Below are 57,671 nucleotides of genomic sequence, written 5' to 3' on the forward strand. Positions count from 1 at the left end.
GACGGCTGATTTAAAAGGTATCTATCGAGCAGTGACTGAAGATGAAGCCTTAAAGGCATTGGATGACTTTAGTGATAAATGGGATGAGAAGTACCCTCAAATCAGCCGTTCATGGCGTGTCCATTGGCATAACCTCAATACGTTGTTTAGTTATCCTGAGGACATCAGGAAAGCGATATATACGACCAATGCGATTGAGTCATTGAACAGTGTAATACGTAAAGCCATCAAGAAACGTAAGGTGCTCCCAACGGATGATTCGGCTAAAAAGGTGGTTTATCTTGCTATCATGGATGCATCAAAGAAATGGACGATGCCAATAAGAAATTGGAAAACGGCCTTGAATCGTTTTATGATAACGTTCGAAGACCGTCTTAAAGACTACGTTTAAAAACCGCAGTTACACAGAATTATTTACAGGGTCTTTTTTAATTTTATTAGCTATCCAGATAATCTAAATCGTCATAATCATCACCTAGTAACTCTTTTAAACGTTTTCTTTCCTTAATTTCTTCAATACTACGGCGAACCTTGCCTCTTTTTCTATCGTTTAATAACGCCTGCTTCTTTTTCATTGATGAATTATCTTCATCCCATTCATCTTCTGAAAAAAAATCAGTTATATCTTGAGTCTCGTCTTCAGTTTGTAGAGAGTTTCTATTAGTATTTGCCATTTTAATTCTCCAATTATGACGGCATTGATGTACCGCTTACAGGCTATTTATAACTACAAAAAACTTATTATTAAATCATTTACTTTAAAAATACTAAGTATGAAAAAATTATTTATTATTAAATAAAACCATACTTTGTTCTTTTTAACTCATTATTTGAAAAAATTCGATAAAAAAATACAATTTAAATCACTTTAAAAATTATTAGCTATAAAATATGACTTTTCAAGATTATTTAGATGACAATTTAGTTTAATAATCATTCATTATTGAGAATAAGCATTTAACGTTTCCATCATACAAGCAATATACATATTGCTCATAAGCAGTTACATTAATGGCTTATTTAAAATCAACAAAAAGGTGAGTATGCAATTTTCAACTTTAGGTAGTAGTAATCTATCAATTTCTCGAGTTTGTTTAGGCAGCATGACTTGGGGGTTACAAAATACTCAGCAAGATGCAAATCAGCAGATAAACTATGCATTAGAGCAAGGTATAAATTTTATTGATACAGCTGAAATGTATGCAGTCCCACCCTCTGCTGATACCTACGGTAAAACAGAATCTATTATTGGAAACTATTTAGCGAATAATCGTCACCAACGCAAAGATATTATATTAGCTTCTAAAATAGCAGGGCCAGGTATTGCTTGGGTTCGTAATGGTGGAATAATCACAGGTCAGGCAGTAATTGATTCAGTAGAAGCCTCTTTAAAACGTTTACAAACAGATTACCTAGATCTTTACCAACTACATTGGCCAAACCGTCAATCACCTCATTTTGGGCAGCATGCTCTAAATCATTATAAATTTTCAGATAGTGATGCAACTCAACAAACAGAATCGATGTTAGATGTATTAACAGGATTAGATGCATGCGTTAAAGCAGGTAAAATCCGTCATTGTGGTCTATCAGATGATACTCCATGGGGCATTAATACTTTCTTGAAATTAAGTGAACAGCACAACCTGCCACGTATGGTTTCTATTCAAAATGAGTTTAACTTATTACATACAAAAGATTGGCCATATCTGATTGAAAATTGTGTCCATGAAAATATTGCTTATTTACCATGGTCTCCATTAGCAGGGGGTATGTTAAGCGGTAAATACCTTAATGGACAACGCCCAACAGGAAGCCGATGGACATTACAACAACGTAATGGGTTATTTAGAAACACGGAAGCAAGTGAAGCAGCAATTAAAGCTTATCAAGAAATTGCTATTGCTAATAATATGACAACTGCTCAACTGGCATTAAAATGGTGCGACCAAGTTGATGGGGTGAGTTCAACTATCATAGGTGCGACCAATTTATCACAATTAAAAGAAGATTTAGATGCATTTAAAGAGCCTTTGTCTGAACAAGCATTAACTGATATCAGTAGCGTATTAAGTAACTACACAACCCCATTCTAAACTCATTAATTGTTCAGACTCTAATGATGCAACTGACATAAAGCTGCATTTTTAGAGTCTTTAAAATAAAGACATTTGATCTGATGTTATAAGGTTAAAATCTATACCTAAAATAGGCAGAATAGCTTCTGCTATGGGTTTTAACTGCTTATCAATATATTGTTGATAATCAATTTCAGAATGGCAATATTCCTGCGGCTCAGGACCATTCACCGTCAACAAATAACCTATTCGCCCACGTTGTTGATAACGCAAGGGTAAACCCAACTCCGCATTTTGTTGGTCAGCTAAACGTGCAGCTCTTACTTGAGGTGGAATATTTTTAATGTAATCTGCTAATGGTCGACGTAAACGTTTGTGATACACCAATTTATCATCTAACAGGCCTTGTTTTAATTGAGCGATTGTTTCTGTTATATATTCTTCAACGGGCATTTCTGCAAATATTTTTTGATATAGAGTTTGTTGAAAAGTTTGTGCCAGTTCAGTCCAATCGGAGCGAACTGTTTCTAATCCTTTAAAGACTATTTTTTCACCTTCATCCGTCGCAGTTAAACCTGCATAACGCTTTTTAGATCCTGTATCTTGACCACGTAACGTTGGCATAAAAAATTTTGAAAAAGCGGTTTCAAACTCAATTTCTAAGTAACAATCAAGATCGTATTCTTGCCGTAAAAGTTCAGCCCAATATTGATTAATATCGAGAGCAAGTTGCTGCCCAATTTGATTCGCTTGTTGTAAATTTTGACATTCTTTTAAATACACAAAAGTAGAGTCTGTATCTCCATAAATAACCTGCTGACCTTTTGCTTCAATAAAAGCAGCTGTTTGTTGCATTATTTGATGCCCACGCAGCGTAATAGAACTTGCTAAGCGAGTATCATGGAAACGGCAACCAGCGGATCCTAAAACACCATACATGCTATTCATAATAATTTTAATCGCATGTTGAAAAGCATTATTTTTTTCTTTTTTAGCCTGCTCACGGGCATTAGTGAGTGTATCTAGAATACCCGGAAGGTGATGTTGTTGCCGGCTAAACCTTGCCCCTCTAAAACCAGGAATAGTTTCTCTTTTAGTCTCTAATAGACCTTCTATCATTCCCATAGGATCAATTTTAAAAGTTCGAATAATATTGGGATATAATGATTTGAAATCGAGTACTAACACCCATTCGTATAACCCTGGCTTTGAGTCCATGACAAAGCCACCAGGAGAATGCTGGGCTTGAATATCACCTAAATTTGGGGCGATGTAACCACTACGATGTAATAAGGGTAAATATAAATTAGTGAAAGCGGCAACAGAAGCTCCACGGCGATCAAGTGCCAGCCCAGTTAATCGAGCTCGTTGAATGGTATATTCCGCTAATTGCTTCGCAGCAAAAATACGTTCAACCAATAAACAATCCTGTAAATTGTAACGTGCGAGGGTTACGGGTTCTTGTTCAAATTGTCGCTTTATCTCCAAACCTTTATCATAATTATTAGCAATCAACTTGCCTTCTGAAAACAAACTTTGACTAACAAATTCCAAACTATAACTTTCAAAATGTAAACTAGCATTTCTTAATGCATCGATACCATCTAAAACAACGCGGCCATTTAAAATAACTGAGCCGGCATTAGCATCATCTCTGTGTGCTAACCATTTTAAGGCACTACCATCACGCCCAATAGTTAAAGGAACATTTAAAATATGAGCGCGTTTTGCTAATAAACGCATATCAAAGTTAGCAACGGCCCATCCGATAATCGCATCGGGATCATGAATTTCAAACCAACGGGTTAACTGTATTAATAACTCCCGTTCATCTTTAACCCAAACAATATTAATATTTTCTGCAGCTTGAGTTTGTCCAATCATCAACACAGTATGGTGTGCTTGTTTTGACTGTTCAGTATTATTCATACTTAACGCGATACTATACAACTCGCTTTGAGGACTGCATTCAACATCTAATGACACCATGTTTAAACAACTATTACGTTTAATCACCCCCTCATCGCTTTCAGCAGAAAGTGTTGCGTGCTGACAAGACCAGTAACTTCCAAGCCAATCAATTTGACCGGACACTCTCACTAACCCGTAAATAAATCGCTCCATTAAATAACGATCACTTAACTTAATATCGCCTTCATAAGTTGCAATATTTTGTTTCATTAAAGCCAGTTGACACCATTTATGATGTTGTTGTTTGAAGGTGTAAATCGCGCAGACTTTTTTACCATTGAAGGTTTTTATATCAATTGAACGAATATAATCAGGTTGGCAGTTTTCTTGTTTCCAAATATCTTTTGCTTGTTCAACTTGTTCCTGTTCAATTAAAAAAACATAGCGTTGTTGAGGCACTACAACTCGACAGGGACCGCGGTCGGTACTTAACCAAAAAATAAGATCAACACCATTCACGTTCTCAACTTGCTGACGCGATAATATTAAACCAGAGATAAAGGTAAGAGATCTTTCTTTCATAAGAATATTTTATACCAAGCACAATAAATAGCTTATCTATTTTACAGGTTAAAACAGTCTACTTCCTCGTTGTAAACTTCGTAAAGAGCACAACTATTTACGTCAATTTACACCTTAAATTAAACTGCTTTTTCAACGTAAAATTTAGATAACGTATTTAATGTCATCGGTATTAAAGCAATTTGCAGACAAATGTCAGTATTTAATAAATTAGATAAGAGGGTACAGAGGAAATGATAAGAATAATAAGGGTAATAAATAAGTAGAGAAAGTAAGAGGCTACTAGCCTCTTACTTTAACAAGTTTAAAAACGTTGACGTGGTAAAAATAGATTAAGCAATATAGCAACAATACCGCAAAGACTAACACCTTGTAGACTGAATGAACCTACACCTAGCGCCATGCCTCCAATACCAAAAATCAATACAACTGATACGATACATAAATTACGCGCTTGTGATAAATCCACTTGATGACGGATCAAAGTATTCAAACCAACAGAGGCAATCGTACCAAATAATAAAATCATGATCCCGCCCATCACTGTAGTAGGGATCGTTTGTAATATAGCTCCAAACTTACCAACAAAGGCTAACACAATCGCAATAATCGCAGCCCAAATCATCACTTTAGGATTGAAATTTCGCGTTAACATTACTGCACCAGTTACCTCAGAATAAGTGGTATTAGGTGGACCACCAAATAATGACGCTAAACTTGTCGCTGCTCCATCACCAAATAGCGTTCGATGTAAACCAGGTTTTTTAATGTAATCTTTCCCTGTTACGTTACTAATTGCCAATATATCACCAACATGTTCAACAGCAGGAGCAATAGCAACTGGGATCATAAATAAGACTGCATGCCAATTCCACTCAGGCGCAACAAACTGTGGGATACTTAACCATGTTGCATTGCTAATCGCACTAAAATCAAGCACACCAAAAAAGAAAGATAAAATATAACCAACTAAAACACCGCAGAAAATAGGCACTAATTTAAAAATGCCTTTAGCCAAAGTAGAAACAAGTAATGTGGTTATCAATGCAGAAAATGAAATAATCATAGCGGTATTTTGCTCAATCAAGACCGTACTTCCGTCACCTGTTTTACCCAATGCCATATTAACCGCTAATGGAGCGAGCCCTAAGCCGATAACCATAATCACAGGACCAACAACAACGGGAGGCAATAGTCGATGAATAAAGTCGACTCCTTTGAGTTTTACTGCATAGGACATCAGCATATACACTACACCTGCAGCAAATAAACCAGACATAGTCCCCGGAATTCCCCAAGTTTGGATCCCGTAAGCAATAGGAGCAATGAAAGCAAATGAAGAGGCAAGGAAAATTGGTACCTGCCCTTTAGTAATAAATTGGAATAATAATGTACCAGCACCCGCAGTAAATAATGCCACATTAGGATCTAATCCAGTAATCAACGGCATTAATACTAAAGCACCAAAAGCAACAAATAACATTTGAGAACCTGCTAATGCTTGCTGAAATACATTAATATTTTGTGTTTTATCTTCTACAGACGTTTTAGATTGTTCACTTGAGGGGGCATCCTGCATGCAGAACTCCATTTAAAAATTAAAATTTAAAGGAAAATATATAGTCAGTTTAATTATTAAGCTGACCATTTAAATATGTAATTAAGAGTATTCTTAAAGTTATTTAGTACCGAATATTTTATCACCCGCATCACCTAAACCAGGCACTATATATCCTCGCTCATTTAAGTGTGAGTCGATTGACGCAGTATAAACCTCAATATCAGGATGCGACTCTTCTAGTGCTTTTAAGCCTTCAGGAGCAGCAACTAAAATCAATACTTTAATATTTTTACAGCCACTTTCCTTAATAAGATCTAATGTTGAGATCATTGAACCACCTGTCGCTAGCATAGGATCAACAACTAAAGCTAAACGTTGGTCGATTTGGCTCACTAATTTCTGAAAATAAGGAACTGGCTCTAATGTTTCTTCATCACGATAGATACCAACAACACTTACTTTTGCACTTGGAATATAATCTAAAACACCATCCATCATACCTAGGCCAGCACGTAAAATAGGTACTACAGTTACTTTTTTACCTGCAATTTGTTGAACCTCTAACTCACCTTCCCAACCTTGGATTGTGACCGATTCTAGTGCTAGATCTTTAGTTGCTTCATAAGTTAATAAACTGGCAACTTCACGAGCTAATTCACGAAAACGTTTAGTACTAATATCTGCTTCGCGCAATAAACCTAATTTATGTTGAATAAGAGGATGCTTTACTTCTACTACTTTCATGGTATTTCTCCAAAATGATAAATTAATAATTATTTAATCATAACAGCACATAATACTAAAATGAGCCCATCTACTTTTTAATTAATAACTTTATTTATTAATATTTTAAACAAAAAAGGTTGAGAATTTCTTCTCAACCTTTAATAGATACAAACTATTTTATAAAACTTTTCAAAATATAAAACATAATTAGTTATTATTCAGGTTCGTAGCACCAATTCTATGAATGGTGACATCTGCACCATTGAATTCTTCTTCTTCGCTTAAACGAATAGGAGCAAATTTATTAACTGATTTGTAGACTATAAAACCACCAATAACCGCAACAGTAATACCTAATAAAGAACCAATTAGTTGGCTCATAAAGCTAACACCACCAAGGCCACCAAAGCTTTCTAAACCAAAGATTCCTGCAGCAAGGCCGCCCCATAAACCACAAACACCATGTAAAGGCCAAACACCTAATACATCATCAAAGCTAGTAAATTTATTTTGCACATAAGTAAATAACCAAACAAATAAACCACCTGCGATTAAACCAGTCACTAATGCTCCGATAGGATGCATCACATCAGATCCGGCACAAACAGCAACTAAGCCAGCCAAAGGACCATTATGAATGAAGCCTGGATCTTTTTTCCCAATAATAAGTGAGCTAATAATACCACCAACCATTGCCATTAAAGAGTTCATTGCAACTAAGCCACTAATCCCTTCAATCGCTTGTGCTGACATAACATTAAAACCAAACCAACCGATAGATAGGATCCAAGCACCTAATGCTAATAAAGGAATATTTGAAGGAGCAAAAGCAACTAATTTATCACCACGGTAACGTCCATTACGACTACCTAAAACGATAATAGCCGCAAAAGCAATCCAACCGCCAACTGCATGTACTACAATCGAACCCGCAAAATCATGGAAGCTAGCACCAAAAGAGTTTTCTAACCACCCTTGGAAACCATAATTACCATTCCAAATTAAACCTTCAAAAAATGGGTAGACGATGCCAACACATAAAGCAGCAGCTATAAGCATTGGATTAAATCGAGCTCTTTCTGCAACACCACCAGAAATAATGGCAGGAATAGCAGCTGCAAATGTCATTAAGAAGAAAAACTTAACTAATTCGTAACCATTATTTTGTGCTAATACAGCAGCACTATCAAAGAATGTAACCCCATACGCTAACCAATAACCAAAAAAGAAATAAACTAATGCTGACACGCCAAAGTCAGACATAATTTTCACTAAGGCATTGACTTGGTTTTTATGACGAACTGTTCCTACTTCTAAAAAGGCAAAACCGGCATGCATAGCAAAAACCATGATTGCACCTAATAATATAAATAATGTATCTGCACCGCTTAATAATGCAGTCACATGATTTTGTACTGACTCCATGAAGACCCCTTTGCAAGTCTCTAAAAAAATTTACAGAACAATAACTGATCAGCATCTCAGTTAACATATTTTTATGCTGTTTTTGTCTATTTTTTAATATAAATCAATATTAGAAATAAAAAGTAGTCTACAAAAATAAATAATTAGAGACAAAAAGAAGGAAAAACAACTCTCATTTGTATGAGGATAACTACCTGAATATATTGTAGGTATATTCTGCTGTCCGAACCGTGCTTCATCCTGTAACCAAATATCAACCTTGTCTACGGCAATATGACCAGGGATTTTAAGGATCGTTTCTATTTGGAACTTTTTAAAATCTTCTTGGGCTTCGATGGATTGTTTAGGATGCTTAGAGCGTGAGGTTATCCATGAAAATCCTAACCGATGAAGTAATTTATAGACGCTAGATAAGTGATATTGATAGCCGAAATGTTCAAGGATAAATGATTGAATATCAGAGCCTATTAAGCGGAATGGTATAAATTAGTCGAATGACGATTAACTATAAATTATAGACAAAAAAAAGCCTGAACAATTTGCTCAGGCTTTTTTAATGTGGCTCCTCTTGCTGGGCTTGAACCAGCGACACACGGATTAACAGTCCGTTGCTCTACCAACTGAGCTAAAGAGGAATTGTTCTTTTAAGTCTTCAAATTATTAGACTCGTTATGCTTGACATCATCAAGCTTAACTAAATGTGGCTCCTCTTGCTGGGCTTGAACCAGCGACACACGGATTAACAGTCCGTTGCTCTACCAACTGAGCTAAAGAGGAATTGTTATTTTAAGTCTTCAAATTATCAGACTCGTTATGCTCGACATCATCAAGCTTAACTAAATATGGCTCCTCTTGCTGGGCTTGAACCAGCGACACACGGATTAACAGTCCGTTGCTCTACCAACTGAGCTAAAGAGGAATTGTTTTTATTACTATTAATCCTAATAGCGAATTAACAGTGTATCTATCGCTCTACCAACTGAGCTAAATAGGATTCTGTATAACGTAGCTATTAAAGATAAAAATTTAATACAGTCACGTTAAAGACGGGCGCAGTATATTTTTTGAGTTTAGTCATGTCAACCAAAAAGGGTGATAAAAAAATTGGTTGCTGATAATTCAAGCAACCAATCACAATTATTTACTTTATTGTTTAATAATAAAACAAATTAGATATCCCACTTAATCGTTTTAGCTAATTTTTCTTTCATCTTATTAAGCGGTTCATCTTGTTCACCAACAATGACAACATTAGCCTTACCAACATGTTCTGATATCCCTTTGAAATGTTGGTTACTAAACTCTGCAGAAGGCTCAAAACCTGCATCATCAGGCACAACAAAAACTGTTACACGGCCTTTTTCTCCCTCTAATATCATATGCAAAGCTGAACTACCTTCAAAACTACAATAGTTAACAAAATAGATGTTACCTAATCCAGGTTTAGCTGTACCACCATATCGAGCTAACTTAACATTTACATTTTGAATACTCGCCTGCTCATTAACTTTAGCGGTTAAAAAATATTCTTTTTGTACATGTTGTAGCGCAACACTACCTATATCAGCATGCGGTGCAGGTGTACTAACAATTGCATTTTCAGTAGCATCAAAACTTTCATTAGGTGCTATCCCACTTTTTAACATAGGTAAACTCAACCCAATAATAAAAGCGATTGAAGCAGCAATCGCAATATGCCAGCGATTACTCATTGTTTTATCATGTTCGATAGCAAAGCTTTGCTCTAACAATATTTTACCCGCTAAATCATTTGGAACTTTAACGTCTAAGCTATCTTTTAATAGTTGATCAAATTCTTTTGCTTCACTTACTAATTTTTGCGCACATTCAGAATTAGCAGCTCGCTTTAAAAACTCTTCATTTTTGTCATTGGGCGTAGCAATCGCGGTATGACGAAATAAAATATCATCCATGTGCTTCTCCGTTATTATCAATTTCAACTTTTAAATTACTTTTAAGCAAATTCTTCGCTCTAAATAAACGCGTTAAAACTGTGTTTTTATTTAAATCTAGCTGTTCTGCAATTTCTTCTGCAGTAAAACCTGCGATAAGTTGTAGCAACAGCGGTTCTTTATAATCAATTGGTAAAGTATCTATTTTTTGTCTTATTAGCTCTTTATCGTATGGACTTGTATCTTCTTCAGCTGCAATTTCATAATCATCGATATCAACTAATGACAATTGTTTACGCTCAAAACGTCTTGCATTTTCACGTCTTAATATGGTGAATAACCAAGCCTTGGCAGATTTATCATCTAATAAATTGTCAATGCTTTTCCAAGCACGTAAACAAGTTTCTTGTACTAAGTCTTGAGCAACTTCTGAGTCACGACAAACCCAGAATGCGTAACGATATAAATCGGCACTATAGACATTGACTAACGACTCATATCGCTTTTGTTTTCTATTCATATCCTTAATGACCGAGGATGATGAAGTTTTATTTCGTTTGAATGCAAAAAAACTCATTAACTTCCTTAATTATTCATAAACCCTATGATGAGTCCGGGTTCCTTTATTGATTGCAGTTTTATATGTTCTATCAGTGTCTTTTTAAAATATTAAAACAGTAATTGATTATTTGAAAAGCGAGAAAACTCTTTTAATAAACACATTAATAAAAAGACTAACGTGATATTAAAAAGTCATAAGCTAAGTTAACTGTTTGGCCATCAAGATCAACTACGACTTCAAGTTGCCATAACATTTTATCTTCAGTACAAGATCCAACCATTGTTTTTGCATGCGATTGTTGTATTCCTTTTTCATTTACAGGGCTAAAAATAACTGGGATGTGTCCCATAAACATACTTTTACCTATTATCTTAGCGCTAATCACTTGCCAATTATTCAGTTCACTTTTTAGCGTTAAATGAAACCACTCTTCAGGTATAATTTCACCTTCATCAACAGATAAATAAAATGTTCCTAAAACTGATTTAAATGCACAAGGTTTTGTAAAATCACAAACATTATCCACAATATTTAATGCTAATTTATTGTCAGAATTATCTACTTTTTCAGTAATTGAAGAATCTATTGTTCGCCAAACAAATAATCCAATTAATAAACTAAGCATAATTAGTAATTGAATCAATCTACTTTTTGTTAACATTGCAATTCCTTGTAAAAATAATGGTTACCGCGCATTTTTTAACACAAATACTAATTTAATTAACATTAAATCGATGCAAATCTGTTTATTTTTTTAATTGTCGCGTAAACTTCTGCTCGAATATAGATGTTTTAAACTTATCTTTAAAAGATCTATATAGAATACATTTTATTACGTCATAATAAACGTACATTGTAAATACATGCATGGAATCAAAACAATGACAACCGCAACCAATATACAACCTGATTACAACATGAAAGTTGTTCGTCAGTTTACACTTACCACCATCCTTTGGGGTATCGTGGGAATGAGTGTCGGAGTACTTATTGCAGCCCAACTTATTTGGCCAGCTTTAAACTTTGATACACCTTGGCTTACATACAGTCGCTTACGCCCTTTACATACTAATGCAGTTATTTTTGCCTTTGGTACATCGGCATTAATGGCAACTTCATTTTATGTGGTGCAACGTACCTGCCAAACAAAGTTATTTGGTGGACCATTAGCCTCTATTGTTTTCTGGGGATGGCAATTAATTATTTTATCTGCCGTTATTACCCTTCCTCTAGGTTACACAACATCTAAAGAATACGCTGAATTAGAGTGGCCAATTGATTTATTAATTACAGCGGTTTGGGTTGTGTATGCCATTGTCTTTTTTGGCACATTAACGATAAGAAAAACATCTCATATTTATGTAGCCAACTGGTTCTTTGGTGCATTTATTCTTACCGTTGCGGTATTACACATTGTTAATAGCTTAGCTATCCCATTATCAATGTCCTCAATGAAGTCATACTCTATTTACTCTGGTGCTGTTGATGCAATGGTACAATGGTGGTATGGACATAATGCCGTTGGTTTCTTATTAACAGCTGGTTTCTTAGGCATGATGTATTACTTCGTACCTAAACAAGCTAACCGCCCTGTTTATTCTTATCGTTTATCAATCATCCATTTCTGGGCTCTGATTGCTGTTTATATTTGGGCAGGTCCACATCATCTTCATTACACAGCTTTACCTGATTGGGCTCAGTCATTAGGTATGGTGATGTCTATTATCCTATTTGTGCCATCTTGGGGCGGCATGATCAATGGTATTATGACCTTATCTGGAGCATGGCATAAGCTACGCACAGACCCTATTTTACGTTTCTTAGTTGTTTCATTATCTTTCTACGGTATGTCTACGTTTGAAGGACCAATGATGGCGATTAAAACAGTAAACGCATTATCTCACTACACAGACTGGACGGTAGGTCATGTTCATTCAGGTGCGCTTGGTTGGGTTGCAATGGTAACAATTGGTTCTCTTTACCATTTGGTTCCACGTTTATTTGGCCAAAAAGGCATGTACAGTGTTGCATTAATTAATTTACATTTTTGGCTAGCAACAATTGGTACTGTTTTATACATAGTTGCAATGTGGATTTCAGGTGTAATGCAAGGATTAATGTGGAGAGCTGTCAATGCAGACGGTACATTAACTTATACCTTCGTTGAGTCATTAGAGAAATCTTACCCGTTCTACACAATACGTTTGGTCGGTGGCATTATTTTCTTAAGTGGTATGTTTGTAATGGCTTACAACACATACAAAACAATCGCTGCTAAAGAAGGCTCTATCAAGCCTCAAGAACTAGGTTAGACGGGAGTTAATAATGAAACATGAATTTATTGAAAAGAATGCAGGCTTATTAGCTGTTTTTATTATCATTGCGATTAGCTTTGGTGGTTTAGCACAAATAACGCCTCTGATATTCCAAAAAGAAATGAATGAACCTGTAGATACATTACGTCCTTACACTGCATTAGAAATGGAAGGCCGTGACATTTATATTAAAGAAGGATGTCATGTTTGTCATAGTCAAATGATCCGCCCTTTCCGAGCTGAAACTGAACGTTACGGTCACTACAGCATGGCAGGTGAGCATGTTTGGGAACATCCATTCTTATGGGGGTCAAAACGTACTGGACCAGATCTAGCACGTGTTGGTGGTCGTTATTCTGATGCGTGGCATGAAGTACATCTACTGAATCCTCGAGATGTAGTACCACAATCAAATATGCCTAATTTTCCTTGGTTAGCAACAAATCTGTTAACTGGAGAGGAAACAGCAGCTAAATTAACTATCTTCAGAGATAACTTTGGTGTGCCATACACTGATGAAGATATTGCAGGTGCTAAAGCTGCCGTTGAAGGTAAGACTGAAATGCAAGCAATTATTGCATACTTACAATCACTTGGTCATGCATTCAAATAAATAATTATCGTGCCTAGCAATAGGCACTTTCAGTAGCTGGAGGCTCTATGGATTTTGCAACATTTAACGGACTATATACCTTATTCTTAATTATTATTTTTGTTGCGTTGATTTTCTGGGCTTATAGTAAAAAACAAAAACAGTCCTTTGAAGAAATGGGTAACTCCATTTTAGATGATGATCTGGACTCAACAGAGTATGAAAGCAATTCAAGCGAACATACAGGAGCTAAAAAATAATGAGCATTTTTTGGACAATATGGATCACTACTATCTCACTAATCGTTATTATCGGTTGTGCGGTACTCCTAAAACTAGCAAGTAAGAACTCAACTAACGTCAAAGAAGGCGATCCAATGCCTCATACTTTTGACGGGATTCAAGAATTAAATAATCCATTACCTAAATGGTGGGTTGGTTTATTCTGGTTTTCAATTTTTACAGCATTAATTTATTCAGTTGCTTTTCCTGCTTATACTGCAAATTGGAATGGTTTTTTAAACTGGTCAAGTTCAGAGCAGAGTGTCAAATCACAAGCTGAATCTGATGAAGTAGCAAAAACGTCTAACTCGCAATATCAACGAGAAATGAATGCCGCTGAAGAAAAGTATGGTGCTGTATTTAAAAAATTAGCTTATACAGAATCTGGTGACTACAAAGATATCGAGGTTATTGCTAAAGACACAGAAGCAGTAAAAGTAGGACAACGTTTATTCTTACAAAACTGCGCTCAATGTCATGGCTCAGATGCTCGTGGTGGTAATGGTTTTCCTAATCTTTCAGACAATGATTGGTTATATGGTGGTGAGGCTCTTACTATTAAAGAAACCATTATGAAAGGTCGTCATGGTGTAATGCCTGCTTGGAAAGACATCCTAGGTGAACAAGGTGTTAAAGAAGTATCAACTTATGTATTACAACTAAGTGGACGCCGCGTAAACTCTATCGAAGCACAAGCAGGTAAAGATCGTTTCGTGATGTGTGCGGCTTGTCATGGTCCAGAAGGTAAAGGTATGCATGAATTTGGAGCACCTAATTTAACTGATAAAGTTTGGTTATACGGTGGCTCACGTAAAGCTGTAGAAGATACTGTTCGCAATGGTCGAAATGGTGTGATGCCAGCTTGGGGTGATATTTTAGGTGAAGATAAAGTGCAATTATTAGCTGCATTTGTTTATTCTTTATCACAAGAAAAATAAACTCAAACAAGCGTAACAAAATTAACAAATTAAGACATAAAAAGCCTCGTTTATCGGGGCTTTTTTATAGCTAAAATTCACTGTAAATGATAAATTGACGGCCCTAATTACCTTTCTCTAATAACAGGAACTGTTATGCAAGCAAATACAAAGAAAACCTGGTTTAAACAATTTTGGCCGTGGTTTTTAATTATTTTACCAATGGCTGCTGTTGTTGCGGGTATCACCACTGTTTTTATCGCCGTTGATAATAAACCTGATATGGTGGTTGATGATTATTATAAAACAGGTAAAGCAATTAATGCCGATTTGAGTTTGATAAAAAAAGCGAAAGAGTTAGGAATTTCAGCTGTTGTTCAACAGCAAAAAGGTGAACTTTTAATTACACTTGATGGATTAAAAGACCATGCTTCTATTAGCTTGTCATTATATCACTCAACACAATCTAAACGAGATAAGATCTTAATGTTAACTGCTGATGGAGAAGGTAAATATCATTTTGAGACAGAAAAATCGTTAACAGGTAAATGGACACTTCGCATAGAACCTTTTGATAAGCAATGGCGCTTACAAAAACATGTTCAATTTCCAACCAAAGAGATCCTGTTATAGATGAAAGAAGTAAGTCTTTGCTTTCATTGTGGAGAGCCTAATCCAACAAATACCATCTTTAAAGTAGTTATTAACGATGTACAACAAAATATGTGCTGCCCTGGCTGTGAGGCCATTGCTCAAACCATCGTTGATAGTGGGTTAAGCTCTTATTATGAACATCGAACAGAAGTGGCGAATAAAGGTGAAGATTTAATTCCTGAAGAGTTACAACAACTTAAACATTATGATCTTGAACAAATACAGTCAGATTTTATAAAAAAATCTGGCGAGATAACTGAAATAACACTCACCATCGAAGGCATTAGTTGTGCCGCTTGTGCTTGGCTAATCGAAAAACAGTTACGTTTTTTACCCGGCATTATGTTTGTTAACGTTAATACAACCTTAAACCGAGCTTTAATCCGTTGGGATAATAAACAAGTTGCGTTAAGTAAAATATTACAACAAATCCAACGCATTGGTTATAAAGGCTACCCTTTCCAAGTTAATCAACAAGAAGTTTTTTATACCGCACAAGTGAAATCTTATTTACGACGTTTAGGACTAGCTGGCCTAGCAACCATGCAGGTTATGATGTTTGCAATTGCTCTTTATGCTGATTTCTTTTCAGGTATGGAAGAAGAGTTTATACACTACTTTAGATGGGTCAGTTTTATTATTGCTACACCTGTATTACTGTATAGTGCACAACCCTTTTATGCTAATGCGTGGCGTAATATTCGAAATAAAACACTGGGAATGGATATCCCTATTTCAATTGCTTTATTAGGAGCTTATACAGCGTCAGGTTATGCAACAATTGTTGGGCGAGGTGAAGTTTATTTCGAGTCTGTCGCTATGTTTACCTTTCTATTACTATTAGGAAGATTATTAGAACTACGTGCCCGACGCAAAGCATCTGAAACAAGTAGTAACTTATTACGTTTACTGCCTTCAATGGCGACTTTAATAGACGTTACTAATGATGTATCAACTCATCAACTCATACCAGCAAAAACATTAGTGGCAGGGCAGAAAATATTAGTTAAACCAGGTGAAACAATTGCTGTTGATGGCAAAATAATTGATGGTCAAAGTAATATTGAAGAATCTATGCTAACCGGTGAGCATTTACCTGTTTTCAAGCAAGCTCAAGATAGTGTTTATGCCGGCACAGTTAATATTAGTAGTGTATTAACTATTGAAGTGGTAAATGTGGGTAATAACACATTAATAGCTGACATTATTCAATTACAAAATAATGCTCAACAAAATAAACCACGTATTGAAGTGATGGCAGATACGGTTTCCCGCTATTTTGTCGCTGCGTTATTAGTCATCGCGACTTTGACTTACATTGGTTGGAGTATTATCGATGCAGATCAAGCTTTTTGGATAACTTTATCTGTGTTAGTTGCAACCTGTCCATGTGCATTATCTCTTGCGACCCCAACAGCACTTACTTGTGCGACGGCACAACTAAACAAGCAAGGCATATTGATTAAACAACACCATGTTTTAGAAACACTGAATAAGATTCAACACATTGTATTTGATAAAACGGGAACATTAACAGAAGGTAATTTTAAGCTCTTAAAAACACATTTGTACCCAAAAAATTCCAATCAAAGTTATACTGAGCAACAATGTATTGATATTGCAGCTAACCTCGAAATAAATTCAGAGCACCCTATTGCAGTTGCTTTCTCTCAGTTACAAAACCAAGTATTGCAACTGAGTAATATCGAAAATATACCAAGCCAAGGATTACAAGCTTCTTGGAGAAATAACGATACAATACAACAAATAAAATTGGGCCATGCTAAATTTTGTCAAGTTGAGCAAGAGCTAGAAAGTAAAGAGTTAGCAATCTACTTAACCGTTGATGAGCAATTAATTGCAATCTTTGAATTAGGTGATGAAATACGGAGTACTGCAGCAGCATTAACTGACTTCTGCCAGCTTAAAAAATTAAAAACAACCATGTTAACAGGTGATATTTCAAATAAAAGTGAAGAAGTCGCCAAACAATTAAATATTGAGACAGTGATTAAAGGTGTCAACCCACAACAAAAACTCACCTATATTCAGGAATTACAACAAACACAGCAAGTGATGATGATTGGGGATGGTATTAATGATGCACCGGTTTTAGCAGGAGCTCATGTTTCTGTAGCTTTAGCTAGTGGGACTGATATAGCAAAAAATTGTGCAGATGTTATTTTACTTGGTTCACATTTACAAAAAATTAGTTTATTAATGAATAATGCTAAAAAGACAACCCGTATCATTAGGGAGAATCTAGCTTGGTCATTGGGTTATAACCTTATCATTATGCCACTAGCAGTGATGGGCTTAGTTCCGCCTTACATTGCAGTACTAGGCATGTCTTTCAGTTCACTTATCGTTGTCAGTAACTCTTTAAGGTTATTAAAATGAGTATTATTTATGTATTGATTCCAATTGCAATGATCTTTGTATCAATTGCAGTGTTAGTTTTCTTTTGGGCTGTTAAATCTAATCAATATGAAGACTTAGATAGAGAAGGTGTCAATATTTTATTTGATGAAGATATGCCAACAAACACACCATCAGAAAACATTAAAGATGATATAAAAACAGATGCTCATTAATGATTTTTTTAGTGCATTTTTAATTGGTTTGTTAGGCGCAGGCCATTGCATTGGCATGTGTTCAGGTATAGCGAGTGCTTTAAGTTTTTCAATAAACCCTCGGCAAAAAAATGCCCTATTAGCTCTATTTTTGTATAACTTAGGTCGTATTAGTAGTTATTCTGTTGCTGGTTTTATATTTGCAGCAAGTAGCGGTATCTTGATTATATGGATGGGTGGTAAAGAGTCACTTATTTACTTACGTATTATTGCCGCCATCATGATGCTTTTATTAGCATGTTATATTGCTAGAATATGGAATGGTTTATTATTTGTAGAACGTACAGGCCAACTTCTATGGAAGTTTATTAAACCATTAGCACAATATTTTTTACCCTTAAAACACCCTCTTTTAGCATTTCCTTTAGGATTTTTCTGGGGGTGGTTGCCATGCGGTTTAGTGTATTCAACCTTAGTATGGGCTATTAGCACTGCAGACGCAGTTAATGGTCTTATTATTATGTTGGGATTTGGACTAGGCACCTTGCCAGCGATGATGTTAGTGGGTTCGCTAAGCCATAAATTAAAACATATTCTTAATAAAAAATGGTTCAGATATGGTAGTGGTATCATTCTTTGTTTATTTGCTTTTCAAACTCTCTTTGTCGCAATAAAGCAACTTTATTAAAAAAATATTTATAAAAGTCAGGTTTACTTCAAATTCATAATAACTCGGTAATGGACGACTTGTTTTATATCAATTTGTGTATTCAAAGGCTCTTTATAAAATGCTACAATTGACTTAAATCAACAAACTTTAAGAATGTATATGGATAAAAATAATTCAAGTCGACTACAAACAGGTGGCTGTGCAATTCATTGCCAAGATTGCAGCATTAGCCAATTATGTATCCCTTATTCATTAAATGAGACTGAATTAGATCGTTTAGATACTATTATTGAGCGTAAAAAACCTATACAAAAAGGCCAAGAAATCTTTAAAGCCGGTGAAGAAATGAAATGCTTATATGCAATTCGTTCTGGTACCTTAAAGTCTTACACTATTACAGAGCAAGGTGACGAACAAATAACAGCTTTTCACTTAGCAGGTGATTTAGTTGGATTTGATGGCATCAGCTCAGGTACACATCCAAGTTTTTCACAAGCACTTGAAACAGCAATGATTTGTGAAATTCCCTACGAAACACTAGATCACTTATCAACAACAATGCCGAAATTAAGACAACAAATATTACGTCTAATGAGTGCAGAGATTGTAGGTGATCAAAACATGATTTTGTTACTTTCGAAGAAAAATGCAGAAGAAAGATTAGCTTCTTTTATTCACAATCTTTCAGTTCGTTATGCGGCACGAGGTTTCTCTCCAAGAGAGTTTAGATTATCAATGACTCGAGGAGATATTGGCAACTACCTTGGTTTAACCGTTGAAACTATCAGCCGATTATTAGGTCGTTTCCAAAAAAGTGGCATGATTGCAGTGAAAGGCAAATACATCACAATATTAGATGAAGATCAATTAGCAGAGTTAGCAGGTGCCGTAGATAAAATATAATTAAAAAACCTTTATTATCGTCAGAATTTTTTTTACTTTTTCTGGCGTATATCACTACCTATTTAATGCTATCTGATCTAAATTGTATATATGTGGTTTATTATAAAATTTAGAGGTTAACATGCTTAAATATCGTAACATTTTAGTCTATATAGATCCCACACAAGAACAGCAACCTGCTTTACAGCGCGCTATTGAAATAGCCGAAAAAGAGCAAAAAGCCAAGATCACTTTGTTCCTATGCTGTTATGATTTAACCTACGAGATGACCTCATTAAGCTCTATGGAAGAACGCCATGCTATGCGCTCTATCGTATTGCGAGAGAATCAAGAATGGTTAGATTCACTAGCTGCTCCACACAGAGAAAAAGGTCAAAAAATAAATTGCCAAGTACAATGGCACAATCGTCCATTTCAAGCAGCAATACAATTGATCCTGCAGGAAGGCTATGATTTATTAATAAAATCAACGCATCCACACTCTCGTCTCAGTGCTATTCTGTTTACACCTACCGATTGGAACTTATTAAGAAAATGTCCAATTCCTTTATTATTAGTAAAATCAGATTCATGGCCAGAAGAAGGTAATATTTTATGTGCTATCGATTGTAAAAGTAGTGAGGATTCTGAGCATCACCAATTAAACTCATCTATCCTAACTGAAGCTATTGATATAGCTGCAATGATAAAATCGAATGTTCATATTGTAAATGCGTGCCCTAGTCCTCCGATGAATATAATGATGGAATTACCTGAATTTGATCCTATCGACTATGAAGATGGTTTGAAAAAATTCCATCAAAAAATATTAAATGACTATGCAAGTGAATATCACGTTGCTCCAGAAAATACACATTTACATCAAGGCTTACCAGAAGATGTAATAAGCCAAGTAGCAGAAGATATAAAAACAGAACTGGTCATTTTAGGTACTGTTGGACATTCTGGATTAGGCGCTGCTTTATTAGGTAGTACTGCAGAACAAGTTATTGATAAATTAGACTGTGACTTGCTTGCACTTAAACCTAAAGGTTTTGTCAGTCCAATTAAATTAGATTAATAGAGGTAAAATGAAGCGATTAGTTAAAGGTGATAAAGCCCCACAATTCACATTAGAAGATGATCAAGGTAATAACGTATCATTGGTAGACTTAGCAGGAAAAAAAGTACTAGTGTACTTTTACCCTAAAGCAATGACTCCAGGATGCATAACTCAAGCTTGTGGATTAAGAGATGTAAATGCTCAGCTTGCAGACTTAAATACTATTGTTTTGGGAGTTAGTCCAGATCCAGTTAAAAAGCTGCAAAACTTTGTCACTAAAAAAGAGCTTAACTTCCCTCTATTATCCGATACGGATCATGCAGTAGCTGATGCTTTTGGTGTTTGGGGTGAGAAAAAATTTATGGGGAAAACTTATGATGGTATCCATCGTATTAGCTTCCTCGTAGATGAACAAGGTACTATCGAACACATTTTTGATAAGTTTAAAACAAAAGATCATCATCAAGTTGTTATTGATTATTTAACACAATAACTAACAAAAACAGAATAGAAAGAGTGAATATTTAAGGGCGATTAATCGCCCTTTTAATGCCTATAATTTATATCCTAAGTGACACTCCCTTTACGAAATTTACAACAAGGAAGTAGACTTTTTAACAAATAAAAGAGATAAACTATTGATTGTAATTGCAATTTTCTTTCAAGCATCAGTTACTTATGTTCAGTAGTCATTGCAGCCAATCTATCAACCTCTTCAGGCGTAGGCCATGCATGTAATACGGCCTTTACAAGTGTTGCTAAAGGTATTGCAAAAAAGACTCCCCAAAAGCCCCACAGGCCCCCAAAAACTAGAACTGAAATAATAATGACAATCGGGTGCAGATTTACAGCTTCCGAAAACAGTATTGGAACAATAACATTACCATCAACTGCTTGAATAATACCGTAGGCTATCATGAGGTATACAAATTCAGGTGAAATCCCCCATTGAAATAATGCAGCAACGGCTACAGGTACTGTCACAGCAGCAGCACCAATATAAGGAATGAGTACCGACAAACCAACTAATACAGCCAATAACGCAGAATAACGTAAATCCATAATAAAAAAAGTTAAATAAGTGACAACACCAACGATCAGGATTTCAATAACTTTACCACGGATATAATTCATAATTTGGCCATTCATTTCAGACCAAACTTGCACTGCTAATTTACGGTTTCTAGGTAAAAATCTTGCCATACTGGTAATTAATCTATCTTTGTCTTTTAGCATAAAAATCATCATCAAAGGCACTAAAATCGTATAAACCAGTAAAGCAGCAATATTCAATAAAGAGGCAAAAGATTGTGATAGCAGAAAGCCTCCACTACTCAGTAAATAGTTTTTAATTGTCTCAATTAGGTTTTTAATTGTCACCGGATCAATTGCATCGGGATACTGGGTAGGTAGTGTTAATATATAAGCCTGCCCTTGATTCAACATCATAGGAAGTTCTCGAATAAAAGAAGCTGCTTGCTTAAATACAGTAGGTAGAATTCCCAAGAAAGTAACAATAGAAATAGAAATGAATAATGTCATGATAATTAAAGTTGAAATTGTTCTATTTAACTTAAAGCGCATTAAGTAAGTGATAGGCCAATCTAACAAATAAGCTAAAACAACAGCAACAAATACTGGTGTGAGAATGCCACCAAAATAATAAACAATTGCAAAAGAGAAGATTAATAACAGGAATAAAACACTCAGATCAGGATCTGAAAAACGCGTTTTATACCATTGATAAATCTGTTTAAACATTCAAAATATTCCTTTTTAAGAAGCGACTTCCATTGTATACATGTAGAACTATCTTTATTCTTTACCGTAAAGTTTATTAACTAGGTAAGTTATTTTTGCACTAAAAACGATTATATAATTTAATCAATAATGTATTTTGCTCACAAAGATAGCAATAGTTTTTTTTATCTAAATATAAGCATATATCTTGCATTGCTTGTTGGTTAGAAAACTTAATATTAATGCATTCGTTGATCTTCATTTTAATCAATTGTTGCTTTAATAAAACTAATGCCATAGGGCAGCGAACCTCCCTTAGATCTAAATCAACCATAGCCCTCATCTTGCCACATTTAAAAAGCTAATTATTACCTTTCAAAGCTCTTATCACAATCAACACTTGCAATAACTTGGGGCTTGTTTATGCTTTTAATCTATTTATTAAAAGAGTATTGAATGTGCTTTACAAAACACAATTATTTGCTTTGTATTTATTACTACAGTGTATGCCTGCGCCTAGTTTCGCTAGTAACGATTTACCTGAAATCGGAACAGTTGGTGCAGGTGCATTAACCATTGAAAAAGAAAAAGAATATGGTTGGGCATTTAGCATGATGGCCAACCAAGCTTTACCTATCATCCATGATCCTGTACTTAATAATTATATATCTACTCTTGGGCAGAATATTGTGGCTCACGCCAGCTCTGTAAAGTTACCTTTTCAGTTTTTTTTAGTAAAAGATGATGAGATCAATGCAGCCGCATTTTTAGGTGGCAACATAAAGATCCATACAGGATTATTTCTTTATGCACAAACAGAAAGTGAGCTAGCAAGTGTATTAGCGCATGAAGTTGCACATATCACTCAGCGACATTTAGCCCGGATGTTAGAACAACAGTCACTTAGAAATCCAGCTACAATGGCAGCGATGGCGGGTTCTATTCTATTAGCTTTAGTCTCACCTGCTGCTGGAATGGCAGCATTATCAACAACCATGGCTGTTAATGCGCAAACTCAAATAAACTACACTCGCTTACATGAATATGAAGCAGATCGAATTGGTATACAAACCTTGGCTGATGCTGGTTATGATCCGTATGGTATGGCTAACTTTTTTGGAACATTGGCTGAAAAATATAAATATGCCAGTATGCCTCCACAAATGTTATTAACGCATCCACTACCAGAAACTCGATTAGCTGAAGCAAGACTACGTGCGAGTCAATTTAAAAAAATATCCGTTCATAGCAGTTTAAGTTACCAACTCAGTAAAGCACGCATTACAGTAAGATATTACAAGTTACCTGCGCCCGTTTTAATAAACAAATACCAAGCAGAACTTGATAACCATAAATATAAACTAAAAGAAGCAGCAGAATACGGTCTAGCACTTTCTTATTTTAAAAATAAAGATTATAAAAAAGCCTATGATATTAACGAAAAACTATTAAAAGATGATCCTTATAACTTGTTTTATATCGACTTTGCTACTGATGTAGCACTCGCTTTAAATAATGTTAAAGGAGCAATACAATCACTCACACTATATGAAAAACGTTTCACTGAAAATGAGGTCATTATATTAAATTTAGTATTAGCTCTACAGGAAGATAAGCAATACCAACTTGCAGAAAAGAAACTAGAATATTTTATACGCTCTCACCCTAAAAATATTCTTGCTCATTTAATTGCTATCGACTTATATAAAGCAATGAAGGAGAAAGCAAAAGAGCATGCAATAAGAGCTGAATATTTAGCTTTGTTAGGTCGCTTTAGGGAAGCATCACAAGAGATGGGCAGTGCCTTAATTTACACTGAAAATAGGCTAGACCAAGCTCGATATAGCGCTAAAATTACAGAATTTAAACGGGATGATTTACGTTTACAAAGTTTGCAGCAATAATTTATAGCAATTACGATAAATAGCAGCTCTATTTTACAGTTTAAAATAACTCACTTATTCGTACGAATTGCATTGATGGGACAACTATTTACATCAACTTACACGCGAATTGAATTGTTTTCTATACAAAAAGTTAGAGCATATAGTTAATGTAATAAACATGAATGACTAAATATACAAAACGATAGAAAAGACTTTATTCCTCCAACACCCTATCAAATAACTCAATATATAAAATACTAATAAAAAGGCCTGATTTGAATAAATATCAAAATCAGGCCTAAGAAGAAATATTAAGTCGTTTTAATTAAACTTAGCGCACATGTAACCACCCCATATTAATCATCAAATCAGTCATTGGTACCAGGTTATATAACACTCCAAATAAACCAATTAATGACAAGACAATAGTGTAAGGCAATGCCATCCAAACCATTGTTCCGTAGCTTAAACGTAATAATGGGGCTAACGCAGAAGTTAATAAGAATAAAAATGCAGCTTGGCCATTTGGTGTTGCTACAGAAGGTAAGTTAGTACCAGTATTAATTGCAACCGCTAACAAATCAAATTGCTCACGAGAAATTAGACCATGTTGTAAAGCGGCTTTAACTTCATGGATGTAAACAGTCCCTACAAACACATTGTCACTCACCATAGATAAGAAACCATTCGCGATATAGAACAACACTAATTGGGTATGCCCTTCTGCTTGTAAAACAACTTGAATAACAGGGCCAAATAAATTTTGGTCAATGATTACAGCAACAATTGTAAAGAAAACGACTAATAATGCGGTAAAAGGCAAGGCTTCTTCAAAAGCTTTACCTAAAGCATGTTCTTCTGTAACGCCAGTAAAAGCAGTTGCTAGTATAATAACTGATAAACCAATCAAACCAACAGCAGCTAAATGCATTGCTAAACCAACAATTAACCACACGCCAATGATCGCTTGAATAATTAATTTCGCTTTATCTTGGTTGCTCATATTCGCACTTTTTTCATTATTGAAATCAGTGAGAATTTTACGAATAGAATCAGGTAATTTTGCGCCGTATCCAAACTTGCTATATTTCTCAAGTAATATACAAGTTAAGAACCCTGTAATAAGCACAGGTAAAGTAACTGGCATCATTCTTAATACAAACTCTAAGAACTCCCAACCTGCTTGATCAGCAATAATTAAGTTTTGTGGCTCCCCAACCAAAGTACATACACCGCCTAAAGCTGAACCGACACCAGCATGCATGACTAAACTACGTAAAAATGCCCTAAATTGCTCTAAATCAACTCGATGGCTCTCTAATAGTCCATGGTCACTACTATGGTCATGATCCTGGTTATTACCATTACCTGATGCAACCTTGTGATACACAGAATAAAAACCAACTGCAACCGCAATAATTACAGCAATAACGGTTAACGCATCTAGGAAGGCAGATAGAAATGCAGAAACGGCACAGAAAGTTAATGACAATAGAATTTTACTGCGCATGGTGACTACTAATTTAGTAAAACTAAATAGCAGTAAATCTTTCATAAAATAGATACCAGCAACCATAAAGACTAATAATAAAATTACTTCAAAATTACCAGTTACTTCAGCTTGAACATGTTTAGCTGAAGTCATACCTAAAATCACAGCCTCGATAGCTAATAAACCACCAGGTTGAAGAGGATAACATTTTAATGCCATTGCTAAGGTAAAGATAAATTCCACAACAAGAACCCATCCAGCAACAAATGGGTCGATAGCAAATAAAATTGGATTAATAATTAAAAAGCCAACAATAACTAATTTATACCATTTAGGTGATTTACCTAAAAAGTTTTGCGCCATTGCTTTTAAAATATCTAACACAGTATCTCTCTCCTTGAACCATCAAAACAGTCTTTAAAGGTACTTATTTATGATTAATAATTAAAATTATTTAGGCATAAATAAGAGCAATATAAATTTGATGAGAGACTACCATTTTTTTCACAAGAAACACCTTTAAAATGATATTTTTGTTGCTTTCGTTTAATTTACACGCAAATTAGTTATTTTATCTATCAACCTTTTATAAAAATCACAGTAAAAATAAAAAATTAACGGTTAAGAGCAAGCTCCCTTAATAATTTTTTATCAGAAGAAGATAAAAAAGAAATATCAACACCATTTATTTGAGCCTGCATAATTTGTTTTGCAGAGAGTCCAGCAGAAGGAGCGGCCATATTGTATTCGTGTGCTAATTCAATCCCTTCAACAGCAGGATCATCAGTATTTATAGTCGCTTTAACACCCTGCTCTAAAAACATTTTTAAAGGATGCTCTTTAATATCTGTAATGCTACTCGTTTGTATATTTGAAGTAATACAAGATTCGATACCAATCTCATGTTTTACTAAATATTCCATTAAATGAGGATCCTGTATCGCATTAACACCATGCCCAATACGAACAGCACCTAACTCATTAATCGCTTGCCAAATGCTTTCTGCACCAGCGGCCTCTCCAGCATGAACGGTTACCTGTAAACCTGCATCACGTACTTTCTTAAAATGCTTAACGAATAAAGAACCAGGCTGACCTAATTCATCTCCCGCTAAATCAACAGCAACTAGATGTTCTTTTTGAGTAAGCAAAGCTTCTAATTCTTGATAACAACGCTCGACACCAAAAGTACGACTCATTATTCCAATCAAATTAGTTTTAAGATTAAAATCTCGATTACCTGCCTGGATCCCCTCAACGACAGCTTCAACAACTCCCTCCACAGGTAAGTTATGTTTCATGGCCATATAATAAGGAGAAAATCTTAATTCAGCATAATCAATACCTGCTAATTTTATATCTTCTACGTTTTCATAAGCCACTCGTCGACAAGCATCCAAGTCGCCGAGCACAGCAACCCCCCAATCTAATTTCTGTAAAAAAGACATTAAGTCAGGCTGCTTTTCAACAACTTGTACAAAAGGTCTTAATTCATCAATATTAGTAGCAGGTAATGCCATGGAAAACTTTTGCCCTAACTCTAGTATTGATTGAATACGAATATTTCCATCTAAATGACGATGTAAATCAGTCATAGGTAAAGAAGATATGATCATGAAGACAGTCCTAAATAGTTAAAACGTAAATAAAAAAATGCACCGAAATTAATATTAATAACGGTGCATAAAATAATTAAGAAGAATAATAATTAAAATTTATAAGTCGCACTAAAATAATGGCTGATGCCAGTTGACTTGAACGCGTCGGTATCTTCAATACCATACACATCTTTATACAATTTTAAACCATACCCTAAAGCAAACTGATCTGAATGCCAATACAAGCCATTAAACATTGCACCACCATTACTTGCCGTAGAATATTCACTTTTCATTCCAACTTGATAATCAATATAACCTTGGTAAGAAAAGAATGAGCCATTTGAAAAGAAGTAAAAAGGTTTAAACCAGTTAGTAGAAACTTGATAACCATTCCAATCTCGTTTATTTAGATCATAAAGACCATAAATATTAAACCCAACTTTTCCAAGCCATGCGACATCAATATCTGAACCAACCCCCCAAAAAGAATTATTCACATTGTATGGAGTGCTATTAGAGCTACCATCCCAATTAAATAATGTTGCAAAATATAACTCTTTTACAGGCCCAATAGAAAAATCACTTTGAAACAGAGCATCTAAAGAAACGCGAGGTGCAAATTTCATGAACATTTTTGGAGAGTCGTATTTATCAGAATCTTTACTTGCAGATGGGTTAAAAACATCAACATAACCATACAAGTCAAAAATCCCAGAGCGTCCACCAAACTCCATTTCTAAATAGTCATGGTCTGATTCACCCGGTAATTCATTAACCGCATACATGTAATTAAATTGTACAAATTTAAAGTCGTTTTTATGTATATCACCGTCAGTGTAATCTGCAGCCATCACTGAAGATGAAGCTAGTAATGCACAAGAAAGTAAGCTTTTTTTCATTTGTTCTATCCTTGATATAAATGTAAAGGCAACCACATGCATTGCCTAATTAAAAGTTAAAGCATAGCTATTATCTATAAAAGCACTGAGTCTAATGCAATCACTAGCATCTCATTAAAGCTATTTTGACGTTCATCTGACGATAATTTTTCACCTCGGCGAATATGATCAGATACGGTTAAAATACATAAAGCATTTGCACCTTCTTCAGCAGCTACGCCATATAACCCAGCTGCTTCCATTTCAACACCAAGAATATTATATTTTTCTAGCACATCAAATACTTCTGGCTCAGGAGTATAAAAAGTATCCGCTGAAAATATATTACCTACTTTTACGTCAATATTATGTTGTTTCGCAGAACGAACAGCTTTTTCTAGTAATGTATAACTCGCAATAGCAGCAAAATCATGCCCAGAAAAGCGAATACGATTTACCTTTGAATCAGTTGAAGCACCTAAACCAATGATCACATCACGTAATTTGATATCAGGATTAACTGCACCACAACTACCAACACGAATAATATTTTTAACGCCATAGTCACGAATAAGTTCTGTTGCATAAATAGAGCAAGAAGGGATCCCCATACCGCTGCCCATAACTGAAATACGTTTACCTTTATAAGTTCCAGTAAACCCTAGCATGTTTCGAACATCAGTGACTTGCACTGCATCGTCTAGAAAATTTTCTGCAATATATTTCGCTCGCAGAGGATCACCCGGCATTAAAACTGTTTCAGCAAATGCGCCATCAACGGCATTGATATGAGGTGTTGCCATAAAACTTTCTCCTAATTAATAATTATAAAAATGATTTACCGTAATCTAATGCGGGTAATTGATGAAACGAAGCAATACTTTGGCCAATATCAGCAAAAGTATCACGTAAGCCAATTGACTTACCTTGTAAAGATTTACCATAAAATAATACGGGAATATGCTCTCGTGTATGGTCTGTCCCTAACCAAGTAGGATCACAACCATGATCCGCAGTGATCACTAACAAATCATCATCACCTAATTCAGCTAATATTTCAGGTAAACGCAGATCAAAATATTCTAATGCTTTAGCATAACCATCGACATTACGACGGTGTCCAAAATCAGCATCAAAATTAACAAAGTTAGTAAAAATAATACTGTCTTTTTGAGCCGTTTTAAATTCATTCAAACTGGCATCAAATAAACCATCAATTCCGAATGCTTTAACAGCTTTAGTAATACCATTTCCTGCAAATATATCTGAAATTTTACCGATGCTAACCACTTCTCCACCACTGTCTTTCATTTTATCAAGCAGTGTCGGTGCAGGAGGTGAGACTGAATAATCATGACGATTAGAAGTACGCTGAAAATTATGGCTGTTTGTTCCGCTAAATGGACGTGCAATAACGCGACCAATCTGGTATTCATCCACTAACTCACGAGCTAACTCACAGAGTTTATATAAACGCTCTAATCCAAAACTTTCTTCATGACAGGCAATTTGAAAAACACTATCCATAGAGGTATAAAAAATAGGTTTACCTGTAGCAATATGCTCTTCTCCAAGTTCCTCTAAAATGGTTGTTCCTGATGCATGACAATTACCTAAATAACCAGGTAGATCAGCACGTTTCACCAATTCATCTAATAATTCACTAGGAAAACTATTGCTTTTATCTCGAAAATATCCCCAATCAAACAAAACAGGTACACCAGCTATTTCCCAATGACCACTTGAAGTATCTTTTGCTGTTGAAATTTCTTTAGCATGGCCGTAAAGAGCATTGCGAAGAATATTATCCGTTGCACCTAGGATTTTATATCCAGAACAATCAAAACCAACTTCAGCCAAGCCTAATTGGATCATATTAGGAACAAATAATGGCCCGCTACGTCCTTCATTCGCTTGTTCATTTGCACAAGTTTGCGCGATATGCCCTAAAGTATTTGATCCTGCATCGGTAAATGTTTGACCATCTTTTAATGATCCAACAAACGTATCTGCATCAGCAGCTGCACCAACACCAAAAGAGTCGAGTAGTAATATGATTGTTCTTTTCATCTAATATTCTCCTGTATGCTCAGGGCGTTCCCCTAAATGTAGCTCAGCAAGTAGACTTGTTAACAAACTGGATGCACCAAAACGAAAGTGCTCTGTATTTACCCAATCCTCACCCATAACAATACGAGCAAGTTCTAAATAATCATTAGCAACGTGGACGTCTTTAACGCCACCAGCAGCTTTAAAACCAACGTTTTTTCCTGACGCTTTAATAGCTTCAAGCATTAATTTAGTGGCTTCTAACGTTGCATTAACAGCCACCTTCCCGGTTGAGGTTTTAATAAAGTCAGCACCCGCTTTAATACTAATTTCACTCGCAAGTGTAATTAAAGCATCAGTTTTTAATTCACCTGTTTCGATAATGACTTTTAATAAAACATTATCTCCACAAATTTCCTTACAACCAGCCACAATATCAAAACCAATTTGCTGCTCGCCCTCTATCAATGCTTGGTATGGAAATACAACATCAACCTCATCCGCGCCATAAGCAACAGCGGCTCTGGTTTCTGCGAGTGCAATATTTAAGTCATCATGCCCATGTGGGAAATTAGTCACCGTTGCAATTTTGACGCTTGTAGCGCCAATCTTATCAAGTGTTTTACGGGCAATAGGAATAAAGCGAGGATAAATACAGACAGCGGCAGTATTTCCAACAGGTGTTTTTGCGTTAAGACACAGCTGAATCACTTTTTGATCTGTATCGTCATCATTTAATGTTGTTAAATCCATTAACGATATAGCCAGACAAGCCGCTTGTTCTAAATCACTCATGTTATTTCCTCTAAAAATAAAATTATATCAAGGTAGCTAATACTACTAAATAACCTTTACATTACACTCAAGGTAAAGAAAATCCCTACAAGGATAGCACTCATAAAGTTAGATAACGTACCGGCTAAAATTGCTTTTAATCCTAAACGAGCAATATCCGCACGACGACTAGGTGCTAACACGCCTAAACCACCTAATAAAATAGCCATTGAAGATAAATTTGCAAAACCACATAACGCAACAGTCAAGATAACCTGAGAATGTTCACTTAATGATTCCTTGATACTAATAAAATCGATATAAGCAACGAACTCGTTAACCACTAGTTTTTGACCTAACAAACTACCTGCTTGCGTTGCTTCAGACCAAGGAATACCTAATAAGAAAGCCACAGGAGAAAATACATAACCTAAAATAGTTTGTAAGGTTAATCCTTCAATTCCAACAACCCCACCAGCAGAACCTAGTATTGAATTAATTAAGGCAATTAAAGCGATAAAAGCAATCAACATAGCACCAACATTAAGTGCTAATTTAAGGCCTGATGCAGCGCCACTTGCTGCAGCGTCAATAACATTAACAGGCTTTTCATCTTCATCGTCATTCATCTCTTCAAGATCTAATTGTGTTCGTGGTGTTTCAGTTTCAGGCTCAATTAATTTAGCCATTAACAAACCACCTGGTGCAGCCATAAATGAAGCGGCAATAAGATAATCTAAACTTACACCTAATGATGCATAACCTACCAACACTGAACCAGCTACTGATGCTAAACCACCACACATAACAGCAAATAATTCAGAACGAGTCATATGTTTAATATAAGGTTTAACAACTAAAGGCGCTTCAGTTTGACCAACAAAAACATTAGCAGCAGCGGACATGGACTCTGTACGACTTGTTCCTAATAATTTTTGTAATGCACCACCAAATATTTTGATAATAAATTGCATGATGCCCAAGTAATATAAAACAGCCATAAATGAGGCAAAGAAAATAATAATAGGTAAAACTTTGAAGGCAAAAACAAATCCACCACCACCAAAGACTTCAAACATTTTCCCAGAAACCAGCCCACCAAACAAAAAGCTAACCCCCGCATTTGCACTATCAATAACACCTTGTACAGCAGAAGACATACCTTGTAAGAATTTCGCGCCCCAAGGGGTAAAAATAACTAATGCGGGAATCATTAATTGTAATAAAAATGCCCCCACAACCGTTCTATAATTGATTGCTTTGCGGTTACTTGAAACAAGTACAGCAATTGCAACCAAAAATAGAATACCAATAAGCCCAATCAATATTTGCATAAGTTTCTCCGTTATCCACTTAATTTTATTTATGTAAAAAATAATTTAAAAATTGTACAAAAAAACACCTATAGAGGTGTTTTCTTGAATTAAAGTCTCGTTGACATCATCATTTCTAATTTTTCTTGATCAATTGCGAAGCTACGGATCCCTTCTGCAAGTTTTTCAACTGCCATAGGATCTTGATTATGTGCCCATAAAAAATCAGATTCGGATAATACAGGAACTTTTGGCAATCTAGGCAAATCACTTATTAATTTTTTATCAAGTACACCATGACTTTTTTCAAGTTCTGCAAGTAATTGTGGACTAATCGTTAATTTATCACACCCCGCTAGTGCAAATATTTCGTCAACATTACGAAAGCTTGCTCCCATGACAATAGTATTATATTGGTGCGATTTATAATAATGATAGATTTTACTGACTGACAATACGCCGGGATCATCTTCAGCAGTAAACTCTTTCCCTTCTTTTGCTTTATACCAATCCATAATACGCCCTACAAAAGGGGAAATAAGAAATACCTTAGCTTCAGCGCAAGCCTGTGCTTGAGCAAATGAAAATAACAGGGTTAAATTACAATTGATCCCTTCAGTTTCTAATATTTCTGCGGCTCTAATACCTTGCCAAGTTGCAGCTAACTTAATCAAAATACGATCACGTTTAACGCCTGCTTGTTCATACATTGCAATCAGTTGACGAGCTTTATTAACACAAGCTTGTTGATCATAAGATAAACGAGCATCCACTTCTGTTGAAATTCGACCCGGTATTGTTTTTAAAATTTCTTTACCAATATTAACAGCCAACATTTCACAAGCGGCAATAACTTGTTTATTTTTGTCATCAGATTGGCTTTTAGCATACTTAATGGCGTCCTCTATTAAGCACTCATACTCAGGTAGCACCGCAGCTTTTAATATTAAAGAAGGATTAGTTGTTGCATCTTCTGGTTGATATTCTTTAATTGCTTTTAAATCACCAGTATCAGCGACAACTGTCGTCATTTTTCTTAATTGCGTTAATTTACTTTCCATGTAACACCTTTTAACAAATTATTCGTTTTATATTTATTTAAAATAATGAAAATCATTATGAATCATAGAATTAAGTCTAAAAATTAAAAATACATCTGGGTTATAATTCATCGCCTAAAAATGCAAAAGGAAGTAACTCTACAATAGTATGCATTACAACGTCCCCATTTTCATTGTAACAATACACAATGGCATCATTACTTGATTGTTCTGCAATCACTTGTCGACAAGAACCACATGGAAAAGCACGAATCAAACTACCCGTATCGTTGCGAGCAAGAATATGAACTTCCTGCACTCCACCTTTTTTTACACCATTTGTCACGGCAGTATGAATCGCGTTTCTTTCCGCACAAATAGTCGTGGGATACGCCGCTGACTCGACATTAACACCTTTGTAAACTCCGCCATCATTACAAACAATAATAGAGGCAACATTAAAACCTGAATAAGGCGCATATGATTGGTCTAATAATTGAATTAATTCTTTATAATATTGTTGAGACATTATTTATCACCTTTAAAAAATAGCTGATTTGTAGAAACAATATGCAAGATACTTTAAATATGAGTGTTTGATAAATACTCTAACACTCATTTAATTAAGATTATTTTTTTAATAATAATTTAACCGCGTCAACAGCGATCATGATTGCATTGTTTTCAGTTTGTTCCATGGTCTTTTGTTCAGGAATTTCTTGTTGGGTACGATTCACAATAACACCAGCGACACAAGCAGCTTGCCAACCATTCGCTGAACACATGGTAAATAAAGTTGAAGCCTCCATTTCATAGTTTAAGACACCAAGTTCTTGCCATTTTTGTAGTGAATTTTTGAAATGAGGGGTAACTCTACCAGCAACTGTATCGTAACGCTCTTGTCCTGGATAGAAAGTATCTGAAGAAGCAGTTATACCAATATGGGGAGTAATATTCTTTTGTAAGCAAGCCTCGTTTAAAGCACTTGTTGCATAAAAGTCAGATGCTGCGGGAAATTCCATTGGAGCAAAATGTAAACTCGCGCCATCGAGTCTAACCGCTGCTTGAGTGATAATAATATCACCAACATTCACATGGGGTTGAATTGCTCCAGTTGTTCCTACTCTTAAAAAACTACGAACGCCTAACTGTGCTAGCTCTTCTACCGCAATAGAAACCGATGGACCACCGATACCAGTAGAACAAATAACCACAGCCTGTTCACCGATAAAGGCTAAATAACTAGTAAATTCTCGATGCCTTGCTAAAAAAGTAGCATTTTCCATTAGCGCAGCTATCTTTTCTACTCTTTCAGGTGCTCCAGGGATAATTGCAATAGCAGCCCCCTGCAGAGCACTTTTAGTTAAACCTAAATGAAATACGTCCGACATAAATACTCCTAATAAGAAATAATAAAACGATGCTTTTGCAGTCTAAGCTGTGATTTAAAATAAAACGAGATAAAATTCACGTTAATTTTAGTCAATCACTCTTTTTAATATAAATAATAATTAAAAGATAAAATAAATCTTCCAATAGGATAAGACGGTAAACCTAATTTGGACAGAAAATCATTTACTTATTTGAATATAAAAGATAAAAATTACAATACATGGTATATATCTCATTATAATGATGCTGTTATATCGATGACATTAAACATTTTATCTAAATTTAGCACTGAAAAAACATTTCCATTCAAGGCGTAAATAGCTGTTCCTTTTATGTAATTTACAACGAGAAAGTGAAGCTATTTTAATAAGTAAAATAGATAAACTATTATATTGTGATTGGTATTAAATATCGCCCCCTATTCTTGATATGAGTAATTTATGGATCAAAATTTATTATTATTATTTATCCCTACCTTTTTTGCAGTATCAATTACACCTGGAATGTGTATGACATTGGCAATGACATTAGGTATGACAATCGGCATTCGTCGCAGTTTATGGATGATGATCGGAGAGTTAACCGGTGTTGCTTTAGTTGCTTTATCTGCTCTCATAGGTGTGGCAACTTTATTACTTGCCAGACCACATTTATTTTTATTATTAAAATATGCAGGTGGCGCTTATCTATTATATTTAGGCATACAAATGTGGCGTTCACGAGGAAAAATGGCAATCCCAACAACGCCAACAAACCAACAAGATATCAAGCGCACGGCATTAATTAGCCAAGGTTTTATTACTGCTATTGCCAACCCTAAAGGCTGGGCATTTATGATATCACTTTTACCGCCCTTCATTAATCCTAATACACCTCTATTGCCACAAGCAGGACAATTAATTGCCGTCATATTGTGCTTTGAATTAATTTGCATGTTGCTTTATGCCACTGGAGGAAAGACTTTACGTCATTTATTACAACAGCAAAGTAGTGTGAAGATATTAAATCGGATTGCGGGATCAATGATGATGTTTGTAGCTCTATGGTTGGTAGTTAGTTAATAGTTTCCTATTCAAAGAGAAATCAATCATGCTAAATTATTGATCTTAATAAATTAGCTAAACATATCAATTATAATGACACAGGGATGTTTTATGACCATCATGCAAAAAGTACTTTGGTTAATTGTTACTCTTGGCAATTTTTCTACAGCTTACTTTTATTTATATAGTCCAAGTTTTATTAGTGCTGCTTTATTAACGAGTACATTATTATTTAGCCTTATTGGTCTTTATGACCTTTTTTATAGTCGACATAGTTTAAATAGACTGTACCCAGTGGTTGCCTATTTACGTTATTTCCTCGAGTCATACCGTGTTGAAATCCAACAATATTTTATTGCGAACGATACTGAAGAGTTGCCTTTTAATCGAGAACAACGCACCTTAGTTTATCGACGCGCTAAAAATGTGCGTGATACCATCGCTTTTGGTACACAACGAAATTTGGTTGAAGATAATTATTTAAGCTTATGGCATTCCTTGGCTCCCGTTCATGTCAAAGCAGACGCTAAACGAATTACCATTGGCGGAGATCGTTGTACACAACCCTACTCAGCCTCTTATCTTAACATTTCAGCCATGAGCTTTGGTTCATTGAGTAATAATGCAATTGAAGCTCTAAATTTAGGTGCTAAAAAAGCAGGTTGTTATCATAATACAGGCGAAGGTGGTGCAAGCCCTTATCATTTAAAACATGGTGGAGATATTGTTTGGCAAATTGGTACTGGGTTATTTGGATGTCGTGATGAAAATGGGCGTTTTAACCCTATTAGCTTTAGTAAAACAGCCAACCTTCCTCAAGTAAAAATGATTGAAATAAAGCTATCTCAGGGTGCAAAACCAGGTCATGGTGGCGTTTTACCCAAGGCAAAAATTACCGATGAAATAGCACGTATTAGACACATTTCAAAAGACCAAGATTGTATCTCTCCAGCTGTAAACCCTGAATGTACAACTCCCAAAGCCCTACTTGCTTTTGTTGAACAATTACGCAGTTTAAGTGGTGGTAAACCAGTTGGTTTTAAATTATGTATTGGTAATCCAGCTGAATTTTTAAGTATTTGTAAAGCGATGCTAGAAACAGGTATTACTCCAGATTTTATTACGGTAGATGGGGCTGAAGGTGGAACTGGCGCTGCACCTATAGAATTTTCAAATCATCTAGGTTTAATTTGTTTAGAAGGTGTCAATATCGTCAATAATGCGTTGGTAGGTGTTGGTTTACGCGACAAGATAAAAATTATTGCCTCAGGCAAAACAGCCTCAAGTTTTGATTTACTAACCAAAATCGCCGTTGGCGCCGATGTTGTTAATGCAGCAAGAACCATGATGCTTGCGTTAGGTTGTATTCAATCTAGGCATTGTAATACCAACCTATGCCCAACGGGCATCGCAACACAAGATCCTGCTCGAGCGAAAGCTATTGATATAACAGTAAAAAGTGAACGTATTAAAAACTTTCATAATAATACATTAATTAATTTCTTTGAACTTGTTGGTACGATGGGATTAGACGACCCCGCTAAGTTAGTACCACAGATGATCAAAAAACGCTCTCCATATGGAGGACAAATGTCTATCGGTAGTTTTGTAGAACCACTAACCAATAATGCTTTAGTTGATAATTTAAATGTAGATGAAGCATGGCAACAATGGTGGCAAGCGAGTAGTCCCGAGAAGTTTTATGTTGATGATCTATTTATTCTTAAATCACCAGAATTCCACCAAAGTAGATCAACGCACTTTTAATGCCCATCACAGTACATACTTAATGTAATTGATATAACCCCCAAAAGCGCCAAGGTGCTTTTGGGGGTTATCGGATCATGTGTTGAAAATTATTTATTCGTTACCGTAATGCCATTATCGGCAATAACAATATGACCATTTTTATATAACTGTCCAATCGCCTTTTTAAAATTACCTTTACTCATTTTTAATATCTTAGCAATTTGCTCTGGACTGCTTTTATCTGATAGAGGTAAGAAACCATCATGTTGTCTAAGCGTTAATAGAATACGGTCTGATAAACCATCAACTTTTGCATAACCTGTCTGTGTTAAGCTTAAATCGATTTTTCCATCTTCACGAATACGTCTAATGTAGCCTTTACATTTTTTACCAATACCTAAATCACCAAAGACGTCGTTATCAAAAATAACCCCCCAGTGTTTATGGTTAATAATTGCTTTAAAACCGATATCTGTACGATCTGCAATTAACAGATCAACTTTTTCACCGACTTTATATTCAGCAGGTACTTTATCTAAAAAACGATCTAACTTAGATGATGCTAATAAACGTTCACTAATATCATCTTGATAAACGTAAACAACATAACCAAGACCTGTTTTCATGGCTACTTTTTGTTGGTTAAACGGTACCAATAAATCTTTTGGTAATCCCCAATCTAAAAAAGCCCCAGCACGGTTAGTATCCACAACTTTTAATGATGCAAATTCACCAGCAATTGCTTTTACATGTTGTGTTGTCGCAATTAAACGGTCTTCGGAATCAAAATATAGAAAGACTGTAATTGTTTGACCTATTTGCATTTCTTCTGTGATATAACGTTTCGGTAATAAAATTTCACCGTGGTCAATTCCACCGTCTAAGTACATTCCAAAATCTACTTGCTTAACAATCTTAAGATCGTTGTAAGCACCTACTTTAATCATAATATTCTCTTTTTATATAACCTCTCTTGAAGAGGTTTGTATTATTTTGGTTTATTGATAACAGCAACTGTTAAACGTGATGTACAAACTAACTGTCCACGTTCATTACAAATCTCTATTTGCCAAATTTGTGTGCTGTAACCGATATGTACTGCCGTTGCTGTTCCAACCACAATACCTTTTTTTATACTTCTAACATGGTTTGCATTTACTTCTAAACCAACACAAACCTTATCATCTTCAACAACTAAGTTAGCGGCTACGCTACCTAATGTTTCAGCTAACACAACAGAAGCCCCGCCGTGTAATAGCCCATGTGGTTGATGAGTTCTTGAGTCTACAGGCATAGTTGCTTGTAGAAAATCATCACCTACTTTTGTATATTCAATCCCTAACAGTTCAATAATAGTGCCTTTACTGATTGCATTTAAACGGGATAATTCCGTGTTTTTTTTCCAAATACTCATCATTAATACTCACTTTATTGTAAGTTAGGGATTATATAATCGTTTACAGTAAGCTCAATAGCGCTTGCACTGGATGCTTCAGAGTTTCACCTTCAATGCGTTTTACTTGGCTACGACATGAATAACCTGTTGCTAAACATTGTGAACGCTCATGTTGAGCGATAGCAGCTTCCCAACTTAAGCTATAAATAGCCTTTGATTCAGCTAACTTCCCTGCATCATGACCATAAGTTCCCGCCATACCACAACAACCAACAGCAACTTCTGATAATGAACCTCCAAAGTGTTTGAAAATAACAGCCCAATCATTGCCAGAGGTTGGTTCTGCTGTTTTTTCAGTACAATGCCCAAGAAGATAAAAATCAGCACCAACGGATGGTTTTGCGTCACCTATTAATCGAGGTTTTAGCCATTCTTGAAATAGTTGAACATCAAACTCTCCACGTTTATTACCTAATGCTTGTTCATATTCGTCTCGGTAACAAAGCACCATTGCAGGATCAGTTCCTACCATAGCAATATTTAAGTCTGCCATTTGATTTAAAAAGTCAGCCGAGTCTTTTGCTGTTTTAGCAAATTTGCTCAAAAAACCTTTAATATGCTGAGGTTTACCATTAGGTTTAAACGGTAACATAACTGGCTTGTAACCTAGCTTTTTAATCGTTAGTAATAAATCACGTACAACATCCGCATCATAATAGGTAGTAAACGGGTCTTGTACTATTAACACATATTGTTCACGTTCAGCAGCACTTAAAGCCTGCAGTTTCTGTAAATCAAATTCTGTAATGTCATTTTTTTTCAAAGATGACTTTAATGTCGGTGATGAAAGCTGGGGAATATCAACCATTCCAACAATCTTTTCAGTTAAGATAGAGGTCACTTTTAAGCCGGTAAAGAAGTTAAAGAAACGCGGCATTTCCCCCATCAAAGGAGCATATTGTTCTACATAAGCAACAAAATAATCCTTCATAGGGCGCAAATAACGGTCGTGATATAAATGCATGAAGCGTGCTCTAAAAGTAGGTACATCAACTTGAATTGGACATTGACTGCTACACGCTTTACACGCCAAACAACCTTTCATCGCTTCCATCACTTCATGTGAAAAATCATATTCACCACTACGTTTTGCTAAGGTATTTTTAAACCTAGTAAAGATACTCGCATTTTTACCTGCGTATAAGTCACTTTCCAGTTGCAATATATCAATATCGTTATTAGCTAATTGACGTAACCATTCTCGCATTAAACCCGCTCGGCCTTTAGGAGAATGAACTCGATCTTTAGATACTTTAACAGATGGACACATTGGTGAAGTTGTATCGTAGTTAAAACATAAACCATTACCATTACAATCTATAGCCGGTGCATAACTTTCACGTACTTTAACTGGAATTTGTCGATCAAAAGCGCCGCGCTTAACGGCATCAACACTGACTAATTGTTCCGTTGAGTCGATAGGGGTGCAAATTTTGCCAGGATTAACTCGATTGAGCGGATCAAAAACTGTTTTTATCTTTCTTAATTCATTGAATAAAACTTCACCAAAAAATGCAGGACCATATTCACTGCGAAAACCTTTGCCGTGCTCTCCCCACATCAAGCCTTTATACTTAGCCGTTAAAGCAACCACTTTATCAGATACTTCACGCATTAACTTTTCTTGTTCAGGATCACAAAGATCTAAAGCAGGACGTACATGTAAAACGCCCGCATCAACATGCCCAAACATTCCGTAATGTAGGCCTTTATCATCTAATAACTGACGGAATTCGATAATATATTGCGCTAAATTTTCAGGTGGAACACAGGTGTCTTCCACAAAAGCAATCGGCTTAGCTGTGCTATCAGCTTTACCTAATAACCCCACTGCTTTTTTACGCATGCCATAAACTTTATTAATATCAGCTAAATCATTACAAATTTGATAGCCAATCACTCCAGCTTCTTTATTACTAATTAGCGTGTCTAATTTAACAATCAACGCATCGATTTTTTGCTGTTGAATTGCTTCATCTGCTTCTGCAAATTCAACGATATTAATACCATCTAAAACTTGTCCTGGTACATCAGTAATCAGCTCTTTTACGCTATGCCAAACAATATCTTCTTTCGCTAAGTTAAGTACCGTAGAGTCTACGGTTTCTACTGAAAGTGCATTTGCTTCAACTAAAAATGGCGCATTTTGTAATGCAGATTGGAAACTATCGTATTTAATATTAAATAAAGTGCGGTAAGTAGGAATTGTTTGTACGTGTAAAGTCGCTTCTGTAATAAAAGCTAATGAACCTTCTGCTCCACATAAAATGCGTGTTAAATCAACAGTTCCAGTGTCATGATCATAAACATGCTTTAAATCATACCCAGTTAAAAATCGATTTAACTTTGGAAATGACTGCTCAATATTTTCTTTCTGGCTTTCACATGTATCAATAACCTGACGGTAAATGGCGCCAATTGAATCTTGACGCTCAACTTGCTCCATCAGATCAATTGCTGTTAATGGTTTGGTTTCTAATAAACTGCCATCAATTAATACTGACGTTAATGCTAGAACATGATCACTTGTCTTACCGTAGATTAAAGAGCCTTGTCCAGAAGCATCATTACTAATCATGCCACCAATAGTCGCACGGTTACTGGTTGATAAATCAGGAGAAAAGAACAAACCATGGGCTCTAAGAGCATCATTTAATTGATCTTTTACCACACCCGTTTGTACACGAACCCAACTTTCTTCGGCATTGATTTCTAGTATATTATTCATATACTTAGATAAATCTAAAACGATATCATTAGTTAATGATTGACCATTTGTACCAGTACCACCACCACGAGGAGAAAAGCGAATATCAACAAATTCAGGCTGTTGTGCAAGCTGACAAATAAGCACAATATCTTGTGTCGATTTTGGATAAATAACCGCTTGTGGTAAACATTGATAAACACTGTTATCCGTTGCTACCGCTAAACGACTAGCATAACTTTTAGCAATCTCACCTGAATAATCACTTTCGTTTAATGCCTTGATAAACGCAAAGGTATCCTGCTTGATGTTCTCTTGGTGGTTTAAATTTGGGATCATGTGTCAAACGCTCTAGTTTATTAATGATATTTTGAAGACAAAAGAGGCGCTTATAATAGCATAATTAAGTTTAAAGCGATGATAAAATAAGATTTTTGAAATTAAATTTAAGACTTATTTAATCATTATTATTGAACAAATATTCAACAACAACTGCTTAGTAATAAGAGGAATAGAAACGAAATAAGAGCACAATGAATTAATATGTAGCCTTAAAATGGTTAAAAAGCATAATTAGTTAATTTTTCCTTTTTAGGAAATATTTGTTTTTTGACAACTGGAGTAGGAGTTGGTTTATGTACTTTAGAACGCTGAGTTAGACACGAAAAATGTAATGTGGTTTTGCTATCATTACCAATTAAACCAATATATTCATTAAGCGATTCAACTTTCATATAACGATTTTTATTTAAACAATATTCATTTGCTTGTGAGAAAACAGCCGTTAATAAATCTTCTTTTTTACTCGCAAAACTAGATAATTGTTTACTCACTACGTAACTATTTTTACCTGCAGATAGCGGTCCTACAGAGTGAGAAGAACAACCAGATAACAGCCATAAACTTGCAATAGATATTAATATTTTATTCATCATATAATTTTAAAAATCCCTACCAATTACCAATTAAGTCTATTCATCACCAACGAAAGGTCTACATTATACGCAGTTAGTAGGTAAATTCACCTTTTACACTTTAATACCGATTACATTAAATATGTTATCTAAATTTTGTGCTTAAAAAATTCAATTAAAAGCGTAAATTGACGTGACGGGTATAAAAATTTCAAAATTTCAAATCAGCAAGTTTTTTTAATTTAAAACAATTTACATATTCAACAGATAAGTATAATCAAAAAAACTTTAATATAAGGTGAGATAATGAATTTCAGTAAGTTCCTACTACTTTCTGTACTAATGAGCAGTTCAAGCATTCACGCAAATACATTAGTCGGAATGCACAACAAGGAAAAATAAAATCTCCTAGCTGCGGTTTTTGTCATGGGAAAAATGGTATAGCACCAAGTCCTATCTACCCTAACCTACAAGGACAAAAGTCAGTTTATTTAATCAATAGTATAAGAGCTTACCAACAGGGTTTGAGGGAAGGTCCAATGGCGAAGATGATGCAACAACAACTTAGTAAATTAAATGATCAAGATTTAGCTGATATTGCTGCTTATTATCAAAGCATGAAAAATCAATAGTACAAAGCCATCCCCTATTTTAGGTTATTGGCTTTGACATGTTTACTTGTAAATTCTAATGGTTAACAAAAACTATTTAAGTAATAAATCACTGATTGTTTCAATACCGTGACCTTTACCACCAGCCGCCCATAAACCATTAGCAGATAATTGATAACTACCTGACAAATCAAAATGCAGCCAATTTTGTTCAGGCTGTAAAACAAACTTAGCTAAGAATGCAGCAGCTGTTGATGCCCCAGCCATACTTTCACCACCACTATGAATATTCGCAATATCAGCAAATGCGGAGTTTATTTGCTGTAGATGGAAAGACTCTAATGGTAAACGCCAAAGTTTATCATTCACTTGATTAGCACTTTCTAATGCAGAAGCTGTAAACTCATCATCCATACTTAATATGCAATTATAATCGCGGCCTACAGCCACTTTAGCTGCACCTGTTAATGTCGCTGCATCAATTATTTTTTTCGCACCATCTTCTTGCGCAGCGATTAATCCATCTGCAAGTACTAATCGGCCTTCAGCATCTGTGTTTAAAACTTCAACACTGACACCATTTTTATAATTAATAACATCACCTAATTTAAATGCTTCTCCACTGATCATGTTTTCAGCACAACATAGGTATAATTTAACACGCTTTTGTAAACCACCTGCAATTGCTAAAGCTAATGCACCAGTAACGGTTGCCGCACCTCCCATATCACTTTTCATCGCAGCCATTGATGGGCTCGGTTTAAGGCTATAACCACCTGAATCAAAGGTAATACCTTTACCAACTAAAGCAAAATCAATAGCAGCATCAGGATCACCACTTGGGTTATAATCAAGCTGCAGCATACATGGCATATTAATACTGCCTTTACCCACTGCATGAATACCAACGTAACCATCTGTAATTAATTGTTCTCCTAAAATAAGCTTAGATTGCAGTTCTACTTTACCTGCACTCACTTGCTTTAATAGTGAACTAGCTTTTTCGCATAACACTTCAGGTGTAACAATAGTTGGACCAAGGTTGATCGTTTCTCTTACCCACTCACTAATTAACTTTTTATTTTTTAAAGTTTCAATTGCTTCATCATCTAATTCGGGAAATTGGATTTCAGCACCATTTTTAGGATTATAAAAACCTTGGCTAAATGCCCAACATAAATCAGAATTCCATTGTTCGCCAACAAGCTTAACTTTTGCTAATGACATGGTATCTAATTTTCTAGCTGCACTTTGTACTTGTGCAAGTACATCACTCATATAGTTAATATGGATAGTTGCCTGCTCTTGTTCAAAAGACAATAACGCATTATCACCCCAGACAACATTTGCTTTTTGATCGGATAAAGTAACTAAAAATGGTTGGCTCATAATATTCCTTAATTGACAAAAAACGCGAGCCTAAGCTCGCGTCTATTATATTGATTTATTAATCATTTTCATCAATCCAGCAGAGCTGAATTGCTTCTAAAATACGTTCACTACAATGCTCAGGGTTATCATCAAAATCTTCTAATGCAAGCACCCAATCGCGCAAATCAGTAAAGCGAATTGCTAACGGATCTTGCTCTGGGTATTTATCTATTAATGCGAGAGCAATCTCTAAAGAGTCAGTCCATTTTAATATCATCAGGTTCTCCTTAAAATAAAAATTTACCTTTAACACTCAGTTTAGCGGTATTTCTCGATAAAGTTTAATGCCCTTCAGAAACAATATTAACCGTATACTTTGGTATTTCTACTACTAAATCTTCACCTTGCAGACACGCTTGGCAACCCAAGCGAGACTCAGGCTCAAGGCCCCAAGCTTTATCTAACATATCATCTTCTAGCTCATCACTTTCTTCTAATGAGTCAAAGCCTTCACGCACAACAACATGACAAGTTGTACAAGCACATGATTTTTCACAAGCATGTTCAATATGAATATGATTTTTTAAAGCAACATCTAAAATAGTTTCACCATCTGTAGCTTCAACAACTAAACCATCGGGACATAATTCTTCATGCGGTAAAAATATAACTTTTGGCATCTTAAGACCTTTCTCTTTATTAATTTAGCTTAAATCTCGTCAACTGTATGACCAGTTAAAGCTTCTTTTATTGATACATCCATGCGTCTTTCCGCATAACTATCAGTTAATTTATCAATTGCTGTAATCGCACTTTTAATCGCATCAATATTATCAGCTGCAGCAAGTGCAGTTAGATCTTCAATAGCGAGAACAATTTGTTGATATTCTTGTTTATTAAGCAGTTGCTGTCCATCTTTTTGCAACGCAGCTTGTAAGTTTTCAATAACACGTTTAGCTTCAACTTGTTGCTCAACTAACATGCGAGCTTGAATATCTTTTTCAGCAAAAGTCATAGAATCCGATAACATTGTCATCACCTGCTCATCACTTAATCCATAAGTTGGTTTTACTTCAATATAAGCTTGCACACCAGATGATTTTTCCATCGCAGTCACACTTAATAAACCATCTGCATCAACTTGGAAAGTAACTCGAATATGAGCGGCACCCGCCGCCATTGGAGGAATATCTGTTAATACAAATTTAGCAAGCGAACGACAATGCTCGACTAATTCACGTTCACCTTGTAATACGTGGATCATCATAGCCGTTTGGCCATCTTTAAAAGTAGTAAACTCTTGCGCACGAGCAACTGGGATAGTGGTATTACGTGGGATCACTTTTTCAACAAGCCCCCCCATGGTTTCTAAACCTAGAGATAGCGGCAATACATCCAATAATAACATTTCAGAATCAGGTTTATTACCCACTAAAATATCAGCTTGAATTGCAGCGCCAATTGCAACAACTTTATCTGGGTCAATACTTGTCAATAATGGTTTATTAAAAAATTCAGATACCTGTGTACGCACTAAAGGAACTCGAGTCGAACCACCGACCATAACTACTTCAACAATATCGTCTATGTTCACATTTGCATCTTTTAACACACGCTTACAAGAACGTACTGTTTTCTTCACTAATTTTGCAATCAACTGTTCAAATAGACTTTTACTTAAAGTACCAGACCACTGAACTTGTTGTAGAGAAATAATGACTTCTTCATCATCAGTGAGTGATTGTTTAGCTGCACGTGAGGCTTTTAATAATTCTTGTTGTAATTCAGGTGTTATTTCACCAGTAATACCTGCCTCAGATTTGATCCATTCAACAATAGTTAAATCAAAATCATCTCCACCTAATGCAGAATCACCACCCGTCGCAAGTACTTCGAATACACCTTTATGTAGATGTAGTATTGAAATATCAAATGTACCACCACCTAAATCATAAACAGCAATAACACCTTCTTGCCCTGAATCTAAGCCATACGCAATCGCAGCTGCTGTCGGTTCATTTAATAAGCGTAAAACATGTAACCCAGCTAAACGAGCAGCATCTTTTGTGCCTTGACGCTGAGCATCATCAAAATAGGCAGGCACAGTTATAACAACACCACTTAGCTCACCTTGTAAACTATCAGTTGCGCGTTGTGCTAATACTTTAAGAATTTCAGATGAAGCTTGTACTGCATTAATAGGACCACATACAGTTTCAATTTGCGCTAAACCACTTTCATGAGCAGAGAATTCATAAGGAAGATGAGTTTGGTCTAAATCAGCAAGTGATTTACCCATTAAGCGTTTTGCCGACACCAAAGTATTAAGAGGATCGGTTACTGATTTTTCTAGTGCTTTTTTACCCACAAGAACCTGCGGTGTTTTTTCTGCTGATACAGCATAATTTACAACCGATGGCAGCATATCCTGTTGTTCAGTATCATTTAATGTTGTCGCTTCACCACTACGTACCGTTGCAACTAATGAATTCGTTGTACCTAAGTCGATACCAACAGCAAGTTTATGTTGGTGAGGAGCAGCTGATTGACCAGGTTCTGCAATTTGGAGTAATGCCATGCGTTTATAATCCTATTATTTTTCAAATAAAGTTTAGTCGAACAATTTCTCTTCTAATAACTCAAGTTCAACTTGAAGCTTTAACATAAATTTTAATTTACGAACAAGATCCGCTGTTACTTCTAATTGTTCATTTTGTAGAGCGACTTCAATTTCAGCCTCTAAATCTTTTACTAAACCTATTATTTCTTTATTAAAATGATCTATTTCATCTTCATCATCTTCGGTGAATTCAGATATTTTTTCTCGCCATTGCATCTGCTGCATTAAAAAATCAGTATCCTGCAATGTACGCTGTTCTAGTTCAATATCTAAACCATTTAATTTAAGTAGGTATTGAGCGCGTAAACAACTGTCTTTTAACGTTACAAATGCGTCATTCACTTCAGTGCTCTTTTGCATTGCTTGTAATTTAGCTTGCGCATCTTGCATTGCAAATTTATCAGGATGGTATTGTTTTTGTAAATCACGGTAAGTTTGAGATAACCGGTTTTGATCAATAGAAAAAATGGCAGGCAGAGAAAATAACTCAAAGTAATTCAAAACAATTTCCTAACTAGGTATTATTAATTCCAAACAATAAATGGGGTGCTTAACAATTAGAATTAATATAGCAATAAAATAATAAAGTCTGACTATACAATCGCATAAGCCAGACTTCAATAATATCGATTCTTACGTCACTTTATACGCTAAAGCTTTCACCACAACCACATTCACCATTAGTGTTTGGGTTGTTAAATTCGAATCCTTCATTTAGACCTTCTTTAACAAAATCTAATTCAGTTCCATCTAAATAAAGTAAGCTTTTTTTATCTACAATGATATTAACATCATGATCAGTAAACATCTCATCATCATCGTTAAGCACATCTACAAACTCAAGTACATAAGCCATTCCAGAACAGCCTGATGTTTTTACACCAAGACGTAAACCTAAGCCTTTGCCACGGTTTTTTAAAAAGTTTGATACATGCTTTGCAGCTGGTTCAGTTAGTGTGATAGCCAAATTCGACTCCGTTTATCTAATTCTAAACAAGTAAGGTAATGCTTTATCAAGATCACCTTACTATGTTTTTTAAGCGTTTTTACTCTTGTAATCTTCAATTGCAGCTTTAATCGCGTCTTCTGCAAGAATAGAGCAATGAATTTTCACTGGTGGTAATGCAAGTTCAGCTGAAATTTCAGTATTAGAAATTTTTGCAGCATCTTCTAACGATTTGCCTTTGACCCATTCAGTAACTAATGAACTTGATGCGATTGCACTGCCGCAACCATAAGTTTTGAACTTAGCATCTTCGATAATACCGTTTGCATCAATCTTCAATTGTAACTTCATTACGTCACCACAAGCTGGTGCGCCAACCATACCTGTTGCAACGCTTTTATCATCTTTATCAAATGAACCTACGTTACGTGGATTTTCATAATGATCGATTACTTTTTCGCTATAAGCCATGAGTGTATTCCTTATATTCGTTTAATATTGTTTACTTGGTATTAATGGTGAGACCATTCAATACTATTAATGTCGATACCTTCCTTGTACATATCCCATAATGGCGACATTTCACGTAAACGGCCGATGTTTTCACGGATAATTTTAATTGCATAATCAATTTCAGCTTCTGTCGTGAAACGACCAATACTGAAACGAATTGAGCTATGTGCTAATTCGTCATCACGACCAATTGCACGTAATACGTATGAAGGCTCTAAACTCGCAGATGTACATGCACTACCTGAAGAAACAGCTAAATCTTTTAATGCCATAACTAAAGACTCACCTTCAACATAGTTGAAACTAATATTAATATTGCCAGCGACACGATTCTCTAATGAACCATTAACATACACTTCTTCCATGTCGCTAACACCTTCAAGTAAACGAGTACGTAGAGCTAAAACACGTTCATTTTCACTTGCCATCTCTTCTTTAGCAATACGGAATGCTTCACCCATTGCAACAATTTGATGTGTTGCTAATGTGCCACTACGCATACCGCGTTCATGACCACCGCCATGCATTTGAGCTTCTAAGCGAATACGAGGTTTACGACTAACGTATAATGCGCCGATACCTTTAGGTCCATAGATTTTATGTGCAGAAAATGAAATTAAATCTACTTTCATTTTTTGTACGTCGATTTCAATTTTCCCTGCGCTTTGCGCAGCATCAACGTGTAAAATAGTTTTATTCGCACGACATAATTCACCAAATTCAGCAATATCTTGAATAACACCAATTTCGTTATTAACATGCATTAAACTCACTAGCACTGTGTCGTCACGTAAAGCTTCTTTCAGTTGCTCTGGAGTGACAATACCATCTTCTTGAGGATCAAGATAAGTAACTTCAAATCCTTCACGCTCAAGTTGACGACAAGTATCTAAAACCGCTTTATGCTCAGTTTTAGAGGTAATAATATGTTTACCTTTTTTCTGATAAAAGTGCGCAGCACCTTTTATCGCAAGGTTATTTGATTCAGTTGCACCAGAAGTAAAAACAATTTCACGAGAGTCTGCATTTAATAAGTCTGCAATTTGCTCACGAGCAATATCAACAGCTTCTTCAGCTTGCCAACCAAAACGGTGCGAGCGAGATGCTGGGTTACCAAAGTCACCATCTGTAGATAAATATTGCACCATTTTTTCAACAACACGTGGATCAACGGGGGTTGTTGCTGAATAATCAAGATAAATTGGTAATTTCATTTTTTTCTCCACTACTTATTTCGAGACGATATTAAGTAGTTCACTATTAGTAAATTTATTATTCTGTTGCTCTGAGATATTTTGTACATGGTCACTAGCCATTAATTCATCTAATGTAATACCATCTAGAAATGAACTAATACGAGTGCTTAATTGTTCCCATAATGAATGTGTCAAACACTGCACACCATCTTCTTGGCAGCCACCAACACCTGAGCACTTACGTACATCAACATTTTCATTTACTGCATCAATGATCATTGATACAGAAATTTCAGATCTACTTTTGCCCAATTTGTAACCACCACCTGGACCACGCACGCTACTAACGAGATCTTTTTGTCTAAGTTTTGAGAATAATTGCTCTAAATATGAAAGCGATATTCCTTGACGCTCAGAGATCTCTGCAAGAGGGACCGGTCCATTGTGTTCTTTTATAGCGACATCTAGCATCGCTGTAACCGCATAACGGCCTTTTGAAGTTAATTTCATAGTAGAGTTCGCTATATAAGTGATATTTCGCTAATTACTTAAACAACTAGTAACTTAATATTCACTTAGTATAAATACCTGACAATTTTAGTCAAGTAAAAACCCCTACACTTTAGTCGGTTTTATTTGTCTTTATTTACTTCATCTTGTTTAACCGTTTCAGCAGTATTATCGAGAGACTTCTGCATGCTACTAAAGATCCCTCGCAACATTCTTAACTCATTGATTTCAGGTCTTGCTCTGTTAAATAAACGACGTAATTTATCCATGACCAAACCAGGATGCGCCGGTACAATAAAACCAATTTGAAATAATGTTTTTTGCAGATGTTCAAGCATCCCTTCAAAATCAGAGGCTCTTGGATACTCTTCAACAACTTCAAGAAAGGCATCTGATGCTAAAAAGGACATTCGAACTTCATAGCTTAATGTTTGTACCGCCATTGCTAAATTCAATGAGCTATAATCAGGATTTGCAGGAATAAACACATGAAAATGACACTTTTGTAACTCATCATTAGTTAAACCGCTATTTTCACGACCAAAGACTAAAGCTACTTTATGTTTTTTACCTTCACTGGCTACTTTAACACCCATCTCTCTTGGATCTAACATCGGCCAATCAAGTGTTCTAGGGCGAGCACTTGCTCCAACAACAAGACCACAATCAGCAATCCCTTCATCGAGTGTTTTATAAACTTTATGGTTTTTTAACACATCGCTCGCACCAGCAGAAAGTGCTACAGACTTACCATCTATTTCACATTCAGGATCGATCAACACTAAATCAGTTAAGCCCATTGTTTTCATGGCTCTTGCAGCACTGCCAATGTTTCCAGGGTGAGAAGTACCAATTAATATAATGCGAACATTGTCTAGCATCGTTTTTCCTTCATGATTTAGTGATTTTTTGAGGGCAAAGTCTAGCATTCTTTATATTATGATGTCACTGCAAAATGCTTATCTAGCACTCGTAGAATAAGGCGAAGCCATATATATAAGAAAGTGCTTCATTATTCTGTTTAATTAGATGGATATTCAAATAGCCAGTCTTTAAATAATGACCAATTAAATTACTATAGTAAGTGCCTTAATATCCAATAAAAAACATTTTCGTTGAATTTTCATACAATTAAAATATTGCACAATTATGTGACCTGTGTATAATTTCGCGCCGAAGGAATCTCCCTTCATGTTCTTTTAAAATCTAATGGTGATCCTATGCATCCAATGTTAAATATTGCGATTCGTGCTGCGCGTAATGCGGGTAAAGTAATTGTTAAAGGTTATGAAAATTTAGAGTCTGTTGAAGTTGAAGAAAAGTCACTTCACGATTATGTAAGCAGCGTTGATAAAGAAGCTGAATTAGCAATTATTGGGACATTACGTAAATCTTACCCTGACCACAGTATTGTTGCTGAAGAGTCTGGTATTGATAACGGTTCAGATACAGATCACCAATGGATTATCGACCCACTAGATGGGACAACAAACTTCATTCACGGCATTCCTCATTTTGCTGTTTCAATTGCATTAAAAATCAAAGGCCGTACAGAAGTTGGTATTGTATTTGATCCAATTCGTAATGAATTATTTTCTGCTGTTCGCGGTCAAAGCGCACAAATCAATGGTTACCGCACACGTACAAGTAACGTACCAAAATTACCAGGTACATTATTAGCGACAGGTTTCCCTTTTAAACAGAAAGCAGATTTAGAAACTTACCTAAATATTTTCCAAGAGTTCTTTACTGATGTTGCAGATATGCGTCGTAGTGGCAGTGCAGCATTAGATTTAGCTTATGTTGCAGCTGGCCGTATGGATGGTTTCTGGGAGTTTGGTCTAAAACCTTGGGATATCGCTGCGGGCGAATTATTATTAAAAGAATCAGGCGCAATGATGACTGACTTTAATGGCGGCAATGACTACTTTAAATCAGGAAATGTTGTTACTGCCAATCCAAAACTATTAAAAGAGATGTTAACGGTTATTCGTAAACACAACGCTTAATTGTTGGGTTAAAACACATTAGATTAAAAAAACCAGTTCATTGTAACTGGTTTTTTTATGTCTAAAATCTATAACCAATCAAGGTAATAACTAGCGAAAAAATTAACGTTGTAACGCAATCAATAGACTAAAATAAATCATTACACTTCCTGATAAGCGTTGTATCCATCGATTTAACCATGTTCCCTTTTCTTTCTGTAAATTTTTCAATTTATCAACAAGAACAATTACTAGAATAAACCAACTAACAATCAAGAATGCATGTATAGCAACAAAACCAAAAGCGGTGGCAATATGCGATTGATCAAAACCTATAAACTGTGGAAATGCAGCTAAATAAAACATCGACACTTTAGGGTTTAATAGTTGTGTTAGAAAACCTTCATTAAAACAGCTAATAAATGTCCTTTTTTCTAACTTTATTAATACTTCCTGCTCATTAATTATGGTTGTGGAAGTTTTATGAAATGAGCTACGAAGAGCTTTAAAACCGATATAAAAAAGGTATGCTGCTCCTAATAATTTAATTGTTATAAATAATTCAGCGGACTGTAAAACTAATGCAGATAACCCAAAAATAGATAAACCACCATGTATAAAGGTCGCACATGCGATACCAAATAAATTAATCAAAGCAGAAGACTTTGGATTCTTTGCAATTGTTTTTAATATTAAGGCTCCATTTGGGCCCGGTGAAATAACTAACAATAATGCCACCAAAGTAAAGGCTAAAATATCATTCACGTTCTCTGCTCCATTAAACTTATTCTCTTAATGTTAAAACAACACTCACAACAGCGTGATCTGTACTTTCACCATCAATGTCAAAACTAGGATTAATTAAATGTTTATCACTATTAATATAATCACTCACTTCAAAATAATTTGATTGTGAAACCGTATCAAACTCACTAGACATTAAAATATAATCAAGCACTGAATTAGTTTGACCAAAATAATGTGTAGGAGCACGTGTTAATGGCTCGTTTTTATTGGCTTGGTATAAGTCCCAAGCATCTCGTAATACATAAAAATCAACTAATCGTTGCTGTGAGTGATCGTTATTAAATAACAAATTAGGGGTCAATAGATGCGCTAAAACACCATCTTTTAATGGATTATTAAAGTCTCCCATTAATAACATAGCATTTCCTGTTTTAGCTCTTCTTTCAATCATTTGCATCATCAACAATGTGGCTTCGCTACCCCGCTGGATAGATGATGCCCAACCACCAGCAACTTGTGCTTTAAACTGTTCAATGACATTACCTTCTAATGAAGACAATTTATCCACTTCGCCCTGCCATGCCGCTCGCTTAGATTTAAAATGCACAACATAACAATCACATAAACCTAAATGTGGTAATTCAACCGTTGCTCTTAAAACTTGCCGACTAAAAGCAAAATCATCAGCAAGTCCCAATTGTGTCACTAGAGCATGATCAACGGGCACAACTGCAACTTCCACAATTGGAAATTTACTCGCTAACGCTACCACAGGGTCTCGATAAATAAAATCATCAATAACTGTTGGTAGATCGACCACTGCAAAGTATTCATAGCCTTCTTTTTTAACCAAGGATTCTAATGCATCGCTACTAAATACTTCTTGAAACCCGATAATATCTGGAGCATGTAATTGTAGATAAGATGCGATCCAATTTTCTTTTTTCTGCCATTGTTCAGCTGAATAAATACGATCAAAATCATAAAAGGCATTAGGTGGGGCAAGGTAATTAAATAAATTAAATGTCGCTATTTTAAATTGTGTTTCCACAACCTCATTCAAGGAGATAGTTATATCATTAGCCAAAATAATATTTACCTTATTAATATATACGATAATAGCGTGAAAACTATCAGGAACAGGAATGTTTAGCAGTATCGCATATCAGAAAAAAAATTAGCGATTAATCTCATCATTATTGTTTAATAACCCATTAAACTATCCGTGAATACTTTTCATGAAAATTTACTTATTTATGTGGAGTACTTACATTTACAACCATTGTTTCTGAGTTATGCTATTTAAATCAGGTATCTACTCGTCATATCCAAGATAGGTGATAATAACGATGCAAGCTATACAACCACCTTCAAATAAACAATTTACTAAAGCGACAATTGCCATGCAACGATTTGCTTTAGGCGCTCGTCCTAATGATATAAAGCGCATAGAGAATATTGCCCAACCGTGGTTATTAAACCAGTTAACGTTTAAACCCGCGGTAGAATTTGATAGCACATTACCAGATTCCAATGAAATTTTAATTATTCAAGAAAAATATAAACAAGCTCAAAAAGCATTTAAAGAGTATGCAAAGCATCAGCCAATTACTGCAAATATGTCTGATAATAAAGATATGCAGCCCCCGAAAAACCCAAATCAAGCTATTTATAAGCAACTAACTGCAGATGCACTACAGCAATCCATTAACTCATTTAATAGTTTTAATTGGCGCTGTTTAGACTTCTTTTCTAATCACTTTAGTGTTTCAACACAAGGGTCAATAATGAGAGGGCTTGCCCCAACATTAGAAAGAGAAGCAATTGCTCCCCATTTATTTGGACGCTTCGAAGATTTATTATTAGCCGTTTACCAACACCCTGCGATGCTAATTTATCTTAATAATGAAACGTCAATCGGACCTTCAACTAAATATGCTAAAATGAATAAAGGATTAAATGAAAACCTAGCCCGTGAAATATTAGAGTTACATACATTAGGCGTGAATAGTGGCTATCAGCAAAAAGATGTAACAGAACTCGCTAAAGGTATTACTGGTTGGAGCGTTGCAAGACCGGGAAAGGAAGAGAAAGAAGGGTTTGTATATAGAGCGAATAAACACGAACCGGGTATAAGAACATTAATGGGGAAAAGTTTTCCAGAATCAGGGATGAAACAAGGCACAGCAATGATCAAGTACCTTGCAAATCATCCGATTACAGCAAGGTTTGTTTCCACTAAGATAATACAACACTTTATTAGTGACCAAGCACCTGAAGAATTGATTAATCATTTAACAACACATTGGTATAACAGTAATGGACAATTAAGTTCTGTATTTCAAGCACTCATTCAACACCCTCTTTCATGGCAGATTAAACAGCAAAAATATAAAACACCTCGAGAGTATGTCATCTCAACTTATCGAGCATTAAATATTAAAAATTTATCTATTAAACAAGTACAAAGTGCTTTATCTGTATTAGGTGAAGAACCTTTTAAAGCAGGTTCGCCTGCAGGTTATAGTGACCAACAACAGGACTGGGATGGTGCAAATGCATTAATGGCCAGAATTAACTGGGCTTCACAACTTGCCGGTAGAAAAGCTTCAAAAAGAATCGATATTGAAACATTGATAAGTAATACTTTTGGTGACACTCTGAGTACACATAGTTATCAAGTCATTACTCGAGCAGAAAGCCGCCAACAAGCACTGACATTATTATTGCTAAGCCCTGAATTTTTAAGGAGATAATCATGTTACGTCGTGATTTTTTAAAAGCATTAGCTGCAAGTTTAGTGATTTATCAAAGCCCTTTGTTAGCAACCACTAAAGCAACTCATCACCAACCCAAAGTAGTTTGGATTGTATTACGAGGCGCACTTGATTCTCTGCATACTGTGATCCCTACGTTTGAACCCAACTTAATAAATTTAAGACCCACTTTGTATCCAACTATTCAAAATGAATTATTACCTCTAAGCAAAGGTTATGCTCTTCACCCTTCATTAATAAACCTACATCAATGGTATCAACAAAAACAATTATTGCCTGTTATTGCTGTTTATTCAGGTTATAAGAAACGATCTCATTTTGATGGCCAAGATTATTTAGAAAGTGCCTTAAAGATCCCTGATTTAGATAACGGTTGGCTGTCTCGCTCAATCAAAGTCAAAAACAAACATGCCATTGCTATTTCTCAATCGACACCTATCAGTTTACGTGGAGCAAAACAGCTAAGTAACACATGGTACCCTTCTCGATTACCCAATGCAGAGCATGATACGTTCTCAGCATTACAAACTCTTTATCAAGGTTCCCCACAATTATTGGCGCGATTACAAGAAGGTTTGACAATGGATTCAATGCTAGATACAAAAAATAAAAAAGCTAAGCAAAATGGCAACTTTATAAATCTTAGCCGTTCATGTGGACAACTTTTGAAACAAAAAAATACAGACTGCGCGATGCTGACATTGGGAGGATGGGACACACATAAAAATCAAGCTGGACTATTAAAACGTCAACTTAGTGTGTTAGATAATGGTTTACAGGCATTAAAAACAGAACTTGCCACACAATGGGATGATACCTTGGTTATTGTAGCAACAGAATTTGGACGTACAGCAAGAGAGAATGGCACCAGAGGGACAGATCATGGTACGGCCAGTGCGCTATTTTTAGCAGGAGGAAAAATTAATGGAGGAGAAGTATTAGGGGACTGGCCTGGCTTAAATGAAACACAATTATACCAACAACGAGATTTAAAACCGACCAGTAATAGTTTTGATTGGATAGCCGCATCAATACAACAACATTGGCACCTAAACAATCAACAAATACAACAGACTTTCCCAACAAGTTCCCCTTACCAAGGAAAAATATTCAGAAGCTAAGCGAATACCAATCAATGACCTAAATAGTCAGCAATATTTTTTGTTGCTGACTAATTTCACCAATGTTATCCATTACCCATTGTGCATCGTAATAACTGTTCGCATAGCGTTCTCCGCGGTCACACAACAAAGTAACGATAGAACCTTTTTGCCCCTTTTCATGCATCTGCTTAGCGAGTTTTAATACTCCCACCATATTTGTTCCCGTACTAGCGCCTACTTTACGACCTAATAATTCAGCTAACCACTGCATAGCAGCAATAGAATCTTTATTATCAACCTTCATCATATTATCAATAACTGATGCAATAAACGAAGGTTCAACACGAGGTCGACCAATACCTTCAATCAAACTACTTTTTTGACTAATTAAGTCTTTATTGTTGCTAAAAAAGTAATCATAGAAAACCGAGTTTTCAGGATCAACTACAGTCAACTCAGTTGTAAGTTGATGATAACGAATATAACGCCCTATTGTTGCACTAGTGCCCCCAGTTCCCGCACTCATCACTATGTGAGTTGGAATTGGGTA

58 protein-coding genes and 3 tRNA genes (1 of these 61 running past the window's edge) are annotated in these 57,671 nt (G+C 35.5%); 20 read left to right on the plus strand and 41 right to left on the minus strand.

Features of this window, described 5'->3' with window-relative positions:
• The coding region (locus E2R68_RS10995) for a transposase (RefSeq protein ID WP_134277742.1) at positions 1-391 on the plus strand (391 nt) is incomplete at its 5' end.
• Positions 392-437: 46 nt separating this feature from the next.
• Here E2R68_RS10995 and E2R68_RS11000 read toward each other — a convergent pair.
• Positions 438-674: a PA3496 family putative envelope integrity protein gene (locus E2R68_RS11000; protein WP_134277743.1), complete on the minus strand. Its 237-nt coding sequence runs from the start codon at positions 672-674 to the stop codon at positions 438-440.
• Between the two features lie 369 nt (positions 675-1,043).
• Between E2R68_RS11000 and E2R68_RS11005 the strand changes: the two genes are divergently transcribed.
• Positions 1,044-2,096 carry an aldo/keto reductase gene (locus E2R68_RS11005; RefSeq protein ID WP_134277744.1) on the plus strand — a complete coding sequence of 351 codons (1,053 nt, stop codon included), beginning with the start codon at positions 1,044-1,046 and terminating at the stop codon, positions 2,094-2,096.
• 60 nt (positions 2,097-2,156) lie between these two features.
• Here the strand turns inward: E2R68_RS11005 and E2R68_RS11010 are convergent, their stop codons facing one another.
• The 11 genes from E2R68_RS11010 to E2R68_RS11060 form a co-directional block, all read right to left on the minus strand.
• Positions 2,157-4,571 carry a DNA polymerase II gene (locus tag E2R68_RS11010; protein ID WP_134277745.1) on the minus strand — a complete coding sequence of 805 codons (2,415 nt, stop codon included), beginning with the start codon at positions 4,569-4,571 and terminating at the stop codon, positions 2,157-2,159.
• 304 nt (positions 4,572-4,875) lie between these two features.
• Entirely contained in the window at positions 4,876-6,150 is a 1,275-nt protein-coding gene (locus tag E2R68_RS11015) for a uracil-xanthine permease family protein (RefSeq protein ID WP_134277746.1), read from the minus strand.
• 99 nt (positions 6,151-6,249) lie between these two features.
• Positions 6,250-6,876 (minus strand): uracil phosphoribosyltransferase, encoded by a 627-nt coding sequence (upp, locus tag E2R68_RS11020; RefSeq protein WP_134277747.1) that lies wholly within the window; start codon positions 6,874-6,876, stop codon positions 6,250-6,252.
• Positions 6,877-7,065: 189 nt separating this feature from the next.
• A complete protein-coding gene (locus tag E2R68_RS11025) occupies positions 7,066-8,283 on the minus strand; it encodes an ammonium transporter (RefSeq protein ID WP_134277748.1) in 1,218 nt (405 codons plus the stop codon).
• A 93-nt stretch (positions 8,284-8,376) separates the two neighbouring features.
• Entirely contained in the window at positions 8,377-8,766 is a 390-nt protein-coding gene (locus E2R68_RS14130) for a helix-turn-helix domain-containing protein (RefSeq protein WP_134277850.1), read from the minus strand.
• Between the two features lie 76 nt (positions 8,767-8,842).
• Positions 8,843-8,918: transfer RNA gene (locus tag E2R68_RS11035), tRNA-Asn, on the minus strand.
• Positions 8,919-8,984: 66 nt separating this feature from the next.
• Positions 8,985-9,060, minus strand: a tRNA-Asn gene (locus tag E2R68_RS11040).
• Positions 9,061-9,126: 66 nt separating this feature from the next.
• Positions 9,127-9,202 (minus strand) — tRNA-Asn (locus E2R68_RS11045).
• Between the two features lie 250 nt (positions 9,203-9,452).
• Positions 9,453-10,217: a DUF3379 family protein gene (locus E2R68_RS11050; protein WP_134277749.1), complete on the minus strand. Its 765-nt coding sequence runs from the start codon at positions 10,215-10,217 to the stop codon at positions 9,453-9,455.
• Positions 10,210-10,773 carry a sigma-70 family RNA polymerase sigma factor gene (locus E2R68_RS11055; RefSeq protein ID WP_134277750.1) on the minus strand — a complete coding sequence of 188 codons (564 nt, stop codon included), beginning with the start codon at positions 10,771-10,773 and terminating at the stop codon, positions 10,210-10,212. Before E2R68_RS11055 ends, E2R68_RS11050 begins: the two co-directional genes overlap by 8 nt.
• A gap of 157 nt (positions 10,774-10,930) precedes the next feature.
• Entirely contained in the window at positions 10,931-11,419 is a 489-nt protein-coding gene (locus tag E2R68_RS11060) for a hypothetical protein (protein ID WP_134277751.1), read from the minus strand.
• A 220-nt stretch (positions 11,420-11,639) separates the two neighbouring features.
• On the opposite strand from E2R68_RS11060, the gene ccoN reads away from it, so the two are divergent.
• The 11 genes from ccoN to bcp all read left to right on the plus strand — a co-directional run bounded on the left by ccoN (position 11,640) and on the right by bcp (position 21,198).
• Positions 11,640-13,070 (plus strand): cytochrome-c oxidase, cbb3-type subunit I, encoded by a 1,431-nt coding sequence (gene ccoN, locus E2R68_RS11065; protein ID WP_134277752.1) that lies wholly within the window; start codon positions 11,640-11,642, stop codon positions 13,068-13,070.
• A gap of 13 nt (positions 13,071-13,083) precedes the next feature.
• Positions 13,084-13,686, plus strand: a complete 603-nt coding sequence (gene ccoO / locus E2R68_RS11070) for a cytochrome-c oxidase, cbb3-type subunit II (protein WP_134277753.1) — start codon at positions 13,084-13,086, stop codon at positions 13,684-13,686.
• Between the two features lie 47 nt (positions 13,687-13,733).
• Complete coding sequence (locus E2R68_RS11075) at positions 13,734-13,925, plus strand: cbb3-type cytochrome oxidase subunit 3 (protein ID WP_134277754.1); 192 nt, start codon at positions 13,734-13,736, stop codon at positions 13,923-13,925.
• The gene (ccoP, locus tag E2R68_RS11080) at positions 13,925-14,884 is read left to right on the plus strand and encodes a cytochrome-c oxidase, cbb3-type subunit III (RefSeq protein WP_134277755.1); all 960 of its coding nucleotides are present in this window, start codon (positions 13,925-13,927) and stop codon (positions 14,882-14,884) included. Before E2R68_RS11075 ends, ccoP begins: the two co-directional genes overlap by 1 nt.
• A gap of 135 nt (positions 14,885-15,019) precedes the next feature.
• A complete protein-coding gene (locus tag E2R68_RS11085; protein ID WP_134277756.1) occupies positions 15,020-15,496 on the plus strand; it encodes a FixH family protein in 477 nt (158 codons plus the stop codon).
• Complete coding sequence (locus tag E2R68_RS11090) at positions 15,497-17,917, plus strand: heavy metal translocating P-type ATPase (protein ID WP_134277757.1); 2,421 nt, start codon at positions 15,497-15,499, stop codon at positions 17,915-17,917. It abuts the gene before it with no gap.
• The gene (ccoS, locus tag E2R68_RS11095; protein WP_134277758.1) at positions 17,914-18,111 is read left to right on the plus strand and encodes a cbb3-type cytochrome oxidase assembly protein CcoS; all 198 of its coding nucleotides are present in this window, start codon (positions 17,914-17,916) and stop codon (positions 18,109-18,111) included. The genes E2R68_RS11090 and ccoS overlap by 4 nt, the downstream gene beginning before the upstream one ends.
• Positions 18,101-18,778: a sulfite exporter TauE/SafE family protein gene (locus E2R68_RS11100; protein ID WP_134277759.1), complete on the plus strand. Its 678-nt coding sequence runs from the start codon at positions 18,101-18,103 to the stop codon at positions 18,776-18,778. Before ccoS ends, E2R68_RS11100 begins: the two co-directional genes overlap by 11 nt.
• Positions 18,779-18,913: 135 nt before the next feature.
• Positions 18,914-19,663 (plus strand): FNR family transcription factor, encoded by a 750-nt coding sequence (locus E2R68_RS11105; RefSeq protein WP_134277760.1) that lies wholly within the window; start codon positions 18,914-18,916, stop codon positions 19,661-19,663.
• Between the two features lie 121 nt (positions 19,664-19,784).
• A complete protein-coding gene (gene uspE / locus E2R68_RS11110; protein ID WP_134277761.1) occupies positions 19,785-20,723 on the plus strand; it encodes a universal stress protein UspE in 939 nt (312 codons plus the stop codon).
• Positions 20,724-20,733: 10 nt separating this feature from the next.
• A complete protein-coding gene (bcp, locus tag E2R68_RS11115) occupies positions 20,734-21,198 on the plus strand; it encodes a thioredoxin-dependent thiol peroxidase (protein WP_134277762.1) in 465 nt (154 codons plus the stop codon).
• Positions 21,199-21,377: 179 nt separating this feature from the next.
• On the opposite strand, the gene E2R68_RS11120 is transcribed toward bcp, so the two are convergent.
• Positions 21,378-22,466: an AI-2E family transporter gene (locus tag E2R68_RS11120; protein ID WP_134277763.1), complete on the minus strand. Its 1,089-nt coding sequence runs from the start codon at positions 22,464-22,466 to the stop codon at positions 21,378-21,380.
• A gap of 100 nt (positions 22,467-22,566) precedes the next feature.
• Entirely contained in the window at positions 22,567-22,788 is a 222-nt protein-coding gene (locus tag E2R68_RS11125; RefSeq protein ID WP_347876589.1) for a sulfurtransferase TusA family protein, read from the minus strand.
• 115 nt (positions 22,789-22,903) lie between these two features.
• On the opposite strand from E2R68_RS11125, the gene bepA reads away from it, so the two are divergent.
• Positions 22,904-24,349: a beta-barrel assembly-enhancing protease gene (gene bepA, locus E2R68_RS11130; protein WP_243834664.1), complete on the plus strand. Its 1,446-nt coding sequence runs from the start codon at positions 22,904-22,906 to the stop codon at positions 24,347-24,349.
• A gap of 313 nt (positions 24,350-24,662) precedes the next feature.
• Here the strand turns inward: bepA and nhaB are convergent, their stop codons facing one another.
• The 10 genes from nhaB to udp form a co-directional block, all read right to left on the minus strand.
• Positions 24,663-26,186 (minus strand): sodium/proton antiporter NhaB, encoded by a 1,524-nt coding sequence (gene nhaB / locus E2R68_RS11135; protein ID WP_134277852.1) that lies wholly within the window; start codon positions 26,184-26,186, stop codon positions 24,663-24,665.
• A 251-nt stretch (positions 26,187-26,437) separates the two neighbouring features.
• Complete coding sequence (add, locus tag E2R68_RS11140; RefSeq protein ID WP_134277765.1) at positions 26,438-27,439, minus strand: adenosine deaminase; 1,002 nt, start codon at positions 27,437-27,439, stop codon at positions 26,438-26,440.
• A 92-nt stretch (positions 27,440-27,531) separates the two neighbouring features.
• On the minus strand, positions 27,532-28,332 hold the full coding sequence (locus tag E2R68_RS11145) for a nucleoside-specific channel-forming Tsx family protein (RefSeq protein WP_445177088.1): 801 nt from the start codon (positions 28,330-28,332) through the stop codon (positions 27,532-27,534).
• Between the two features lie 65 nt (positions 28,333-28,397).
• Positions 28,398-29,105, minus strand: a complete 708-nt coding sequence (gene deoD, locus E2R68_RS11150) for a purine-nucleoside phosphorylase (RefSeq protein ID WP_134277767.1) — start codon at positions 29,103-29,105, stop codon at positions 28,398-28,400.
• 22 nt (positions 29,106-29,127) lie between these two features.
• Complete coding sequence (locus E2R68_RS11155) at positions 29,128-30,372, minus strand: phosphopentomutase (protein WP_134277768.1); 1,245 nt, start codon at positions 30,370-30,372, stop codon at positions 29,128-29,130.
• The gene (gene deoC / locus E2R68_RS11160) at positions 30,373-31,146 is read right to left on the minus strand and encodes a deoxyribose-phosphate aldolase (RefSeq protein ID WP_134277769.1); all 774 of its coding nucleotides are present in this window, start codon (positions 31,144-31,146) and stop codon (positions 30,373-30,375) included.
• Positions 31,147-31,202: 56 nt separating this feature from the next.
• Positions 31,203-32,459: a NupC/NupG family nucleoside CNT transporter gene (locus E2R68_RS11165; protein ID WP_134277770.1), complete on the minus strand. Its 1,257-nt coding sequence runs from the start codon at positions 32,457-32,459 to the stop codon at positions 31,203-31,205.
• Positions 32,460-32,548: 89 nt separating this feature from the next.
• Positions 32,549-33,499, minus strand: coding sequence for a transaldolase (tal, locus tag E2R68_RS11170; protein ID WP_134277771.1), 951 nt, complete (start codon positions 33,497-33,499; stop codon positions 32,549-32,551).
• 100 nt (positions 33,500-33,599) lie between these two features.
• On the minus strand, positions 33,600-34,007 hold the full coding sequence (gene cdd, locus E2R68_RS11175) for a cytidine deaminase (RefSeq protein WP_134277772.1): 408 nt from the start codon (positions 34,005-34,007) through the stop codon (positions 33,600-33,602).
• Positions 34,008-34,107: 100 nt separating this feature from the next.
• Positions 34,108-34,869: a uridine phosphorylase gene (udp, locus tag E2R68_RS11180; protein WP_134277773.1), complete on the minus strand. Its 762-nt coding sequence runs from the start codon at positions 34,867-34,869 to the stop codon at positions 34,108-34,110.
• Positions 34,870-35,310: 441 nt separating this feature from the next.
• Here udp and E2R68_RS11185 point away from each other — a divergent pair, with 441 nt between their 5' ends.
• Both E2R68_RS11185 and E2R68_RS11190 read left to right on the plus strand, forming a co-directional pair.
• On the plus strand, positions 35,311-35,931 hold the full coding sequence (locus E2R68_RS11185; RefSeq protein WP_134277774.1) for a LysE family translocator: 621 nt from the start codon (positions 35,311-35,313) through the stop codon (positions 35,929-35,931).
• 93 nt (positions 35,932-36,024) lie between these two features.
• A complete protein-coding gene (locus E2R68_RS11190; RefSeq protein WP_134277775.1) occupies positions 36,025-37,680 on the plus strand; it encodes an FMN-binding glutamate synthase family protein in 1,656 nt (551 codons plus the stop codon).
• An 89-nt stretch (positions 37,681-37,769) separates the two neighbouring features.
• On the opposite strand, the gene E2R68_RS11195 is transcribed toward E2R68_RS11190, so the two are convergent.
• The 4 genes from E2R68_RS11195 to E2R68_RS11210 form a co-directional block, all read right to left on the minus strand.
• The gene (locus tag E2R68_RS11195) at positions 37,770-38,609 is read right to left on the minus strand and encodes a CvfB family protein (protein WP_134277776.1); all 840 of its coding nucleotides are present in this window, start codon (positions 38,607-38,609) and stop codon (positions 37,770-37,772) included.
• A 41-nt stretch (positions 38,610-38,650) separates the two neighbouring features.
• Complete coding sequence (locus E2R68_RS11200) at positions 38,651-39,079, minus strand: hotdog fold thioesterase (RefSeq protein WP_243834665.1); 429 nt, start codon at positions 39,077-39,079, stop codon at positions 38,651-38,653.
• A 40-nt stretch (positions 39,080-39,119) separates the two neighbouring features.
• Positions 39,120-42,164 carry a D-2-hydroxyglutarate dehydrogenase YdiJ gene (ydiJ, locus tag E2R68_RS11205; RefSeq protein ID WP_134277777.1) on the minus strand — a complete coding sequence of 1,015 codons (3,045 nt, stop codon included), beginning with the start codon at positions 42,162-42,164 and terminating at the stop codon, positions 39,120-39,122.
• Between the two features lie 221 nt (positions 42,165-42,385).
• On the minus strand, positions 42,386-42,760 hold the full coding sequence (locus E2R68_RS11210; RefSeq protein ID WP_134277778.1) for a hypothetical protein: 375 nt from the start codon (positions 42,758-42,760) through the stop codon (positions 42,386-42,388).
• Positions 42,761-43,137: 377 nt separating this feature from the next.
• Between E2R68_RS11210 and E2R68_RS11215 the strand changes: the two genes are divergently transcribed.
• The gene (locus tag E2R68_RS11215) at positions 43,138-43,371 is read left to right on the plus strand and encodes a c-type cytochrome (RefSeq protein WP_279587478.1); all 234 of its coding nucleotides are present in this window, start codon (positions 43,138-43,140) and stop codon (positions 43,369-43,371) included.
• A 72-nt stretch (positions 43,372-43,443) separates the two neighbouring features.
• On the opposite strand, the gene pepB is transcribed toward E2R68_RS11215, so the two are convergent.
• The 10 genes from pepB to trmJ all read right to left on the minus strand — a co-directional run bounded on the left by pepB (position 43,444) and on the right by trmJ (position 51,387).
• Positions 43,444-44,739, minus strand: a complete 1,296-nt coding sequence (gene pepB / locus E2R68_RS11220; RefSeq protein WP_134277779.1) for an aminopeptidase PepB — start codon at positions 44,737-44,739, stop codon at positions 43,444-43,446.
• Positions 44,740-44,797: 58 nt separating this feature from the next.
• Positions 44,798-44,998 (minus strand): Fe-S cluster assembly protein IscX, encoded by a 201-nt coding sequence (iscX, locus tag E2R68_RS11225; RefSeq protein WP_134277780.1) that lies wholly within the window; start codon positions 44,996-44,998, stop codon positions 44,798-44,800.
• 64 nt (positions 44,999-45,062) lie between these two features.
• On the minus strand, positions 45,063-45,401 hold the full coding sequence (gene fdx / locus E2R68_RS11230; RefSeq protein ID WP_134277781.1) for an ISC system 2Fe-2S type ferredoxin: 339 nt from the start codon (positions 45,399-45,401) through the stop codon (positions 45,063-45,065).
• A gap of 29 nt (positions 45,402-45,430) precedes the next feature.
• Positions 45,431-47,299: a Fe-S protein assembly chaperone HscA gene (gene hscA / locus E2R68_RS11235; RefSeq protein ID WP_134277782.1), complete on the minus strand. Its 1,869-nt coding sequence runs from the start codon at positions 47,297-47,299 to the stop codon at positions 45,431-45,433.
• A 33-nt stretch (positions 47,300-47,332) separates the two neighbouring features.
• A complete protein-coding gene (gene hscB, locus E2R68_RS11240; RefSeq protein ID WP_134277783.1) occupies positions 47,333-47,842 on the minus strand; it encodes a co-chaperone HscB in 510 nt (169 codons plus the stop codon).
• 142 nt (positions 47,843-47,984) lie between these two features.
• Positions 47,985-48,308, minus strand: a complete 324-nt coding sequence (iscA, locus tag E2R68_RS11245) for an iron-sulfur cluster assembly protein IscA (protein WP_134277784.1) — start codon at positions 48,306-48,308, stop codon at positions 47,985-47,987.
• A 69-nt stretch (positions 48,309-48,377) separates the two neighbouring features.
• Positions 48,378-48,758, minus strand: coding sequence for a Fe-S cluster assembly scaffold IscU (gene iscU, locus E2R68_RS11250; RefSeq protein WP_134277785.1), 381 nt, complete (start codon positions 48,756-48,758; stop codon positions 48,378-48,380).
• A gap of 41 nt (positions 48,759-48,799) precedes the next feature.
• Positions 48,800-50,014, minus strand: a complete 1,215-nt coding sequence (locus E2R68_RS11255; protein WP_134277786.1) for an IscS subfamily cysteine desulfurase — start codon at positions 50,012-50,014, stop codon at positions 48,800-48,802.
• A 15-nt stretch (positions 50,015-50,029) separates the two neighbouring features.
• Entirely contained in the window at positions 50,030-50,506 is a 477-nt protein-coding gene (gene iscR, locus E2R68_RS11260) for a Fe-S cluster assembly transcriptional regulator IscR (protein ID WP_134277787.1), read from the minus strand.
• 122 nt (positions 50,507-50,628) lie between these two features.
• Entirely contained in the window at positions 50,629-51,387 is a 759-nt protein-coding gene (gene trmJ, locus E2R68_RS11265) for a tRNA (cytosine(32)/uridine(32)-2'-O)-methyltransferase TrmJ (RefSeq protein WP_134277788.1), read from the minus strand.
• Positions 51,388-51,726: 339 nt separating this feature from the next.
• On the opposite strand from trmJ, the gene suhB reads away from it, so the two are divergent.
• Positions 51,727-52,515 carry an inositol-1-monophosphatase gene (gene suhB / locus E2R68_RS11270; protein ID WP_134277789.1) on the plus strand — a complete coding sequence of 263 codons (789 nt, stop codon included), beginning with the start codon at positions 51,727-51,729 and terminating at the stop codon, positions 52,513-52,515.
• A 102-nt stretch (positions 52,516-52,617) separates the two neighbouring features.
• On the opposite strand, the gene E2R68_RS11275 is transcribed toward suhB, so the two are convergent.
• Complete coding sequence (locus E2R68_RS11275; protein ID WP_134277790.1) at positions 52,618-53,259, minus strand: LysE family translocator; 642 nt, start codon at positions 53,257-53,259, stop codon at positions 52,618-52,620.
• A gap of 19 nt (positions 53,260-53,278) precedes the next feature.
• On the minus strand, positions 53,279-54,328 hold the full coding sequence (locus tag E2R68_RS11280) for an endonuclease/exonuclease/phosphatase family protein (RefSeq protein WP_243834666.1): 1,050 nt from the start codon (positions 54,326-54,328) through the stop codon (positions 53,279-53,281).
• A 262-nt stretch (positions 54,329-54,590) separates the two neighbouring features.
• Between E2R68_RS11280 and E2R68_RS11285 the strand changes: the two genes are divergently transcribed.
• Both E2R68_RS11285 and E2R68_RS11290 read left to right on the plus strand, forming a co-directional pair.
• A complete protein-coding gene (locus tag E2R68_RS11285) occupies positions 54,591-55,997 on the plus strand; it encodes a DUF1800 domain-containing protein (protein WP_134277791.1) in 1,407 nt (468 codons plus the stop codon).
• A 2-nt stretch (positions 55,998-55,999) separates the two neighbouring features.
• On the plus strand, positions 56,000-57,139 hold the full coding sequence (locus E2R68_RS11290) for a DUF1501 domain-containing protein (protein WP_134277792.1): 1,140 nt from the start codon (positions 56,000-56,002) through the stop codon (positions 57,137-57,139).
• 19 nt (positions 57,140-57,158) lie between these two features.
• On the opposite strand, the gene E2R68_RS11295 is transcribed toward E2R68_RS11290, so the two are convergent.
• Positions 57,159-57,671 carry the 3' portion of a PLP-dependent cysteine synthase family protein gene (locus tag E2R68_RS11295; RefSeq protein WP_134277793.1) on the minus strand. It continues 534 nt past the right edge of the window, so only the last 513 of its 1,047 coding nucleotides appear in the window; the start codon falls outside the window, past its right edge; its stop codon occupies positions 57,159-57,161.

Origin of the sequence: Psychromonas algarum (assembly GCF_004376845.1) — a bacterium.
GTDB lineage: Bacteria > Pseudomonadota > Gammaproteobacteria > Enterobacterales > Psychromonadaceae > Psychromonas.

Coding starts and splice junctions, on each gene's coding strand:
- E2R68_RS11050 (WP_134277749.1), bottom strand. CDS start 10,217: ATGGATGATATTTTATTTCGTCATACCGCGATTGCTACGCCCAATGAC.
- trmJ (WP_134277788.1), bottom strand. CDS start 51,387: ATGCTAGACAATGTTCGCATTATATTAATTGGTACTTCTCACCCTGGA.
- deoD (WP_134277767.1), bottom strand. CDS start 29,105: ATGGCAACACCTCATATCAATGCCGTTGATGGCGCATTTGCTGAAACA.
- E2R68_RS11200 (WP_243834665.1), bottom strand. CDS start 39,079: ATGATGAGTATTTGGAAAAAAAACACGGAATTATCCCGTTTAAATGCA.
- add (WP_134277765.1), bottom strand. CDS start 27,439: ATGATCATATCTTCTTTACCTATGACTGATTTACATCGTCATTTAGAT.
- uspE (WP_134277761.1), top strand. CDS start 19,785: ATGCTTAAATATCGTAACATTTTAGTCTATATAGATCCCACACAAGAA.
- ccoS (WP_134277758.1), top strand. CDS start 17,914: ATGAGTATTATTTATGTATTGATTCCAATTGCAATGATCTTTGTATCA.
- E2R68_RS11090 (WP_134277757.1), top strand. CDS start 15,497: ATGAAAGAAGTAAGTCTTTGCTTTCATTGTGGAGAGCCTAATCCAACA.
- E2R68_RS11015 (WP_134277746.1), bottom strand. CDS start 6,150: ATGCAGGATGCCCCCTCAAGTGAACAATCTAAAACGTCTGTAGAAGAT.
- E2R68_RS11165 (WP_134277770.1), bottom strand. CDS start 32,459: ATGCAAATATTGATTGGGCTTATTGGTATTCTATTTTTGGTTGCAATT.
- ccoO (WP_134277753.1), top strand. CDS start 13,084: ATGAAACATGAATTTATTGAAAAGAATGCAGGCTTATTAGCTGTTTTT.
- nhaB (WP_134277852.1), bottom strand. CDS start 26,186: ATGGCGCAAAACTTTTTAGGTAAATCACCTAAATGGTATAAATTAGTT.
- E2R68_RS11010 (WP_134277745.1), bottom strand. CDS start 4,571: ATGAAAGAAAGATCTCTTACCTTTATCTCTGGTTTAATATTATCGCGT.
- E2R68_RS11075 (WP_134277754.1), top strand. CDS start 13,734: ATGGATTTTGCAACATTTAACGGACTATATACCTTATTCTTAATTATT.
- E2R68_RS11190 (WP_134277775.1), top strand. CDS start 36,025: ATGACCATCATGCAAAAAGTACTTTGGTTAATTGTTACTCTTGGCAAT.
- deoC (WP_134277769.1), bottom strand. CDS start 31,146: ATGAGTGATTTAGAACAAGCGGCTTGTCTGGCTATATCGTTAATGGAT.
- E2R68_RS11060 (WP_134277751.1), bottom strand. CDS start 11,419: ATGTTAACAAAAAGTAGATTGATTCAATTACTAATTATGCTTAGTTTA.
- suhB (WP_134277789.1), top strand. CDS start 51,727: ATGCATCCAATGTTAAATATTGCGATTCGTGCTGCGCGTAATGCGGGT.
- ydiJ (WP_134277777.1), bottom strand. CDS start 42,164: ATGATCCCAAATTTAAACCACCAAGAGAACATCAAGCAGGATACCTTT.
- E2R68_RS11210 (WP_134277778.1), bottom strand. CDS start 42,760: ATGATGAATAAAATATTAATATCTATTGCAAGTTTATGGCTGTTATCT.
- iscX (WP_134277780.1), bottom strand. CDS start 44,998: ATGATATTAAAATGGACTGACTCTTTAGAGATTGCTCTCGCATTAATA.
- E2R68_RS11025 (WP_134277748.1), bottom strand. CDS start 8,283: ATGGAGTCAGTACAAAATCATGTGACTGCATTATTAAGCGGTGCAGAT.
- E2R68_RS11005 (WP_134277744.1), top strand. CDS start 1,044: ATGCAATTTTCAACTTTAGGTAGTAGTAATCTATCAATTTCTCGAGTT.
- E2R68_RS11185 (WP_134277774.1), top strand. CDS start 35,311: ATGGATCAAAATTTATTATTATTATTTATCCCTACCTTTTTTGCAGTA.
- E2R68_RS11055 (WP_134277750.1), bottom strand. CDS start 10,773: ATGAGTTTTTTTGCATTCAAACGAAATAAAACTTCATCATCCTCGGTC.
- E2R68_RS11285 (WP_134277791.1), top strand. CDS start 54,591: ATGCAAGCTATACAACCACCTTCAAATAAACAATTTACTAAAGCGACA.
- iscR (WP_134277787.1), bottom strand. CDS start 50,506: ATGAAATTAACTTCAAAAGGCCGTTATGCGGTTACAGCGATGCTAGAT.
- E2R68_RS11290 (WP_134277792.1), top strand. CDS start 56,000: ATGTTACGTCGTGATTTTTTAAAAGCATTAGCTGCAAGTTTAGTGATT.
- E2R68_RS11085 (WP_134277756.1), top strand. CDS start 15,020: ATGCAAGCAAATACAAAGAAAACCTGGTTTAAACAATTTTGGCCGTGG.
- ccoN (WP_134277752.1), top strand. CDS start 11,640: ATGACAACCGCAACCAATATACAACCTGATTACAACATGAAAGTTGTT.
- E2R68_RS11155 (WP_134277768.1), bottom strand. CDS start 30,372: ATGAAAAGAACAATCATATTACTACTCGACTCTTTTGGTGTTGGTGCA.
- E2R68_RS11000 (WP_134277743.1), bottom strand. CDS start 674: ATGGCAAATACTAATAGAAACTCTCTACAAACTGAAGACGAGACTCAA.
- E2R68_RS11125 (WP_347876589.1), bottom strand. CDS start 22,788: ATGAGGGCTATGGTTGATTTAGATCTAAGGGAGGTTCGCTGCCCTATG.
- E2R68_RS11120 (WP_134277763.1), bottom strand. CDS start 22,466: ATGTTTAAACAGATTTATCAATGGTATAAAACGCGTTTTTCAGATCCT.
- udp (WP_134277773.1), bottom strand. CDS start 34,869: ATGTCGGACGTATTTCATTTAGGTTTAACTAAAAGTGCTCTGCAGGGG.
- E2R68_RS11195 (WP_134277776.1), bottom strand. CDS start 38,609: ATGATTAAAGTAGGTGCTTACAACGATCTTAAGATTGTTAAGCAAGTA.
- E2R68_RS11255 (WP_134277786.1), bottom strand. CDS start 50,014: ATGAAATTACCAATTTATCTTGATTATTCAGCAACAACCCCCGTTGAT.
- cdd (WP_134277772.1), bottom strand. CDS start 34,007: ATGTCTCAACAATATTATAAAGAATTAATTCAATTATTAGACCAATCA.
- ccoP (WP_134277755.1), top strand. CDS start 13,925: ATGAGCATTTTTTGGACAATATGGATCACTACTATCTCACTAATCGTT.
- hscA (WP_134277782.1), bottom strand. CDS start 47,299: ATGGCATTACTCCAAATTGCAGAACCTGGTCAATCAGCTGCTCCTCAC.
- E2R68_RS11105 (WP_134277760.1), top strand. CDS start 18,914: ATGTATATGGATAAAAATAATTCAAGTCGACTACAAACAGGTGGCTGT.
- E2R68_RS11100 (WP_134277759.1), top strand. CDS start 18,101: ATGCTCATTAATGATTTTTTTAGTGCATTTTTAATTGGTTTGTTAGGC.
- fdx (WP_134277781.1), bottom strand. CDS start 45,401: ATGCCAAAAGTTATATTTTTACCGCATGAAGAATTATGTCCCGATGGT.
- upp (WP_134277747.1), bottom strand. CDS start 6,876: ATGAAAGTAGTAGAAGTAAAGCATCCTCTTATTCAACATAAATTAGGT.
- bcp (WP_134277762.1), top strand. CDS start 20,734: ATGAAGCGATTAGTTAAAGGTGATAAAGCCCCACAATTCACATTAGAA.
- iscU (WP_134277785.1), bottom strand. CDS start 48,758: ATGGCTTATAGCGAAAAAGTAATCGATCATTATGAAAATCCACGTAAC.
- pepB (WP_134277779.1), bottom strand. CDS start 44,739: ATGAGCCAACCATTTTTAGTTACTTTATCCGATCAAAAAGCAAATGTT.
- tal (WP_134277771.1), bottom strand. CDS start 33,499: ATGGAAAGTAAATTAACGCAATTAAGAAAAATGACGACAGTTGTCGCT.